Below are 55,851 nucleotides of genomic sequence, written 5' to 3'. Positions count from 1 at the left end.
CCAGAGGTGCAACAAAAGAAGCTTCAGATAAATTTATGAAAACTTGGAGCGCTTATAATGATTTTATCTTAAAAGAAGCAACAGATGATCTTTCAGAGAGTCAACCAACTGCTGGAAATATTGCTGGTGGTTTAACAACTATTGAAGAAAAAGCATTTGGAAATTTTCAAAAAATTGGTGATTGTAAATTTATAGATGTTTTAGAGCCAGCGGAAGAACCAAAAAAAGGTAAAGGATTATATTTTATGGATACTTCTTCAGCTGCAGCAGAGTGTGTAACATTACAAGCAGCAGCAGGGTTTAATATTCATCTATTCCCGACTGGTCAAGGCAATATTGTTGGAAATCCTATAGAGCCAGTTGTTAAATTAACTGCTAATCCATTAACTGTTAAAAGTATGGGTGAGCATATTGATTGTGATGTATCAAAAATTCTTTCAAGAGAAATGAATTTATCAGAAGCGGGAGACAAACTTATTGAGACAACTCTTAGAGTTGCTAATGGAAGACTAACTTGCGCAGAAGCTTTAGGTCATAAGGAATTTGTTATGACTAAACTTTATAGAAGCGCATAATCACTTAATAAAAGATGGTTTTAAAAAATTACTTGGTGTTTATACCAGGTATAATTCTTGCATTTATTCTTTATACTCTCTCACAAGGTTTTAATAACATTATTGGTATTGAGCTTTTAGGATATGCAAAAAGTCCAATCTCAACAGCAATGATAGCTATTCTGCTAGGTATTTTCTTTGGAAATTTTTTTAAAATTCGTGAAAGTTTTCAAAAGGGATTAGATTTTAGTAAAGATTATATTTTAAAACTTGGAATAATTTGTTTAGGTATACAATTAAAACCTTTCGAGTTTTTAGAATTTGGAAAAATGGCAATTCCATTAATACTAATTTGTATATTAAGCGTTTTAATCGTAATAAAGCTAATAATTAAAAAACTTCAAATACCAACTAGGATGGCTTACTTAATATCAATTGGTAGCACTGTTTGTGGCACTACAGCCATTATGGCAACTGCACCAGTAATAAGAGCTAACAAAAGTGAAATTTCTTATGCGATTGCTAATATCACTCTATTCGGAATATTATCGATGTTGTTATATCCCTATTTTGCAAATTTTTATTTTGAGGGAAACTCATTATTTGCTGGTCTTTTTTTAGGTACTGCTATTCATGAAACTTCTCAGGTTGCAGCAGCTGGATTAATATATGATCAACAATTCAATAGTCCTGAAACATTAAATGTTGCAACTGTTACAAAACTTTTAAGAAACACTTTTTTGATAGTTATGATCCCTCTTTTCGCTTATCTTTATAATAGAGGTAAAATTAAAGAAAAAAGTTACTCTATTTTAAATATATTTCCTTATTTTGTACTAGGTTTTATTGGAATGATAATCTTAAGAAATACGGGTGATGAATTTTTCCCAACAAACAATAATAATTGGATTGAAATTATAGGTTTAATCAAAGCTAGTTCAAAAATTTTTTTAACTATGGCTATGGCAGCGATAGGTTTATCAACAAATTTAAAAGATATTAAGAATATGGGTTATAAGCCTTTTGTTGTTGGATTTATAGCAATGTTAACAGTAGGAATAGTAAGTATTCTTACGATTGAAATCTATCTTAAATTATTTATTTAGTTTGTTTTACTGGTTTATTAAAATACTTTTTTCTAAACTTTGAAATTAATCTTCTTATAAAAGCAGCAGAAATTCCTAAGATTACAGCAAATAAAATTGAAAATAATCCGTAAAAGAATGGCATATCTTCGGAAAACTCTTTAATAAATTTTGAAAAAAAATTTAATTCTGTCAATTCCTTAGATGATACTTCACGTTGTATCTCTTCAGCAAAAAAAGTATCATAAGCTATTACTATCCCAACAATTAATAATAAAATTGCTAATAAGGCCTTTAATCCTGAACTGTCAATCTGTTCTCCAAGTTTCTGGCCCACTTGAACTCCTACTATTGATCCTACAACTAACATTAAAACCAACATTAGATCTATTGAACCATAGTTAATTGAATGAAGAAAAGTAACTATCACACTAACAAAAATTGTTACAAATAACGAAGTTCCAGGCACTAACCTTGTTGGCATCTTAATTATATAAATCATTGCGGGTACTAGAATAAATGCACCACCAATCCCCATTATAGCTGCAATAAAACCAACAACTAATCCAATTATGATAGGTGTAAATATACTTTCATATAATTTAGATTTTGGAAATCTCATTCTAAAAGGAAGTCCATGAATCCAATAATGAACATGCAATTTTTTCCTTTCAACAATATTTTTTTTAGCTTTATCAATCTCACCCAAGCTTTCCACTAACATCAAAGTCCCAATAATTGCAAGAATGTACATGTAAGCCAAAGAAATAACTGTATCTATTTTTCCAATATCTTTAAAATAAGTGAATGTAAAAATACCAATTATAGTTCCCACTGTCCCTCCAACTACAATCATTAATCCCATTTTATAATCTAAAGTATTTTTTAGCCAATGAGTGGTAGATCCAGATACAGAAGTTGCTAAAATATTATTTGCTTCATTAGCTACTGCGTAAGCTGGAGGAACACCCATAAAGATTAAAAAAGGTGTCATTAAAAATCCACCTCCTACTCCAAACAAACCTGAAAGAACACCTACAATGGCACTTATCAAAAGTATTTCTACTGGGTTAATAAAAACTTGGGCTATAGGTAAAAAAACATCCATCTAATAATAAAAACTTAAAATATTACTTATTTGAAAGTAATAAAAGTTCCAACTAAGATAACACCCCAACATGCAGCTATAGCTGAAAAAATTCCAGTTTTAATAAAAGTTGTTTTTTTATTTGCTATGATATTTAGAATTTTTAAATTTGAAAGATGCATCTAAATCCCTGAATACACCCAGTAAAAAAATTGTCAAACTTTAATTAATAAATTGTAGCTCCAAAAATCTTGATCTCACCATCCTCAACCCCTAAGACCAACCTTCCTAAAAACTCTCCAGGTATCTCTTTATTAGTCTGTTTGATAAGCACTGTAATGTGATCACCTCGTCTTAAAGTCCCAAAGGGTTCATAAGTTTCATTTAAATTTGTGATTATTTTATTGTTCGCCCATTGTTTGCCAAGCTCTACTTCATTGGCTCCAAACAACATTTGAGTAGAGAAATCTTTAGTAAAACCGCCATAATCCTTCATATTAGAGGCTCGAACTAAATTTTCCCAAAAAGGTTTACCAATCGTAAAAATCTCTTCATCTGATTTTGACAAAAGATCCATAAATTTGCTTAAAATAAATTATGAGGCTTTCTTTTTTTCTTTTTCATCAACTATGTGATAAACCGGAACTTTTTCTAATGAAAATTTACCAGTTTTAGGATCTCTTCTTGAAACTGTTAAACAATGCCAATTTTCATCATCTAACTTCATATGATCTCCTCTATAATAATATCCTGGCCAACGAGTTTCCTCCCTAAATAAAGTATGTTCAGTGACACATTGTGAGGTTAAAGCTCTATGTTTTAGCTCCCAGGCTCTCATTAACTGATGATAATCCTCCGCACCGACATGCTCTAAGTCTTCTTGCAGCCAATTTAAAAGTTCTAAGGCTTTTTTAAGTAAATTTCCGTTGGTCATATAATTTGATGTAATTCCCCCTACGTATTCATCCATTATTTTTTGAAGTCTTTGCAATCCCTGAATTGGAGAAATATAACTTGGTGAAACAGTCCCGCCAGTGATCTCGTTTTGAGCAACTGTGTAATTATCAAGAGGTTTGTAAACAGTCTTTTTAAAATCATCACATTGTTTATCTGTAACATTAATTCCTTCAGCCTTTTTGTCTTCAATATATTTAACTGCTGCTTTTGCTGCTAATCTACCCTCGGTAAAAGAACCTGATGAAAATTTATGTGCACTACCGCCTACTGTATCTCCTGCACCAAAAAGTCCATCAATAGTTAACATTCTATTATAACCCCAGAAGTATTCTGGAGGAGACAAATCCTCTGGCCCACTTACCCATGCTCCAGAACATGTTGCATGAGATCCCATTACGTAAGGTTCAGATGTGGTTAACTCAGGATTTGTATACTTAGGATCAATATTTTGTGATGCCCAAACAACGGCTTGACCAACCGTCATTCCTAAAAAGTTTTCCCATCCAACAGTTTCTAAATGTGGATCTTGAAAAGCTTCTGTTGTTACCATGTGAATTGGTCCATTACCTGATGCAACTTCTTGAATAAATGCATGATTTCTTAAACAGGTAGGAGTTGGGTGATGATCAATATATTCTCCAACTAATTCCTTAGTTTGATCATACCATTTTTTTTCATAATTTTCGCCATTGGCATTTTGTGTATATGTTTTTAAGTGTAAAAAATATGCTCCAACAGGTCCATAACCATCTTTAAATCTACACAACACAATTCTGTTTTCCATTTGTGTCATCTTAGCACCTGCAGCTATAGGTAATGCGTAAGCTGAGCCATTGCTCCATGGTGCATACCAAGTTCTTCCCATGCCTTCTCCTACAGCTCTTGGTTTAAAAATATGTGATGCTCCACCAGCAGCTACTATTACTGTTTTAGATTTAAATACATGAAAGTCACCTGTTCTCATATTAAATCCAACTGCACCGCCAATTCTATTTTCTTGGGACTCATCCATTAATAAATGAGTAACCATTATTCTATTATAAATTTTATCTGCTGATTTTTTTGCAGCCTCTGCTACAATTGGTTTATAGCTTTCACCATGAATCATAATCTGCCATTTACCTTCTCTTAGGTATCTTCCAGTCTTTTCATTTTTCATCATTGGAAGACCCCACTCATCAAACATGTGAACTGTTGAATCTACATGACGAGCCATGTCATAACCTAAATCCTCTCTGACCATTCCCATCAAATCATTTCTAGCGTATCTTACATGGTCCTCAGGTTGATTTTCATCCCATTGCATTCCCATATAACAATTAATTGCATATAAACCTTGTGCAACTGCACCGCTTCGATCAATGTTTGCTTTTTCAACACAAACTATTTTTAAGTCTCTTCCCCAATGTCTGGCTTCAAAAGTTGCTCCTGTACCAGCCATTCCACCACCAACGACTAATACATCACATTCTTCATAATGTGTTTTGTGTTTAGCCATTAATAATAAACTCCTTTTTTGAAAGACTCTTTAGGAACTGATGGTAACTCTTTATTAGTGTTTAAACCTTCAGGTTCACTATATAATCTTTGAGAATTAATTTCTCCTTGATTAGGCGTATCACCCTCAGCAAGTTTAGGAATGAATTTACCCCAAGGCTTTGTTGTTATTGGAGATACAAAATTTTTTTCAGTTCCATTTCTAAATTTAATTTTCCAAGATATGGTTCCTTTTTCCTCTTCCCTTCTTACTCTTACGCTATGTCCCATAGGAGCAAAATCAGCATATCCTCTTACATCGATTGCATGATTGGGACATGCTTTAACGCATGAATAACATTCCCAACAAAAATTTGGTTCAATGTTCTTTGCTCTTCTAATATTTTCGTCTATATGCATGATGTCTGAAGGACATATATCTACACAATGTCCACAACCATCACATCTTGTCATGTATACAAAAGTTGACATAATTTATTTTTCTCCTTTTTTTAATAGCATATTAATAGTGTTTTGGCTCTTCTCTTTTTATGCCTAAGCCAAATTGCTCAGGAGCATCAGCTGGTGGAGGTAAGTTATCTCTTGAACCATCAGCTTCAGCTAAATTTTTTTGTATTGCTGCTCCTGGTTTGTAGAACATATGGGCAAATTTAGACCAGTAGACACCACCAAATAAAACTAAATTAGACGCAACAAATAAAATTAAAAATAAATAAGACAAACCTGTTTGACCATTAAATTGAGTGTAAGACCAAGCTAAACCAAAAGTTGAACATGCAAGTAAAGCTAAGACAAAAAGATCAGCTTTAATAATTCTATACCAAGGATGAGCTTCCGCAGATACGTCAACCCTTAAAAAAAACCAAAACCAATATCCACCTAAGCAAGTTAAGATAGCTCCAACATGCCAGAGCATTGACCATGTTTGAGAATTTGATTTACCAACGCCTGTGTAACAAAATACTAACATAGCCGAGGAAACCCAGAACAAAATTGTTCCATACATTCCAAGAACATGTGCAAGTCTTCTTTTACCAAAACCTAATTCCGAAGTTGTTCCAATATCAACGACAGTTGTTTTGGCAATCACAGAAACTTTTTCTCCAACACCTAGTTCTTTTGTTGCTGAAAGTTTTGCCTTTTTGGCATTATTAAAAAAATAAGTCAGATTCTTATGATGTATCATTTGGATGATTGTTCCAATTGCAATCAACAAAATCATTGCAATAATAAAAGATTGCATTGCAACAGGTGATATTATTTCTGATAAAATTGAAAATGGATTGTTACTTAACATTTCCGCCATTTGTTAAATTTTGAATTAGTTTTAGGTTTTATATATAGTTGAATTTATAGTGCAACCTCAAACTAGGGTCAATTTGTCATTAATAACAGGCTATTTATTTCTTTTATAGTGTTGTTTATTTGGGATAACAGACCTTACTCCTCCTTGAGGATTGTCAACATCTCCCTTTCTACGGGGAATCAGATGAAGATGGCAATGTAAAATTGATTGACCAGAAACTTTTCCAATATTAGTTCCCAAATTAAATCCTTTCACTGACGGATCTTTTTTAATTATTTCTTTTTTTACAATTTGAACAAGATCATTACATGCAAGCAATTCTTCATTAGATAAATCAAAATAATCTTTTATGTGCCTCTTAGGAATAATTAAACAATGATGTTCTGTAACTGGATAAGAATCATAACTTGCATAAGCTAGTTCATTTTCGTATGCACATCCACTTTTTTCAATATTACAAAATAAGCAAGGGTTATTTGGATCTTTCATTTACTTAAATTTATAAGAGTTACATTTATTCATTTCTGCATGATAGTGTTTTGATAAAATATTAAATTTTTCTAAATTTTTTCTTTTCCATTTAATTTCATTTATTGTTCTAACTGAAGCAACACCTTTACCAGAGCCTATTAATAATATTTCATCGTATTTTTTTATCTCTTTGAGCAAAATATCTTTTTTTATTATCTTTCTTATTTTTGTTTTGAAAAATTTATAAGTGTTTCCCTCATAATAACCTTTTTTAGGTGTAAAAAATTTTTGATCTTTAACAAATAATAAATTTGATGTTCCGGTTTCTAATAATCTATTATTAGATACTAATGCAATATCTGATTTTGAGTTATCCATTTTTGATAGATAAGATAAGATTTTTTTATATTTGAGATTTTTATATTCTGGTTTTTCTCTTTTTAATTTTACTAGCTTCAAATTAAAATTTAATTTAGGTTTAACTCTTTTTCTTAAAGAGATTGATATAATATTCTTATTAATAGCAACCCTTAGTAGATGATTATATTTCCTTTTTTTAGATAAGTTTTTGTTAATTATTTTTAAAATGTCTGTTTTTAAAGATCTCTTTTTTATTTGATATTTTTTTAAAGACGAAATTAAATTTTTTAAATGATTATTAAAAAATAAAATTTTTGCTGGCTTGCCAAAAATCCACATCGTTGTAAAAATTCCATGATCTCCCCAGAGGTCCTGAAACTCAATTTGCTTTAAGTCTTTAAGCTGATAGGATTTTTTTAATAAGTATTTTACCATTGATAGTTAAAAAAGACTCTGGGTGAAATTGAAAACCATATATTTTTTCTTTATTATTTTCAAAAGCCATTGCAACTTTTGAAGTTAAACATCTCATAGTTATCTCAAAATTATTAGATTTGAAAGGCTCTTTTAACTTCAAAGAGTGATACCTGCCAACTTTAAATTTTTTTCCTTTCCGAAATAAAGATTTGTCATTGACTACTTTGACATTTGATTGAAAACCGTGATAAATTTTTTTTTGTTCAATAATTTTTGCTCCTTCACAATATAGAATGTGTTGAAATCCTAAACAAATCCCTATTATTTTTTTTTTACCTTTAAATTTTTTATAAATTTTAGAAGTAACTGGATAATCTTTGGGATTACCTGGTCCTGGTGAAAAAATTATTGTTGATGCCCGCTTAATCTTATTTTCATCAATTCTATCATAGTTATCACACTCAACTTTATCAAACATAGCAAACTGATGAACTACATTATGAGTAAAAGAGTCATTATGATCAATTACGTAAATCATTTAAACAAATCTATTAATGCCTTTGCTTTGATAAAATTTTCATTAAATTCGTGATTTGCATTACTATCTACAACAACGCCTGAGGCAACTGAAATTTCTGAGATATTTTTAAAATTTAAGATTGATCTTATAATTATATTGAATCTCATATCACCATTAAATTTTATATAACCAAAACTTCCAGTGTAAATATTTCTATTTTCTTTTTCCTGATTGTTTAAAAGATTGAGAGTGTTAATCTTTGGACACCCTATAACTGAGCCACCTGGCATCATTGCTTTAATTATTTCTAAATTACTTATATTTTTTTTTAATTTTCCTTTTATTAAGCTCACATAATGAAAGAGGTCTTTATATTCCTCTACAATTTTTTGTTTAGACAATTTTACAGAACCTATTTTACATATTCTTGATAAATCATTTCTTTCCATATCTACAATCATGTTATGTTCTTTAGTTTCCTTAAGGTTTTTTCTAAAATAACTTAATGCTTTTTTTTTATTTAAGTACTTTGTTTTTTTAACTGTTCCTGCAATTGGTTTAGTGGATATATCTGTGCCTTTTTTTGTTATTAAATTCTCTGGAGAACAGCTTATTATTGAGTAATTATTATCCTTAATCATAAAAGCCTCTGGAGCCAAATTAGTGTTGGATAACCTTGAAAAAAAATCTAATGGATTAATCTCTGATTTTGTTTTGTATTTTGTGCAAATCTTAATTTGATATGTTTCACCACTTTTAATCTTTTTCTTAAATTTATTGAATATATTGGTGTAAGTCTTTCTATTTATATTAATTTTAAAGCGTCCAGATTTAAAACTTTTTTTACTATACTTTAATTTGTTACTAAGTTTAATTTTTGTTTCTGGTTTATAAAAGATACCTTTTGGAAAACTTAAATTTGCTTGATTTGGAACCTTTATATCAATCAAGTTATTTAATAACTCATATCCAAAAAAACCAATAAAAAGATCGGTGTCTTTAAAATTTCTTTTGTTTTTTTTATTTAAAAAACTTTTAATATTTTTTTTGTTTAAGATAATTTTTTTAGAGAAATCAGTATAAAGATCAAATCCTTTTTGTGATTTATAAATAATGTAAGGCTTCCCTGATTGATGTATTTCTGTTAATTGATTTATTCTATTCAATTTATTCTGTTTTAAGTCTTAAGACTGGTTCCTCTTTAATTGGTAAATGAATTATTGCTGCAAAAATAGATAATGCAATTGCTAAATACCACGCATAATCATATGAACCATACGTATCATGAAATAAGCCTCCTAAATAAGCACCAAAAAATGAACCAATTTGATGACTTAAAAAAACAATTCCATATAGCAAGCCCAGATATTTGGTTCCAAAAAGGTGGGCTACTATTCCGCTGGTAGCTGGCACTGTAGACAACCATAGAAAACCAAAGCTTGCTCCAAATATAAATGCTGAAATATTGCTTGCTGGAGTAAATATAAAGAACACTATTGAAATCCCTCTCAAAAAGTAGATTGCACTTAAAATTATTTTTTTACTCATTTTTGCAGAAAGATATCCACTTAACAAAGAGCCAAAAATATTAAATAAACCAATTAAAGATAAAATAGCTGCTGCAGTCCAATCTTCTAGACCTCTATCTATTACATACTTGGGAACATGAGTTCCAACTAAAGTAATATGAAATCCACAAACGAAAAAACCTGATACAAGAAGAATATAACTTTTTGTTTTAAATGCTTCAGTGAGTGCTTCAGAAAATGATTGGTCAGATATTTTTTCTAAATTTTCATTTACAGATGGAGATCTTACAAAATACGCAGCTACTAAACCTCCAACTAAAAATATTCCAAAAACAAATAAAGTATAATTCCATCCAAATTCATTAAGTGAATAACTTGTAAAAATCGGAGATAAAAAGTAGCCAAATGATCCAACAGCAGTAACAAAACTCATTGCAATAGTTCTTGTGGATAAAGGGAAATGTTTTCCAACTATTGACATTGGTATGCTTATAGCTGTACCTCCTAAACCTATTCCAATTAACAATCCCATATGTATTTGAAAAAAAATTCCTGTGTTAGGTCCTGTATATAAAAAGAATATTCCTGCTGTATAAAAAATAAATGCTGAAATAATTGCTACATGACCACCATATTTATCTGCGATAGCTCCAAAAATTGGTCCAGTTAGACCCCACATTAACATCTGCACTCCTATAGCAAAACCAAATGCAGTATTGCTTATTTTTAAACTTTCGTTGAAATCCATAAAAAACAAACCAAAGGTCTGCCTTACACCGAGTGAAATCAGAACAACTAGGCAAGCGGCAAATAATGTGACTATTGCTGTTCTTGATTGAAAAAATTTTTCTGAACTCATTTCAAATGCCTTAACGCTTGCTTAATATCAGCAATTAAGTCATTTGGATCCTCGAGTCCTATGTGAAGTCTTACTAAATGTTCATCTTTTGATAAATCTAAAAATCTTCTTTTTCCTGTTTCTCTAAATTCCTGGTGTAATGCTAAACTCTCAAAACCACCCCAGCTATAACCGTAACCAAACAATTTAAGTGAGTTAACGAATTTTCTTACAGAATTTATATTTTTTGATTTAATTTTAAGACCCATTAGTCCTGAAGCACCGGAGTAATACTTTTTCCACATTCTAAAATTTAAGGAATTTTTCTTAAATGGGTAGAGAAGTTTGATTTTTTTATTCTTAGATAAGAAAGCTGCAATTTTTTTTGCATTTTCTCTATGTCGGTCTAATCTAACGTCTAAAGTTCTTAAACCTCTTGTGATCAAATATGCATCATCAGGTCCTAATCTTAAACCTGTAATTTTTTCTGCTTCTTTAACTTTTTGAAAAACTTTTTTATTTACTGCTAGACTGCCACCCATAACATCAGAATGACCAGAGTAATATTTTGTTGCTGAGACAATAGACATATCGAAGCCAAGTTTTATTGGTTTAAGATAGTAAGGTGTGCCCCAAGTGTTATCTATAGCAGTTAAAACTTTATTTTTTTTTGCAATTGAAATAATTTTTCCAAGATCTTGGAAATCGAAAGTATTACTTCCTGGATTTTCAACAAAAATTAACTTTGTTTTTTTAGTTATACTTTGCTCCAAAGTTTTTAAATCATGTGGATTATAAAAAATAGTTTTAATTTTAAATTCTTTTAAAAAATCCTTAGTCAATAATCTGGTAGGACTGTAGACTGGATCTGCAGCAATTATTTCATCTCCTGGTCTAACGACACTAAATATAGCTAAAAAAACTGAACCAAATCCTGTGGGAGTAGTAAATACATGATAACTGTCTTCTAGTTTTGTTAAAATCTTTTGTAAAATATAAGTAGTAGACGTTCCTTGTCTTCCATAATCGTAATGACCACCAATTGGATTTTTTTGGGCTTTTTTTTGAGTTTTTCTTATATGCTTCATTGACTTAAATATTATAGTTGAAGCTCTAACAACTGGTGGGTTTACTGACTGATTATGAAAATCTTTTGCAGTATGTTTTAGAAATGTCTTGAACGATTTAGCCATAAAAAAATTGATAACTTTATGGGACAATGCTATATCCCTCACATAATTTCAATTAAATTATAACTAAAGGAAATAATGGGATACCCAAAGAAACACAGAGGCCGAAGAAAAATGGGCTCAAAAAAAAGAAGAGCTCGAAAAAAGAATAAAAAGAAATAGTCCTTAATGAATTCAATTGAAAAGGCAAGATCCATTAGTATATGGATCTTTATAGTCCCATTTGTTGCGGTAAATACTTGTTTACTATTAATTACTCAATTCCACAGTTTATTTCATCAGCCAGATATTTTACATAATACTTTTCCATACTTTGACGGAGGTGCATCTATAAGTAGAACAGCTAGACCTTACCCCTCATGGTTAATATTTAAACCTGCAATGTTCTTAACATCTTATTTATTAATCAGATATTGGTTATTTAATAGAGATATAATTAAATATTTTAAGGTAGACCATAAGAATATAAAAAGAATTGTTTTTTTTGGTATTGCTTCAGCGATCGCTCTAACTGTTCATTCAATTTTTTTAGGTGTCAAATTTGACAATGACTTATACAAACTTTTTAGAAGAATAATAATGCTATCTTTTATTGTTTTTGAAATTGTTGCGCAGGCTTACTTAGTAGCAACTTATTGGTCTTTTAAAGATAAATTAAAAGGCTATATAAATCCATTCATTCTAAATCTTAAAATAGCATTAGTTTCGGTATTAATTATAGTAGCAGTTATAAGTATACCTATAATCAGTCTACCAGGTGACGATTTTTTTGGAATTCAATTAAAGTTTTTAAAACATGCGTTGGAATGGGATTACTTTATTGGAGTAATCACTTTTTATTTATTAACATTTTTTATGTGGAAAAAACCAAATTAATTTTTAATCCAACCACCACCTAAAACTTTAAAGCCATATTTATCTTTATTATAAAAAACACATGCTTGTCCTGGGGATATTCCATCCTCAAATTCATCTAAGTTTACTAGAGCTGTCTTATCTTTGTTGAAATTTACTTTTCCCTTAAGAAGTTTGCCTGTTGATCTTACTTTAACAAAAATATTATTTTTAAATTCTTCTTCATTAACAAGGAGATTCAGATCATTAAGTTTAATATCTTTTTTTCCTAGTTTTTCTCTTGGACCAACAATAATTTCATTTTTTTCTGCATCAATCTTTATTACATATAATGCATCTTTATCAGAAACTTTTATTCCTTTCCTTTGACCTATTGTAAAATTAATAATTCCATCGTGAACTCCAATTACTTTTCCTTCTAAATTTTTAATATTTCCCTTTTTAAATGAGTCTGGTCTAAATTTTTGAATTACGGAAGCATAATCACCATTGGGTACAAAACAAATATCTTGACTATCTGGTTTATCTGCCACATTAAGATTTAGTTTTTTTGCTATTGATCTTGTTTCATCTTTAAGCATACCTCCTAATGGAAATCTTAAATAATTTAATTGTTCTCTAGAAGTATTAAATAAAAAATAACTTTGATCTCTATTTTCGTCAATTGCTCGATACATATTTGTTTCATTGTCAGTTGTAATACTTTTTACATAATGACCGGTAATTAATGCGTCCGCTTTTAGATCTTTAGCAACTTCAAATAAATCTTTAAATTTTACAGTTTGATTGCACTGAACACATGGAATAGGTGTTTCACCTTTTAAATAACTATCAACGAAGTTATCAATTACACCTTGCTTAAACTTATTTTGATAATAAAGAATTTTATGTTCAATATCTAATTTTTGGGCAACTCTTTTTGCATCCATTATATCCTGTCCTGAACAGCATTGTTTAGACTCAGCAACCTCTATACCATCATCGTATAGTTTTAAAGTTATACCTATAACTTTGTAGCCTTCTTTTTTCATCATTCCAGCAACAGTTGATGAATCTACACCCCCTGACATTGCAACAACTACAGTTGTATCTGAAGGACTTTTTTTTAAACCGATAGAGTTTAAATTATTATTCATTTGATGGTATTTATACTTATTTCTATTATAAATTAAATTAAATGATTTTTGATTTTGAACCAGGTGACAAAGTTTTCAATCCAGCAAATAAAGATTGGGGAATTGGACAAGTTCAATCAATAATTAAAGGTAAAGTAACAGTAAATTTTCAAAATGCCGGAAAAAAAGTAATTAACTCTGACAATGTAGAATTAAAAAAAATAAATGATTCAAAGTGATATAAAAAAAATTGTTGAAGATTTAATTGAAACTTTTTTAGATGCAGGGAAAATTTCTTTAGATCTTAGGGAAAAAGGTCTAACTAAAGAAATAAAATCTGATAATACTCCTGTTAGCAATGGTGATTTAGAGGTTAATAAAATTTTAACCAAAAGAATATCAGAGTTAACACCAAATATTCCAATTGTGTCTGAGGAAACATCAGAAAATAAATCACGAAACAATTTAGAAAATTTTTGGTTGATCGATCCAATCGATGGGACTTATGATTATATTAACAATCTTGATGAATTCACAATTAATGCAGGATTGATAATTCAAAAAAAACCTGCTGCTGGATTAATTTATGCTCCAGCAAAAAATAGAATGTTTTATTCTTATGGAGATGATTTATCTTTTGAATTAATTAGTGGAAAGCCAAATAAATTAGATAACTCAAAAAATTTTAATAAAGATGAAATTAAATTTGTATCCTACTCTAATAAAATCAAACCAGAAATAAATGAAATATATAAAAAACTTAATGTAAAAAAATATGTAAGAATGAAAAGTTCTTTAAAATTTTGTGTAATTGCAGCTGGAGAGTATGATGGTTATGTTGCGGAGCCAAGAGCTTCAGAATGGGATATAGCTGCAGGTCATGCAATTTTAAAACATTCTGGTGGAAGTGTGACTGATTTTAATGGACAAGAAATTTTTTATGGAAAAAAAGATTTTAAAAACCCAAGTTTAATCTTAAAAAGTAAAAATATTTAGTAATGGACGAACAACTAAGAATTATTTTAATCATAATTATTTCGGTTTCAATTTTTGGTTTACTTATTTTTGTTTTTGTTAAAAATTATATAAAAAATAAAATTGATTTTTTAGTGAAAGAAAATAAAAAAAATAAATTAAAGTAATTTTACAATTTTAATAAAATCATCTTTTTCAATTTCCATTACTTTTTTCGAAGTTTCAAAATCAAATCCATTTCTTGCTAATAAGGATATGTCTTTTTTGTAAAATAGTGATCTATTGTCCTCTGTTCTTGCGGGGCCAATTCTTTTTTTTTTACATAATTTAATTGCAGAAAAAAAATCTTGATCTGAATTATCATCATGTATTTTATTTACTGTTTCTTTAATATATTCACTATTGATACCCTTGCCTATTAAGTAATTTCTAATTTTATTTATTGAGCTTCCTCTTTGAATCATGCTTTTGGCTTTGCTTTCTGAGTAAAATTTATCATTAATAAACCTATTTTTTTCTAAGTCTGAAAGGACAATGTCAATCAAATCAGTAACATCTTGTTTTTTAACATTTGGCACAGAAGTTTTTAGGTATTTTTTAAGTAAGTAAGTTTTAAGCTGCTGTTTAGATGGTGCATATTTTTCTACATATGCAAATGCAAAATTTCTCATCTCCTCAACAGTTACTTTTAAAGTTTTTCTTTTATTTCTTATAGGAATCATAGACAGATTTAATATAATATATTTTAAAATGATCGAACAAATTTATAATTATTTTACAATAGATATGCTCTACTATTGGGTGAATTTAGGTGTTCTTCCATTTTGGTTAATTTTAATTTTTTTTCCAACATCTAATCTTTGCCGATATTTTGTAACTTCAATATTTCCTTTTTTTATATTAAGCGGCGCATATATATTTTTGTTATACAAATCTTATTTAAGTTCGTACGATTTTGATGTTAATTTTAGTCTATATCTGGGGATTGATGATACAACAGATTTATTTTCCAACAAAAACTTTCTTATGATGTTCTGGATACATTTTATATCCATTAATCTATTTGCTGGAGGTTGGGTTGTGAAAGACTCACAAAAATTTATGATCAATAAATTTTTATTATCAATACCACTAATCATTATATATTTGATTGGACCCCTTGGTTTATTAGTTTATTGGTTGATAAGAATTTTCTATGCCAAAAACGTAAGTTTATATGACTAAAAAAATCGATTTTTATTTTGATTTTATTAGTCCTTATTCATTTTTAGCACATAAAAAAATAATACATTCCAGTGATAGAAATAAGTTTAACTATAAAGCAATTCTGCTTGGTGGACTTCATAATTTAGGAGGCATTACCGCCCCTGCTTTTAATGAGAGAAAAATGAAAAATATGAAAAATGACTGCAATTTAATTGCTAAAAAAAATAAAATTGACTTTGTTTGGAACGAAAAATTCCCAATTAATTCTCTTTATCTCATGAGGGGCTATCTTTTTATTAATAATGAAAAAAAAGATAAATATTTTGATCTCTGTTTTGATGCTTATTGGAAAAATAATGAGGACATTTCAAAAGAGGAAACTATAAAGAATATATTATCGAAATGTGAGATAAAACCTAATGAATTTGAAACTGGTATTAAAGACCAGAAGATTAAAGATGAACTTAAACATTTGACGAATAATGCTTTTCAGAATGATATCTTTGGTGCTCCGACTTTTGTTATAAATGATAAATTATTTTGGGGCCAAGATAGACTTGAATACGCTTTAGATGAGTTTAATAATTAAGTAATTTTAAATTTACTTTCTTTCAATGCACCAAAACCACCATCGATATGCGAAACCTTTTTAAATCCCATATCTTTTAAAGACTTTGCTGCGAGAGCTGATCTCATTCCACCAGCACAAAATAAAACCATTTCTTTATTTAAATCTAGTTTACCTTGTTTAAAATATGCGCTTTCTGGATCAAGCCAGAACTCTAACATCCCTCTAGGAATATGATTTGAATCTTCAATTCTTCCTTCTCGTTCCAATTCTCTTACATCTCTTATATCAATCAGGTTACACTCATTTTTATTACATTTCTCATAAGCTTCATCGGAAGATATGGTGTTTATCTCCTTTAGAGCTTCAGCTACAAGGGTTTGGGATGATTTAATTGTCATTATATTGTAAATATTTATATCATAAATAAAAACATATGAAAAAGTTTTTCATTAAAATTTGTAAACTTTTTGGCTTTGAGATAATTGATCAAAATGAATTTATCTCGCCTACATTAAACAAAGAATTAAATAAAGATCTTTCAATTTTAAATAAAAAATCAATCGTCTTGCCCTTAGGAGAAGTAAAGATTACAAGAAAAGTAAATTCAATACTAATAATTGTTAGGGTTAATACAGAAATTGAGGTTTGGGATCAAAATAAAAGGAGATTATTCGAAAAACCAAAAATAGATTATTCAATTCGATCAATAAAATCATTAATAAAATCTATTAATCTTTGTCAAAAAAAATACTCAGATTTAAAAATAAAAACAATTGTTCTAGATGATTCATCAAAAGACGAAAATCTAGGTAAAATTAAGCAAATTATAAAAGATGTGGATTGCGAAATTATTTCCCTAGACACAAAAAAGTTTGAAACAAAAATAAAAAAACAAAAATCACAAGAGACTTTTTCTAATTTAGCTAGTTTATTTCAAAGTTTTGAGATTGGAAAAAAAATTGGGGAAGACCTAATTTTCTTTATTGAGGATGATTATCTTCATTTTGAAACTATGTTAGACGAGATGATTTCCACATATGAAAGAGTATCATCTCAAGTGGGCAAAGATATTTTTATGTGTCCTGCAGATTATCCATATCTTTATATGAATAATGAAAAAACGAATATTCTAATAGGAAATAAAAGACACTGGAGAACAATAAACAAGACTTTATGCACTTTTTTGACTAGCAAAAAATTATTGGATTTATATTGGGAAAATTTTTCAAAAAATTGTGAAGATCGTCATGATCCTTTTGAAAAATACATTAATGAGATTTATAAAAACGAGTTTTGTATATCTCCCTTAAAAAGTTTATCTATTCATTTGACGAATGTTAATTCAAGTTATGGTTTATCACCTTTTATAAATTACAAAGATTTGTGGGATCAAAATGAATAAGCCCCTTGAGGGAGGGGCTTATTATTTAACTAACTAAGAGAAAGTTTAGGGACCCTTCAATGAGTATTCGCTGAGAATATACAGAGAGCGAAGAGTCCCTTTGTTGTTAACAACTAGTCACGAATTGCATATGCAATTACACCAGTTTCAGTTACATCGGTACCTTTGGTTTCGCCTTCTTTACTCAACCTTAGGCCAATAGTTGCTTTAATAGCGCTAAACACAATGTAAGCGACTATAAATACAAACACGTTAACTGATAGCACACCAATTAACTGTGAACTGAACGCTGCATCAGAATTTGTAGCTGGAACTATTAATGTTCCCCAAATTCCTGCAAACAAGTGTGCTGGTATTGCACCTACTACATCATCAATTTTTAATGAGAATAATAGTTTTGTACCATAAACTACAATTAATCCACCTACAGCACCAATTAGGATAGCTGCAAAAGGTGATGGAGCTAATGGTTCAGCTGTTACTGCAACTAATCCACCAATACATCCATTTAACATTTGGACTACATCTGTTTTACCAAAATGCAGTCTAGTAATTATAGCGGCACCTATTACTCCACCTGCACCTGCTAGAAATGTATTCATGAAAATTGTTGATACAGCAATTGCATCAACAGCAGTTCCCATAGCTAATTGTGAACCACCATTAAAACCAAACCAACCTAACCATAAAATAAATACACCAATCGTTACTAATGGAATTGATGAAGCTGCAAAAGGTTTTAGAGGCGCTGGAGCACCAGACTTTGTAAATCTACCAAGTCTAGGACCAATAATCATTGCACCAGCTAAAGCAGCTGCTCCACCAGTTGAGTGTACTAGAGTCGAACCAGCAAAATCAGAAAAGCCTGCTTCCGCTAACCAGCCTCCACCCCACTGCCAACCCATTACGATTGGATAAATAATTCCAGAAAGAACTGCAGCAAACACGAAGAATGGCCATAATTTAATTCTCTCTGCCATCGTACCAGAAACTATTGAAACTGTAGTTGCACAGAAGACCATTTGGAAATACCAATCTGATCCATCTGAATAACCAGTGTCAACAGCACTAGCGTCTGACCAAGGAATAAATTTACCAATATAACCACCCTCTGGAATACCGTAAGCTAAATTATAACCTACTAACCAGAACATAATTCCTGCGATTGAAAATAAACCTATATTTTTTGCACAGATTACGGATACACTTTTAGATGTAACCATACCTGATTCTAACATTGCGAACCCAGCTGCCATAAACATTACTAGAAAACCGCAAATCAAGAATAATAGAGTATTAAAAATAAACCCTACTTCGGCAGAAACAGTTGTATCTGCCATACCAGCACTACTCATGTTTAATAAAAAAATTAAACTAATAAGTGGCGCACTTATTATTTTTATTAATTTAGTCATAAGACCTCCCTGTTAAAGAGAGTTCTTTTATTTTATTAAAGGTTAAAAACTAACGCTGATTAGGAAAATTGGGTATGCAGTATTTGCATATAGAAACAGCCTTAACGAGAATTTCGTTAAGGCTGTAAAAAGACGTTATTTATTGAATACTTCTTTTAAAGCTTTTGCAGGTAAGAACTTAACTTTTTGTGATGCAGCTATTTGAATCTGCTCACCAGTCCTTGGATTTCTTCCAACTCTAGCTTTTCTTTTAGCTACTTTATAAGTACCAAAACCAGCAATTTTTACTGAATCATCAGCTTTTAAAGCATCTAAAATTGTGTTGGTAATTGTATCAAAAGTTCTTTCGGCATCAGCTTTACTCAAATTTAGCGCCCCTGAAATTTTGACAACTAGTTGTTTTTTATTCATTTTAGCTCCGGTTTTGTTAGGTTATTTTCATTGTTGTCAAAAGCGTTGATAAATCAAGACTTTTTTTAGTATATTATAAAAAGTTATACACAACATATTGTGTAAATCAAAAAAATGTTGATTTTATTGGGTTTTTGAACTTTTCAAGAAAATGTTAATTAAATAATCCAAGGTCTTTAAGATCGTTAAAAGTCGTAAAAAACATTAAAGATATTAATAAAAACAATCCGATTCGAAAAAAACCCTCTTGTGTTTTTTGAGATAATGGTCGACCTAAAACTTTTTCAAATGCATAAAACATCAAATGTCCCCCATCAAGCATCGGAATTGGAAACAAGTTAACTAAACCAAGACTGATTGAGATATAAGCCATCATACTAATAAATGCCAAAACCCCAAACTCTGCAACCTGCCCTGAAATTTTTGCTATTCTTATAGGGCCTCCAAGCTGAGAGGTATCAGCTTTACCAAAAATCATTGCTCCAATATATTTTAAAGAGGAAACACCCACATAATAAACTTCGTGAGCAGCATGATATATTGCTTGTGCAGGTCCTAGTTTAACGTGATTAATTTCATTATTATAGGCTCCTAATTTTATTCCAACTATTCTTTTATTAAGTTTATTGCCTAAATTGTCCTCGCCTGGAACAATGTTTGGTTTTATCTTTAAAATTTGTTCATCATACGATCGTTTTACTTTAAAATCTATTATTTCATCAGTGGACATAGTAATAAATTTAGAGACATCCATTATGCTTTCAACTTTGTTACCATCTATTTCTAAAATTACATCATTTTGCTTTAAACCACCTATCATAGCAGGGCTATCTTTTTGAACTTCGTTTATAACTGCTGGGGTAAAGTCTTTACCAACAAAAGTATAAATTGAAAAAAAAATTACTAATGCCAGTAAAAAGTTAGCAAGAGGACCTCCAAATACAATCAAAGTTCGCTGATATAAAGGTTTTAAAATAAATAATTTTTTTTGTTCTTCCTCATTATACTTTTCTAAAATTTCTTTATGATCTGCTTGAGAATATACATTTCTATCTCCAAAAAACTTTACATATCCACCCAAAGGTATCCAGCATATTTTCCATCTTGTTCCTGATTTATCGTTCCAACCAAAAATTTCTTGACCAAAACCTATGGAAAAATCTGTAACACCTACTCCGTATTTTTTGGCAAAATAATAATGTCCATACTCATGAATAAAAACAACAATTAAAATTAGAACAACAAAAGGTAAAATATAACTTAACATTTCAAATCAAATTATATTATCTAACCAGTTTTTTAACTCAATCATTCTTTGTGTCTTATTTGACACAGTAATTTCTTTTTTGATAAGCATTATATGATTTTTAATCTCTTCCTCATCTCTAAATGCTTTTCTAGTTTGAATTAATCTGTCTTTCCTAAACTCAATTAAACTTATCATTTTTTCGTAAGTTATTTCAGGATGATATTGTAATCCATAAATTTTAGATATACCTACCTCAAAATATAAACTTTGAACTTTGTTAATTCTATTTGATGCTAAACAAATTCCATTTGTTGGCAACTTAGTTACCTCATCAAAATTAAACGCTGGAGAATTGAAATTATTATTCTTATCTTTATAAATAGGATATTTTAATCCCTCATTATTAATCACGATATCATTTGCAATTCCAATATGAGATTTTTCCGCTTTTTTTACCTCTCCTCCAGCAGCGGTCACCGCAACTTGCATTCCCCAACAAATCGCTAAAATATTTTTAACTTGTTTTTGACATTCTCTCATAAATTCAATTTGTCTTTTTATCTCTGGTGTATTGTTATAGATGTTCAAACTACTTCCGCCCCAAATTAATCCGTCATATTTTGGAAGTTTATTTTTTACCTCATCTAAATTTAGGTCAGACGATGGATTAATAACATCAAAATTATAATGATTATCAAATCCATTAAGACTATCCTTTAAACTCTCAGTGTGTGTTTGAATACCTACTTCCAAAAAATTTTGATTTTCTTCTTTTAAATTTCCTTCAACAATTAAGATATTAAAGTTTTTCATTTAAAACAAATTACCAGACATGCTGTGCTGATACATCATTTTCATATCTTCAATCTTCAGTTTTTTTGGATTACCGCTTGTTGATGGATCATCTAAAGCCATTTCTGATAAACGATCAATTTGTAAATCTTTCTCATTAATCACACTAGATAATTTATGTGGAATTTCAAATTCTTCTCTTAAATCTAAAATCCATTTCAAAAAACCATCAAAAGATTTATCTTTTAGCTCTAGATACTCTGAGATCTTTACGACTTTGCTCTCAATCACATCTCTGTTGAAAGTTAAAACATATGGCATGAAAATTGCATTTGATAAGCCATGATGAAGGTTATTTAAAGCATTTACTGGATGGCTCAAGGAATGAATTGCACCTAAGCCTTTTTGAAATGCAGTAGATCCCATGCTAGCAGCTGTAAGCATGTTCATTCTAGCCTCAAGGTTTGATCCATTTTTGTACGCCTCTGGTAACCATTTAGAAATTAATTTCATACCCTCTAAAGCTATTCCGTCAGCCATTGGATGATAACCTGGAGCACAAAAAGCCTCTAAATTATGTGCTAATGCATCCATACCTGTTGCGGCTGTCATTTTTTTGGGTAAATCTTTTGTTAAAACTGGGTCTAAAATAACTATGGATGGTAAAAACTTTGGATGAAATATAATTTTCTTTACTCCTAATTCTTCATTTAAAATAACAGATGCTCTTCCCGTTTCAGAACCTGTTCCAGCTGTAGTAGGCACAGCTATAATAGGAGCGATATTATTTGGGTCAGCCTTAGTCCAATTGTCACCAACATCTTCAAAATCCCACAATGATAAAGTTTGACCTGTCATGAATGCAATTGCTTTTCCCACATCAAGACCACTTCCACCACCAAAAGCAATCACACCATCACAATTTTTTTCTTTATAATGTTTTACTCCATCGCTTACATTTTTACCTGTTGGATTACCAATCACATCGTAAAATATTTCAGTAGATAAATTATTACTTTTTAAATTTGACAAAGCATCTTTAACAATAGTTGATTGTGCAAGTCCTTTGTCAGTAACCAATAGAGGTTTTTTTATATTTAAATTTTTACAAGCTATACTTAAATCTTTAATTCTATTTTCACCCACCCACATTGAAGTAGGATAATTCCAATTAATTTTTTCCATAAATTTTTAATTGATAATATCTGATATTTTTGAAATTTGACCAATCTTAAAAATAAGTGCATCCTCTTTATTAAATCCATATTTTTCAGCATTATCTTTAAATCTTTTCGGTGGTTCCATTATTGGTTCTAAAGATAAAACAAAAGTCCCCCAATGTGTTCCTAAAACTTTTCTGCTTTTTAAATCTTGTGCAACATTTAAAGCCTCTTCAGGGGTGGTATGATAAATTGATTTTTCAAACATAGGTCTAAAATCATATGCTCCAATGTTAATCATTGTTAAATCAATTGGACCATATTTTTCCCCAAGTTCTTTATATATATTTCCATACCCTGTATCACATGCAAAAAATATTTTTTTATTTTTATATTCAATTAAAAAATTCCCCCATAGTGTTTTATTAGTGTCAGTCAAACTTCTTTTTGACCAATGGACTGCGGGTAATAAGGTAATTTTTAAATCATTATTAACTTGTATTTCGTCATACCAATCCATTTCATTAACATCTTTGTATCTTTTGAAATATTTACCAAGTTTAAGAGGAAGTAAAACCTTTGCATTTTTATAAGGAAATCCTCTAATAGTTGACATATCCTGATGGTCATAATGATTATGGGTAAGTAAAAATACATTTGTTTTTGGAATTTCTTTTAATTGAATAGCTGGCTCAACATATCTTTTTGGACCAAATATTAAAGGTCCTGCATTTTTTGAAAAAACTGGATCTGTAATAATTGTTGTTTCACCTAATTTAATTAAGAATGTGGCATGTCCTATCCAGGCAAGATAATCGTCATTTTTTAATTTCTCTAAATTTTCTTTAACAATTTTTTTATCAATGACATGATCTTTTGGTACAGTAATATCAATTTTTTTTTTTTCTTTAATAAATGTTTTGTAGGAAAATTTTACATCTTTTGATCTAACTGGAGATCCTTCAGGATTTCTAAAAGTACCGTCAGAGAGATGATGATAAGGTTTTTTTTCCATAGCAAATGTTAAATTATTCAAACCTATAACTAAAATAAGAAAATATAAAAAATTCATCATATATCTTTTTTATATGAATTTTAAATTTTTTACTCTTTAATTATCTCATACTCAAAATTTTGAGTAGTTTCATTAACCTGTAAAAGCTTTGCTCCATTTTTACTGTGAAATTTAGTAGCCATTTCAGTAAGAGGAGAAAGTGTAACCAATCTATTTAAATGGTTAGATTCTTTTATCTTTTTGTAAACTTCCTTAACAATCAATTTTCCACCACCTTTTTTTTTAGACCAAACTGTGTATGCAATAGCAATCTGACCAACATTTTGACCTCTGTGAGTACTTTGTAAATGAGCATCTTGGCTAAATTTATCCAATTCCTCTACATCTTTTGGCACTTTATTTGTAAAAGCAAAGCACATCACAGCATGAATTTCTTTTTTATATTTAACGCCATAAATTTTCCTTCCAAAGCTTTTTCTAAAAGACACACTTAACTCTGGTCTAACTGGGTCCTCAGATATGTTACAATCTTTAAGCTCAACTAATTCTGCTCCTTTAACCCAACCAAAAAAGTCATCTATATTTTTATTTATTAATTGTTTGTTTTTTCGGATTCTAGCTTTGATTCTAGGTTTAAATTTTTTTGGAGTTTTGAGGCTACTATTATCTAAATATTTTTCAGTGAGCTTATTTTTTACGTTTTTAAAAATTTCTTTCATTTTCTAATTTTTAATCAATTTTAAATCAAAAATATAATAAAGCAAAAATTACACCTAAAATTAATATTGAGATCGTAGCTACAATATAATTTATCTTAATATTAAATTTTTTATAAATTGTTTCATTTATCTTTTCCCAGAAGAGAACTATCAAAAAAACAATAATTGCAGGTATGATAAATTTAATCATCGCCTATGTGTTTTTGTCTCCAACATATACGGAAACACCTCTTGAGTTAATATCGACATCGAATTTTTTATGTAAAGGAGGAAAAGCTCTTTGTGAACAGTCTAATCTATCACAAGTTCTACATGACACACCTATTGGTATTTCTGTAGATTTATCATTAATGTTTAAATTTTCCGAATATATAAATTCTTTTGCGTATTTAGCTTCACATCCTAATCCAATTGACAAAATACTTTTCGCTTGTCCAAATCTTCCAATTCCTTTTTCAACTGTTCTAGCAATACATACATACTTTTCACCATTAGACATTTTGCTTACAGCAGCTTGAATAATACCAGGTCGTGTCAAAGCTGAATAAACGTTCCAACGTGGACAAGCTCCACCATATCTTGGAATTTCTATTCCTGATAATGAAAATCTTTTTGATATATTTCCAGCCATATCTACTCTTAAAAAATGAAATGGTATTCCTGGAAGTTTCGGATCTTGTAAACATGTAACTCTATGAGCTACCTGCTCAAAAGATGTGGCAAAGGTATTTTGTAATAACTCCAAATCATATTTAAGCTTTTTACATTCTGTGTGAAAAAGTTTGTAAGGCATTAAAATTGCTGCACCACAATAATTTAACAATGCAATTTTTGTTAATTTTTTAGACTCATCAGATGGAAAAGTAAATTTAGACAAATATTCCTCAATCTCTTTATCAGCACCTTCTTGGGCTATTTGAGCAGCTGCATGTAGTTTTTTTGTTTCTAGAGAACTGTAATCACTTAATAATAGTTCTTTTTTATTTTTCCTATAGATTTTTGAAAAAGGTTTATTTTCTTCAGGAATAACATCTTTTACTGTTATGTCGTATTCTGATTTTAAATAATCGCAAAGAGCAATATATCTAGTTCTATTATTTTTTTGAACTTTATCGAAAACTTTATTTGCAAAATTCTCTAATTTTGGAAAATAGTTTTTATTCTCTTGTAAAAAGTCAGAAATAACCTCACCTGGAAATGAATTCTTTCTATTATCAACTATCTTTCCTGATATTGTTTCAATTTTATTGATCATTTCATGATCTTTCTTTTTTAAAATATCACCTAGTCTTACAATTGCTCTGCCAATCTTAGGATTGGTGCCAACTAAATCTTTTACTTCTGGACCTAAAATATCTAAATCTTCAAACAATTTATCATCGAGTATTTCTGATAAAGTATTTTCTAAATTGATGTCCGATTTTGAGGTTAATTGGGAAAGTTCAATATTTAATTTTTCGCAAATTTTTAAAAGTAAATCTCCATCTATTTTTCTTTTTCCTCCCTCAATTAGATTTAAATAACTCGGAGATATGTTTAATTCTTCAGCTAATTTATTAGCTTGAAGCCCTAATTGTCTCCTAAAAGCCTTGATTTTTGGTCCTATTTTCAAATCTAATTGACTCATATTTTCTAATAGTAAATTTTGTAAATTTATTTTTACAAAATTTTTCCTTAATTTACAAGTGTTTTATACATTTTTGTAGATTTTGTAAATTCTGTAAATTATAAAATTTACATGGACGAAAAATTAAAAAATAACGAAAATGAGGCTCAAATCATAAAACATGAAGACCTTGCTAGACATAATAGTAGAGGTATTTACATGAGAGATGATCATTGTGATTGGGGTTCAAGTGGAATGAAAGATCTAGTTGAGACCCTTAACGACTCAAACTAATTTTTCGACCTCTTAACATTCATTTTCAATAACTAAAACTAACAGGGAGTAATAATGAGTGCAGAAAATATTTCTTATGAACTAAAAAGATTTGCAGGAATTAAAAGAGATTATACCCCTGAGGAAGTTGAGAGACTTAGAGGCTCAATTAAAATTGAGTATTCAATTTGTAAACAACAATCAACAAAACTTTGGAAATTATTAAATACTGAAAATTACGTTAATACTTTAGGATCATTGTCAGGAAATCATGCGGTTCAACATGCAAAAGCTGGTTTGAAAGCAATTTATTTAAGTGGTTGGCAGGTAGCTGCTGATGCAAATAGCGCAGGGGAAATGTATCCTGATCAATCTTTATATCCTTATGATAGTGCACCTAAATTAGTTGAATCTATGAATAATGCTTTAATAAGAGCTGATCAAATCCAACATATGGAATTGAAAGATGGTGACATGAAAAAAGAAAAAAGAGTTGATTATATGTTGCCAATTATTGCTGATGGAGAGGCTGGCTTTGGTGGACCTTTGAACGTATTCGAGCTTGCTAAAAAATTTATTAAAGCTGGTGCAGCTGGTGTCCATTTTGAAGATCAATTAGCAAGTGAAAAGAAATGTGGTCATATGGGTGGTAAAGTTTTAGTTCCAACTGGTACCATGATCAAAAATTTAAAAGCTGCTAGGTTAGCTGCTGATATTGCTGATGTACCTTTAATAATTTTAGCAAGAACTGACGCTAATGCCGCAAAATTAATTACAAATGATTATGATGAAAACGACAAACCTTTTTTAACAGGTGAAAGATCACCAGAGGGTTTCTATTATGTAAAAGCTGGTATTGAACAAGCAATATCCAGAGGTCTTGCGTATGCACCCTACTCTGATTTAATTTGGTGCGAGACTGCTACACCAAATTTAGAGGAAGCAAAGAAATTTGCAGATGCAATTCACGAGAAATTTCCTGGAAAACTTTTAGCATATAATTGTTCTCCATCATTTAATTGGAAAAAACACTTATCAGATGATGAAATAGCATCATTTCAACAAAAAATTAGTCAAATGGGTTATAAATTTCAATTTATTACTTTGGCTGGATTTCATACACAAAACATTGCAATTTTTGAGCTTGCAGAAAAATATAAAAAAGAAGGCATGACAGCATACTCAAGAATTCAACAACAAGAATTTGCTCGTGAGAAAGATGGTTATACTAGTGTAAAACATCAACGTGAAGTTGGTACATCTTATTTTGATGCTGTATCCAATACAATAAGTAGTGGACAAAGTTCTACCACGGCAATGGCAGGCTCAACTGAGTCCGAACAATTCTAATAAAACTATTCCTCTTAAATATTAGTAGTTATTAACTGGCCCAGAAATGGGTCAGTTAAGATTTTATTTTATAACCTTTTTTAAGAAGAACAGTAACAACTGTGATACAAATGGATAAGAATAAAAACATGGTACCAATACTTATCCAAATATTAAAATCAGAAACTCCATAAAAAGAAAATCTTAAGCCATTTATTAAGTAAACAACTGGATTAAAATAAGTCACAGTCTGCCAAAATGATGGCAACATATCTAATGAATACAAACTTCCACCTAAAAATACCATTGGTGTGACAAACAAAGTTGGAATTATAGACATTTGCTCGAAATCTGAGCTTATTAAACCTATTAAGAAGCCAAACAAAGCAAAAGTAAATGCTACCAAAATTAATAAAAAGATCATCAATAATGGGTATTTGACTTGGACATCAACAAAAAACAATGAGGTAATAAAGATAACAATACTTACTATAAGTGTTTTTGTTGCACCAGCACCCACAAATGCAAGCACGACCTCTAGTGTAGAAATTGGTGCCGCTAAAATCTCATAAATTGTTCCATTAAATTTTGGAAAAAAAATTCCGAAAGAAGTGTTACTAATTGATTGAGTTAAAAGTGTTAACATCAGCAGACCTGGTACGATATATGATCCATAACTTATTCCATCAATTTTTTCTACATAACCACCAATAACGGAACCAAAAACTATAAAATAAAGCGAGGTTGTTAATACTGGAGATAACAAAGATTGTGTTAGAGTTCTTCTGAAACGATCCATTTCATGAAAGTAAATTGCTTTTAGTGCATAAAAATTAATTTTCATTTTTTTCTTTTACCAAGTTAACAAAAATTTTTTCTAAAGTACTTTGTTCAGTTTTCAAATCTTTTAACTTTAACCCTGCGTCTTTTAAATCTTGAAGTAAATTTGTTATACCCGTCTGTTTAGCTTGAACATTATAGGTATAATTTAAGCTCATCAAATCAGGTGTAAAAGATAAATTATATTTTTGAAGTGATAGTGGAATCTCTCTAACCTTTTCTTGTAAATAAATTGTTAGCTTTTTATGTCCCATTTTTTTTAACAATTCTTTAGTTTCATCAACAACTACGATCTCTCCCTGATTAATAACTCCAACTCGATCAGCTATAGCCTCTGCTTCTTCGATATAATGAGTAGTTAAGATGATTGTAACACCAGTTTTTCTCAAGTTTTCAACAACCTGCCACATTTCTTTTCTTAGCTCAACATCAACACCGGCTGTAGGTTCATCTAAAAATAAAATTGAAGGTTCATGAGATAGTGCTTTAGCAATTAAAACTCTTCTTTTCATTCCACCAGATAATTGACGAAGTTTAAGATCTTTTTTATCCCACAAGCTTAATTGTTTTAAAACTTTTTCTATGTGATTGGGATTAGGTTTTTTTCCATAAAGTCCTCTTGAATAAGAAACATTATTAAAAACGGTTTCAAATTGTTCTAAGGTTAATTCTTGAGGTACTAACCCGATTCTAGACCTGGTTTCTCTGTAATCTTTTATGATATCATAATCATCCACACTAACATTTCCTGAAGTTGGATTTACAATTCCACAAATAATACTTATCAAGGTAGTTTTACCTGCTCCATTAGGACCAAGCATTGCAAAAATTTCACCTCTGTTTATTTTTAAATTTATATTCTTTAAAGCATTAAAACCGTTATCATAAACTTTTGATAAATTGTTTATTGAAATCTGATTATCTGACATGGAAGCATTTATATAGCTATTAATTTCTTTAATACAATCAACTTATATGAAGCTTTTTCATTTTAATAATAAATAAAGGTAGAAAGGTCGCTATTATGAAAGATAAAAAGAGTAAAGATTGTGCAACAAAAGATGGAAATAAATCTTTTGATATAAGAATCCCTACTAATAAACTTTTGGAGAAATCGGGCGTAGGGAACAATAAAAAACCACCGACAAGTCCAACTAAAATAGAGAAATATGCTAACTTTTCATTAATTGACTTATCATAAAAACTAACAAAAACAGTCAGTACAAAAGCACAACAAAATAAGTCAGCTAATAAAAATAAATATAAAATATCAAATCCTTTAGATGCAACAATAAATGAAATAAAGGATAAAAACAAAATTATCTTTTTAGATAAATTTAAATAATTTGTTTTTTTATTTAAATTTATTACTGCTTTACCATCAACTACAATTAAACTTGATATTGCATTTATTAATGTGTCAACGGTTGAAATAGTTAATGCTAACCCTAATACTATTACAAATAATGAAAATAATTCTGTCTGTTCTTTAAGTAGTAAAGTAAAAAATCCTAAATCAGGTCTAATAGTAGGGTCTATTGAGAAAGCAACCATTCCAGCAAAACCCATATAAAAAACTATCGGTATAATTATAAAAAAAGATATCATTAAGCTTTTTTTCAAAGTTTCAAAATTTTTTGCTGCATATACCCTTTGCCAATTACCCTGATGAAATAGATTAGTTGCTGCAACGGCTATAAAAAAAGTTAGACCAGCAGTATAACCAGGAACGTAAGATAAGCTTAAAAGTTGGGGATTCTTTTCATATATAAATTCAAATGAAAATTCAGATCCAATGGAAGGATTAATGTAAACTAAAGAAATCAATAATAGGGCCCCTATGACGATCATTTGAATATTATCTGTAAATATAGAGGCTCTTAAACCTCCATATAAAGTGTAGGCAAGAGTGGACATTAATACAATCAAAGCAGTTATCCAAAGCTCTGTACCTGAAATATAATTAATCAAGATAGCAACTGCAGTAACCTCAGCACATAAAAAAATAAACATGTAAAAAATAATCATTAACAGAATAAGTTTGAATAAACTTTTTCTAAATTTTTTTCTCATAAATTCTATAAGAGAAGATCCTCTAGGAAGTTCTTTTCTAATTTTTTTTCCAAGATAAATTAAAAAAAACATTGGAAAAGCTGTTCCAAGTGAATATCCGATAATGGCTCCTATCCCTCCCCAACTCGCTGCTGAAGCTGGACCAAACAAAATCCATGCTCCAAGAGCTGAAGCAGTCAAGCTAGTTGTTAAAGAAAATAATCCTATACTCCTATTTGCTGTTAGATAGTTATTAAGATCTTGATATTTTTTTGAATTATAGAAGCCTAAAAAAACAAATATTAAACTTATTAAAATAACCAAAGTTAGTGATATTGATTGGCTTAAAAAATATGTTTTATCCATTAATCTCCCTTTCTGAATTACCGGACAGGTTCTTAGGGTTTAATCTCAGTCTGTTAAGACACCCCTCTTTGAGATAGTACTTATACTTTACTATCCATAATTTCAATCATACATTTAGTTGCATATTCTTTCCACTCAGCTGAAGTTTTGCCTTTAAGACCATTTAAGTGATCACGATTATTTTGAATATCTTCTTTATGTTTAATCCTATCTTTTTCATCTAGGTTTGCTTCCATGTTTGATAAATTGGTCTCCATAGCTTTTATCCAGCTATTTCCTAGCTCAACACACTTAAGCTCATCTTTTTCATCACAAATTTGTTTAAAAAAATTAAATATAACGTCGTCTGTCTTTACTGAATTGTTCATTGATAAAGTAGCTATTTTCTAAAACAATTATTAACGAGGATCGCCATTAAAATCCACATCACAAATACCTCGCCATTTGTAAATGAATAATCAGCTCCAGCAAATCCTGCTATAAAATTTATTGCATAAATTATAATTGTTGAAACAACTAAACAAAAAATAAGATTTATAAGTCCACTTAAATAGTTCATAAATTATCTTAACTAGAATTTGTATTAATGTAAATTGAATTTCTATTTCTAAGTGAAGATTTTTTTGATGGTGGAAGACTACAAAAGAGCCAGGTTGTATTCAAGTAATTAATTTTGATTTTAATTAAATATATTTCTTGAATACAACCTAATCAAAATTTATCTTTTTTTTATAAGGAGGTAATTTAATGAATCAAATGCCACCTGACACTTAGCTGGGTAGGTTCAAGTTTCATAAAAACGAAAACGAAAAAAATAAAAGTCTATTAGGACTTAAATGCCAAAAAGGCGACTAAGGGGAGCTCTTTTGGTTGGAGAACGAAAGAGCGAACCCCTTCGTTAAAATTTTAATGTGGTGCTCTAAATTTACTGTGGCAAGCTTTACAATTACTCCACATCATTTGAGTTAGAATAGCTCTTACATCATCAGCATCCTCAAATAATGATGCTAATTTAATCATATCATCTGACGATTTTTTCATTAAATCATTGAATTCTTTTTTATTTTCCCAAATAGATGGAAGAGCCTCAGTTTTAAAACCCTCTTTACTGTTATCTGGAAAATATTCTATTAAAGTTTTATAATTTTCACTCATTTTTATCATCAAAGATTTTGCTTTATCAAATTCCCCTTCACTAGCAAAAGTTTGAACTCTTTTTGCGGTGCTATAATTTTTACTAAATAATGCTTTTCTACCTTTGATGATTTCTTCAACTGATAACTCAGAATTAGCTGGAAGTGATAGAATGAGGAAAATTTTAATGAAAAAAATTAATTTTAATACATTTATGATATATTTTAAAATCATATGAGCTTAACAAATACTCTAACAGAATACGGGACTGTTTCCAAAACATTTCACTGGTTAAGTGCCGCAGTATTAATTATTCAAATTCCTTTGGGATTTTACTTGGTGGATATGGATTTTAGTGAAAAAAGATTAACTGTTGAAAGTTTGCACGTCACAATAGGTATTAGTATATTTTATTTAACTTTATTTAGGCTTATATATAAAACTTTTAATCCTACTCCACCTTTAAAAAATAGTATTTTTGCTGGACAAAAGTTTATAGCAAAATTGAATCATTATCTCTTATATATTTCAATTTTGACAATAACTATCTCGGGTGCTTTAAAAAAATTATTTAATGGTGAAGAACTTGATATATTTTTTTCTAAGATTGAAATTAAAGACAATTTTGAGCTAGCAGATATATTTTATGAGATTCATATAATTGGAAACTTTACGTTAATTGGATTGATAACATTACATATCTTAGCTGTAATTGTTCATAAATTGTTTTTTAAAGAAAATTTACTTAAAAGAATTTTATAAAATAATACAAATTAATTTATCTTTAAACTTAAGTGTATTTTTGTATTTTACACTAATTTCTTGAATTCCTCTTAAAAGTTGTTTTTTTGTTAGAGGTATTAAAGTTGAAATATATCTATTTCTAATCATCTCTAAGTACTTTTTCTTATTAATTTTCACATTGTAAATAAATTTTTTTTTATTTCTATATGGAAATATTTTTGTAATTATTCTTAATATCTTCTTATCTCTTTTAAGAGAATTATTAAGTTTTATTTTCATTGTTTTAAAAGTTGGAATTTCATTTTTATCTGTATCTAAAGTAAAAATTACAATTTTACCTTTAGGGTTTAATCTTTTTTTTAATTGATATAATATCTTTTTTATATCATTTAACTTGATTAGGTGAATTGTTTGTTTAATCAAAATAAAATCAAATTTTTCTTTACTTTTTTGGGAAAAATTAATTAAGTTAATTTTTCGAAATTTAATTCTTTTATCTTTATCTTTATGATTAATTATATCTATTCCTAATGGTTTTTTTTTTAGCCTTAGTTTTGAACTCAAAGAACCCAAGATCTTGCCTCTTCCACAACCTATGTCTAAAATTTTTGCTTTTGAATTAATTTTCAAATTCTTTATCAAAAATTTATTAAATGAATTAATATAGGTTTTTGAAGAGAGCCAGGTTTTATTATCCCAATTTTTAATGACAGCTGACGCCATATTTTTTTAATCTCCAATAATTATATGGCCATGGTGTTAAAAAACCCACTATAAGCATCAAAGGCACAACCCACCATGTTAAGATTGCTCCACCAGTCAGAAAGTAATCGGTTAAATTCATTGTGATTTCCATGCTTATCATTGAAATAAAGCTCATGCCTAAAGCTGTTTTTAAGGCTTTGTTAAATTCTAAATTTTGACGGATTAAAATAATTGTTTCTAAAATTATACTTGTGATCAATCCATTAATGATTGCTAATATCATAATGGCCAAAACCGGGAACGGTATTTTAGTTAATTGAAAAAATAAAATTGTTCCGAAATCTCCAATTGAACATCCAAGTAAACACCATGCAGTATTTTTAGCACTTTGTTTCCATGTGTGTGAACAAGACCAATCAAATGTAGTGGATTCCATTCTTATATGATAATGTCTAGTTATGATTTTTAAACAACTATTTGATCAAAAATCTAGCACATACACATACCTAATTGCCTCATCTAAAGGAAGAGAGGCTTTGATAATTGATCCAGTTTTGGAAAATGTAAGTGATTACATAATTTTATTAAAAGAATTAGATTTAAGGTTAGTTAAAGTAATTGACACACATATACATGCTGATCATGTGACAGGTGCTTCAAAATTAAAAGACATTACAAAATGCTCCACAATAATGGGTGATCATACTCCGGCTGATGCTGTTGAAATTAAAGTAAAAGATGATGAATATATAAATTTAGAAAATTTAAAGATTAAAGCTATGTATACTCCGGGCCATACCTCAGATAGTTATAGTTTTTTGATGGATAATTATCTTTTTTCTGGTGATACATTGCTGATAAATGGAACAGGTCGAACTGATTTTCAAAACGGGGACTCGAAAGATGCATATAACTCCATTTTTAATAAACTATTAAAACTTCCTGATGAAACTTTTTTATACCCTGCTCACGATTATAAAGGAGAGAAAGTGAGTACTATCGGTAAAGAAAAAAAACAAAATCCAAGATTACAAGTTAGTAGTGTAGATGAATATGTTGAGTTAATGAATAATCTAAATCTAAAAAAACCTACCGAAATAGATTTTAACGTTGCTAAAAATATTAATTTGGGTGCTTAGTTTAAATTGAAGCTTTTAATGCTTCATAAATTAAATCTTTGGTTGTTTCACCAATACTTCTGTAAACTTCTTGATTGCCTTTAAAAATTATTAATGTTGTTTGATATTGTACATCAAATAAATTAGAGATTTCCTTTTTCGTCACATCGAATGAAAAGTATTCAATATTATCAAATTTAATGTCTAATAATTCACCTTTATTTTTCGCATTCTGAAGAATTTTCATCTGGCTCGCACATGATGTGCAATATTTAATCCAAGAGCTTATTACTACAATTTTTCCCTCTGATTGAGCTTTATCAAACAAGTCTTTCTTAAAAGTTGTTTCTTTTTCTATTGCATTAGCGCTTAATGAAAATAAAAAGAAAATTGAAATAAAAAATCTTTTCATAATTTCTTATACCACGAAAATTAAAAACCAATAAGAAGCTAATCCTGAGATAATTGTCGCAATAATATTTTTGCTTACTATTCCAATTAACATTGCAATTATTGATGCCATAATTTTTGGATTATTTTCTAATTGAAAATCTCCAGAGTTGTCTAAAAAAATAGCAGGAAATATAATTGCAGGAAAAATTGCTGAAGGTACAAAAGAGAGAATTTCCCTTATTCTATCATTGAACATTTCTCTCTTTAATAATGCTATCATTGAAAACCTTGTCAAAAAAGTTATCAAACCACAGCATATGATTAACAACCAATTACTCATTTGTTTTAACCAACTTAGTTAAAATTGCTGCCGTAAATAAAGCAATAACTCCAGCAACAATTACATATGCTTTATAAGGAACATAATTAAATCCAAATGTTGCGACTAATCCTGAAATAATTATCACGATCACATTTATCAATTTTCTAAAATCATTTACTAATAATGCTAAAAAAGTTAGTGGCACTGCAAAACTTAAACCTAGTTTTTCAGGAATAAAAGCTCCCAAAACAATCCCTAAAAAGGTGGTTGTCTGCCAAATAACCCAACAAGTAATACCACCACCAAATAAATGAAAATATTTATTTGTATCTTTATTTTTTTTAAAATACTCGTTTGATCTTGCAAAAGCTTGGTCAACTAAAAAATATGAGATTACAATTTTCCAAATAAGTTTTAAATCTGATAAATGCTCAGAAACAACGGCTCCATATAAAAGATGTCTTGAGTTCACTGCTCCAACTGAACTTATTATAACTAAAGATGAAGCGCCTCCAGAAAATAATTGAAGTAAAATAATTTGTGAAGCACCACCAAAGACTATTAAGGACATCCCCATTGTTTCTATAGGACTAAATCCAATATCAATTGAAAGGACCCCAAAAATTAAACCAAATGGAACAACTGGAATCATTAGTGGGCTAACATCAAAGATACCCTTTAAAAAAACTCTAAATTTATTATTCATTTTAGAGAGTTTTTATTAGAAGCAAACAATATGATCAATATGAATTGGTCTTTTAATACCAAATTTTTCATTCTCCTCGTGTTGATGAATATGGTGAGAGTGAACAAAAACTGGAATTAATAAATTACTTGGAGTTTTAAGGGTATAAATAAAATTTGTGCCTCTAAATTTCCTGTCTATAACTTCAAACTTTAAATTGCTTTGGTCATCATGATGTAAGTCTTCTGGTTGAACCAAAAGTTTTACTTTTGATCCTATTGGAAAAGGTTTATTGAAATTACCAGTAATAGTTCCAAGATCTTTATTTTCTAAACTCTTAGGACTTGTAACCTCTGCAGGAATTAGGATGCCTCTATTTAAAAAATTAACTACCTCTATTGAGTTTGGTAAATGATAAACGTTATATGGATCATCAAATTGTTTGAGCTCCTGATTTAAAATAATTCCACATTTTGATCCTAAATAAAATGCTTCATAAGAGTCATGGGTTACAATTATTGTTGAAATTTTTAATTTATTAAGAATTTTTTTTAGTCTCACTTGAATTTCTTCTTTAAAACTTTGATCTACATTTGATAAAGGCTCATCTAACAATAATAAATCTGGTTGAGTCATTAAAGATCTTGCTAATGAAGCTCGTTGTGCCTCGCCAGCACTTATCTCATGTGGGTATTTGTTGAGAATATGAGATATATCTAATAAATCTATAATTTCTTTTACATCAATTTTTTTTTCAATTTTTTCTTTATTCTTCTCTGAACCTAATAAAATATTTTTTTGAACATCATAATGTGGAAACAAGCTATTATCTTGAAAAGCGAGTGAAACATTTCTATTTTCAGGTTCAATATTAATTTTATCTGAAGAAAGAATCTTTCCATTTAATTCTATTGAACCTTTTCTAATTCTCTCTAAGCCGGCGATTGTTCTAAGTATTGTAGTTTTTCCAATACCAGATGGTCCCAAAAGACAAATTACGTCGCCCTCTTTTTCAATCGAAAAAGAAACATTTTTAACTTTAGTTTTTCCATCAATATTAAAATCAACATTCTTTATTTCAAAAAAATTTTTACTCATTATTATCTCTTAATATATATTTAGATGTAACTATAATAAAAGAAGTTGCAATTAAAATTAGAAATAATGATGGGACGGCAGCAGCCTCTAATAAATCCTCGGATGCGGATATATATGCTGTAGTTGCAAAAGTCTCAAAATTAAAAGGTCTCAAGATTAAAGTAATAGGTAATTCCCTTATAATCTCTAAAGAAATCAATATACAAACAAATAATAAAGAGTTTCTCAAGAAGGGTATATGAATATTCATAAATGTTTTTCGTTTCGAATAACCTAGTAAATAAGAACTTTCATCAACTGAGATATTAATTTTTTCATATCCAGATTTAATTCCATTAAAGGCCAAAGAATAAAATCTCACAAAATACACGAGAACTAATCCTAAAATAGAGCCAATAAATATTTTCTTGATAGAAAATAATCCTAGATTTTTAACAACACTCTCATCGAACCAAGCTATGAAAGTTATAAATGCGACTGCTAAAATTACACCAGGTATTGCATATCCTGAAATTGATAAAGTTGATAAAATATTTAAAGTTTTATTTTTTGTAACTCTATTTCCATAGTTTGAGATTAAAGAAAACATTATCAATACAAAACTTGATAAAATAACTAAATAAAGTGTATTACTTAAAAGATTGATAATTTGTAGATCAAATAAATTTTCTGGAAATTTAATTGTCCAATACAACATTTGACTTAAAGGAAATAAAAAACTTAAAAAGAAAACAAGAAAACAAAAAAGGAAAGCAGCTATTGATTTGGTTCCCTTAAGTTGTAACTTCTGTTTTTGTTTAAAACCTCCTTTTGCATTAAAGTGATATTTCGCCTTATTTCTTGATAAATTTTCTAATATAAACAAGGCAAATATGAACAATAATAAGAAAAATGATAACTGATTTGCAAAAGCGAGGTCATCAAACGTTATCCATGAATTATATATTCCTGTAGTTAGTGTATTTATTGAAAAAAAATCTACTGCTCCAAATTCTGCTAATGTTTCCATTGCAACTAAAGATAAGCCAGCAACTATTGCTGGTCGTGCTGCAGGAAGAATAATTGAATATAATGTTTTAAAATTTGTAAAACCTAGGTTTTTTCCTAAATCAATGAAGTTTTGTGATTGATATAAAAACGAGGCTCTAGCTAAAATATATACGTACGCGAATAATGAAAATGAAAGAGATAGTATAACTCCAAGCATTCCATCAAATTTTGGAATATATAAATTATAATTTTTATCTCCAAATAAGCTTTTTAAAATAGAATACGCTGTACCATAATTTTCAAAAAATGCTGTTAATGAATAAGCATAAATATATGGAGGAACTGCAAATGATAGTATCAATGCCCATTTAAAAAAATTACTTAACGGAAATCTATAAAAAGATACTAAGTATGCAGTACCAGTTCCAACCAAAAAAGTTAATATCAAAACACTCAGCAGTAAAATTATGGAATTAGAAATATACTCTAATAAAAAAGTATCTTTTAAAATTTGATAGTAATTTGATGTAGTTTCAAAAAAACTTAAAAATACTGTTAGAATTGGAATAATAACAAAAATAGAAATAAAAAGTGAAGATATATACCAAAAATTTATTCTCATAATTTATATTCCGCTTTATAAATATGGAAAGTATTTGTGTCCACACTTTAAAAAAAAGTGTGGACACCCAGAAAAAATCAAAAATTAAATACTTTTAGGATATGCGGAACCTCCCTAGTTTTAATTTCTGAAATTTTTCTATCATTTATTTTTTTATCGATTTTTTTACATTCCAAATAACATGGAGTGCATCCCTTAGAGGATTTATTAAAATCAATATTCGAAATAAATTTCTTTTTATTTTTCACCATTTTACTTCCAGCCGGCAGCTGTCATTACTTCTAACGCATCTGCTTGTTTGGCTCCATAACTAGAAACTTTTGTTTTAAGATCTTGTTTAAAATCTAAACCAATATTGTTTACCACTAATGAATTTGCTGAGACATTATCAATCATTGGAAACTCAAAGGTATTATTTACAAAATGTTCTTGCGACTCTGGTGTTAATAAAAACTCTACAAGTTTAATAGCATTAGTTTTATTTGGAGCATTTTTTACTAATGCAGCACAACTAATATTCATATGAGTTCCTCTATCACCTTGATTAGGAAAAAAAACTTTAACTTTTTTTGCAGCTTCTTGTTGTTCGGGACCCTTTTTACCAGACAACATTAATGCAAGATAGTAAGTGTTGGCTACGGCAATGTCAGCTTCGCCAGCTGCAACTGCCATTATTTGTGCTCTATCATTTCCTTTAGGCGTCCTAGCCATATTAGACACAATTCCTTTCGCCCATTCAGCTGTAGCTTTTTTTCCATTATTTTTAACTAATGAAGCTACAAGTGATTTATTATAGATATTGTTGGATGCTCTTATAACTAGTCTACCTTTCCATTTTGGATCAGCTAGACTTTCGTAAGTTAAACCAGATAGCTCAGCTCCAGAAACTCTTTCAGGTGAATAAAAAACTATTCTTGCTCTTTTTGCGATTCCGGTCCAATGGCTTGTTCTAAAATTTGCTGGCACTGCTGCTTTAATAGCTGCAGATGTTAAACCAGATTGAGTCATTCCCTTTGATTTAAATACTCCACATCTTCCTGCGTCAGCAGTAATGTAAAGGTCTGCGGAAGAGTCGACACCCTCTTCTATCATTCTTTTTTCAAGTGCGCCTGCCTTACCATTTATCAAGTTAACCTTAATTCCTGTTTTATTTGTAAACTTGTTATAAAGTTCAGCGTCAGCCTTATAATGTCTTGCGTTAAAGACATTTACCTCATTTGCAATCGCAACTGATGAGATAAATAAAGATGCTATCAATGCAAAAATTGATATTTTTCTCATTATTTCTCCATTCTTCCGCATGATTAAATTGAGAATGAGAACTATTCTCATTGAGAATGATTATCAATCGCAAAGATGTCGCAGGCTTACTGAGACTTCCAGTCGCCTATTTTGCTAAATAAAAAGTTCCTAAAAGCCTGAACTCTAGCTGTGTTTTTAAGAGATTGTGGATAAACAAAGTGAGCTTCTGTAATTGGACCCTCTGATTTTGGTAAGACTTTAATAACATTGGTCGAATTGCTAACTAAATACTCAGGCAATGCTGCTAAACCTACTCCAGACTCGACTGCTAGTAGAAGTCCCATAACACTGTTTACCTTCATTATAGGTTTTCTTTTTTTTCCATCGTGCATACCTAATTTTAATGCCCATTCTGGATTATAAACTGGTGAAGGTGCTCCTTTACCAAATGAAATAAATTTGTGTTTATTTAAGTCACTCACGGTTTTTGGCATACCATATTTTTCTAAATATTTATTAGACCCATAAATATAGTATTTTAAATCTATAAGCTTTTTTTGAATATAATTTAATTGTTTGGGTCTTCTCATGAAAATACCAATATCAGCTTGTCTTGTACTCAGGTCCAACTCTTTATCTTCAAAAATCAATTCTATTTCGACTTCGGGATTTAATCTCATAAATTCCTCAATTCTTGGGGTTAACCAGTGGGTACCAAAACTTCTAACAGTTGTAATTGTCAATTTTCCTGTCGGTTTATTTTTTTGATCTCCTAGTGAAGTTTCTACCTCTTTGAGTTTGCTTATAACTTCGTGAGCAGTCTTAAATACATACTCTCCATTTTCTGTAAGTGTAAGACCTCTTGCATGTCTCTCAAATAATTGAACTTTTAAATCTTGTTCTAATGATTGAATTTGTCTACTTATTGCTGATTGGCTTAGATTTAGATTTATAGTTGCGTTAGTAAAACTCCCTGCCTCAGCAACTGCATGAAAAATCTTAAGTTTATCCCAATCCATTATTTATTTAAATCAACCAAAACTCTTCCAGAAATTTCACCCTTTAATATTTTAGGATAAGTTTCAATTAACTCCTCCAAACTCACTATTTGAATAGACTTTTCTATTAAGTCAAAATCAATTAATTTAGCAGCTTCTCCCCAAATAAATTCTCTTCTTTTAATACTACAATTAGCTGAGTCCATGCCCCAAAGTTTTATTCCACGTAACATAAAAGGAATGACATTTGTGTTAAGTTCATTAGTGTTAGCATTACCACATACAGCAATAATCCCATTTGAATTAGTTTGTACAATTGCATTAGCTAAAATTTTACCACCAACTGTATCGACTACCCCGTCCCATAAACCTTTATCTATAAGTTTTGGATCTTTATCAAATTCACTACGATTTATAACACTTTTTGCACCTAATGATTTTAAATAATCTGCTCTAGAATCTTTTCCTGTTACTGCAGTAACATTGTATCCCATTTTATTTAGAATCATAACTGCAATACTTCCCACTCCACCAGTTGCACCTGTAACCAAAACATCATTTACTTTTGCACCAAGTAATATTTCCTCTCGAGCTTTTATTGCAAATGCTGCCATCAAAGATGTAAAGCCCGCTGTCCCTAAGATCATTGCTTGTTTAGTTGTTAAATCACTTGGTTTCTTTACTAAGAAATCACCATTAACTTTTGCTATTTGAGAATATCCACCATAAAAAATTTCCCCTACTCTAAAACCAGTTAAAATTACTTCATCACCTGCTTTAAATTTTGAATTGTCACTTTCTAAAACAGTTCCTGAAAAATCTATTCCAGGTATATGAGGAAATTCTTTCACTAACCTACCACCATTTTTTAAAATCATTCCATCTTTAAAATTAAGATCTGAATAATCAACTTTGATGGTTACATCGCCATGTTTTAAAAAACTTTTATCTAATGATTTTACTTGTCTTGTAAAGTTGTCACCATCTTGATTTAAAACTAGTGCTTTAAATTGGTCTGACACTTTTAATCTTTTGAATTACTTATTAACCTTAAATATCTATTTTGATAACTTAAATCTTCTTTGAATTGACCTAAATAATAATTTGTAACAGTTGTAGCCTGCTCTTTTTTAATTCCTCTCATGGTCATACATTGATGAGTTGAGTCTATAGTAACTGCAACCCCTTTGGCATCCAGAGATTGCATCAGTGTATTCGCAATCTGCATAGTTAATCTTTCCTGAGTTTGTAGTCTTTTAGAAAAAACCTCGACCACTCTTGCTAATTTACTTAATCCTACAACTCTTTCATTAGGTATGTAAGCTACATGAGCCTTACCAATTATTGGTGCCATATGATGTTCACAATGACTTTGAATAGAAATATTTTTTTGAATAACCATGTCATCATAACCATCCACATCTCCAAAAGTTTTATCTAAAACTTGAACAGGATCTTCCTTATAACCTTTAAAATACTCCTTAAAGGCTTTAACAACTCTTTTTGGAGTTTCTAACAATCCTTCACGATTAGGGTCTTCACCCATCCAAGATAAAATAGTTTTAAAAGCTTCTTCTGCTTCTTTATCAGAAATTTTTTTAGAATTTTGATTATTATCTATGTCTTTAACTAACTTCATGGAAGGCTTTATACATATAAATGCGTATTTTTAAAATATTTAATATATCTATATATGTGCTACATAATTACCGAATATGTTCAAAAAAAGAGAAAATGTGGTTGAAATTGAAGAAGGAAATCTTCTTTCACCTAAATTTGATAATGATGGTTTAATACCTGTCATTACGATGTGCTCTCAAACAAAAGAAATTTTGATGCATGGATATATGAATGTTGAGGCATTAAAAAAAACTATTGAGACAAAAGAAGCTCACTACTACAGCAGATCAAGACAATCCATTTGGCACAAAGGTAAAACAAGTGGTTTTGTTCAAAAAGTAACTGAGATCAAAATCGACGATGATCAAGATTCTATTTGGCTTACTGTTGATATTGGAAATGGAGCTAGTTGTCATGTTGGTTATAGATCTTGTTTCTATAGATCTATACCTCTTGGACCTATTGAAAATGGTAGAGAAGTTGAGATGAAATTCACTGAAAAAGAAAAAAAATTTGACCCAGAAAAAGTTTATAAAGGTCAACCAAATCCAACTAAAATTTAATATAATTATGAGAGTCTTAAACCCTTTTGGTCCCAAAATTGCTGTAACTAAAATTCCTAGTAAAATTATAAATCGAATTAATAAAGAAGTTGATCTAATTGTGAATAACAGATCAAGATTGAAGAAAAGTGATTACTCTAAAAAGCTTGTTGGTCAAGTTAAACAAGAAATAAGATTACCAAATTCATTTGTTAACAAATATCTTATTAAATTCATTAAATTAAATGTAAAAAAATATATAAAAAAAAGCACTAATAAAAATTTAAAAAAAATAAATTTAAAAAGCTTTTGGGTAGTGAGACAATATAAAAATGAATATAATCCTGTTCATTTTCATAGTGGGAACATCTCAGGTGTTGGCTATTTAAAAATTCCTAAAAATATTACCAAAGGTACAAAAAGACTTAAAACAAATGGGACAATAGATTTTATACATGGGTCTAAATCGTTTTTAAGTAATAGCTTGTATAACCATAATCCAAAAGTTGGAGATATGATTATATTTCCAAATTACTTAATGCATACTGCTTACCCTTTTAAAAGAGATGGTGAAAGAAGATCTTTTTCATTTAATTTAGATATTGATAAAAAAACATTTGATGTTTTCAATGGATAAAATTCAAAAAAACGTTCTTGGTGAAAAATTAGAGGAATGTTCTCTAGATCCTTTAACTGGTTGGTATAGAGATGGTTGTTGTAATACCGATGAAAATGATCATGGGTTACACACTGTTTGTGCAAAAGTTACAACAGAATTTCTAGAATGGTGCAAAGAGGCAGGAAACGATTTGATTACACCTCACCCAGAATATGGTTTTCCAGGCTTAAAGGATGGAGATGGCTGGTGTGTTTGTGCAACTTGGTATGCAAGAGCGGTAGAGGCTGGGAAAGGTTGTCCAATTTTTTTAAAACGAACTCACGAAAATACATTAAAGATTTTACCAATTGAAACTCTCAAAAAATTTGCGATAGATCTTTCATAAATAAATTTAGCTTATGGGTGAAAATGTTTTATCAATAATATATCTTTTGCTAGTAATTGTCCTAGTCTTCCCGGGCTTTTATTATGCAAATAAAAATAAAAAAGTTTTTTTAAAAAATCTTATGATTTGGCTGGGTATTATTGGAATAGTAATAATTTTTGTTAATTTTTTAAAATAATTAATTACATATTTCCATACTTAGGTCCGCCACCACCCTCAGGTGTAACCCAAGTAATATTTTGAGATGGTTCTTTGATATCGCAAGTTTTACAATGAATACAGTTCTGCGCATTAATAACAAATTTGTTTATATCGTTTTCTTTTTGAACCTCATAAACCCCTGCTGGGCAGTACCTTTGTGCAGGTTCATCGTACATTTCGAGTGTATAATTTATAGGTAAATCCTTATCCTTTAACTGTAAGTGTACTGGCTGATTATCCTCATGGTTAGTTCCAGTTAAATAAACTGAGCTTGTTTTATCAAAAGTAATCACATTATCAGGTTTTGGATAATCAATTTTTGGCATCTTATTTGCAGGTTTTAACGTCTCATGATCTGCATGCTTATGTTTTAGAGTGAAAGGAAGTTTTCCTCTGAATAAAATTTGATCTATTCCGGTAAAAATTATTCCTAAAATTAAACCCCAACTAAAACTTGGTTTAACGTTTCTTGCTTTGTATAATTCTTTATAAAGCCAACTTTCTTTAAAGATTTTTTCATAGACAGATAGCTCATCACCTTTCTCAAAATGAAAATTTATTGTTTCAGCAGCTATAATTCCACTTTTCATAGCAGTATGAGATCCTTTGATTTTCGGCATGTTTAAAGTTCCTGCATCACATCCAATAAGTAGTGCTCCAGGCATAAACATTTTTGGTAAACTTTGAATGCCACCTTCAATTAAAGCTCTAGCGCCATAAGAAATTCTTTTTCCACCTTCTATAATTTTCTTTATTGAAGGATGAGTTTTAAATCTTTGAAATTCATCAAATGGAGAAAGATGAGGATTTTGATAATCTAAACCTATCACGTATCCTAAAAACACTTGTTTATTTTCAGCATGATAAATAAAACTTCCACCATAAGTATTATTATCTAAAGGCCATCCAGCTGTATGCATTACCATTCCTTCTTCGTGATTTTTTTCATCGATCTCCCAAATTTCTTTAAAACCAATTCCATATTGTTGAGGGTTTTTGTCTTTATCAAGATTAAATTTTTTAATTAATTCCTTTCCTAAATGACCCCTGCAACCTTCTGCAAAAACTGTAACTTTACCAATAAGTTCGATACCTGGTTCAAAGCTATCTTTTTTATTTCCTTGTTTATCTATACCCATATCCTGTGTGGCTACACCCTTAACAGATCCATCATCATTATATAAAATCTCACTTGCAGGAAATCCTGGAAATATTTCTACACCAAGTGCTTCTGCTTGCTCAGCAAGCCATCTACATAAATTTGCAAGACTAATGATATAATTTTTATGATTTTTTTGGACAGAGGGTAATAACCATGTGGGCCAACTTAATGATTTTGTTTTACCTAAAAACAAAAATTTTTCCTTTGTAACTTTTGTTTTTATTGGTGCTTTTAAATCTCTCCAGTTTGGAATCAACTCATCTAGTGCTCTTGTTTCAAAAACATTTCCACTTAATATGTGTGCACCAATCTCAGATGCTTTTTCTAAAATACAAATATTTAGATTTGAGTTTAATTGCTTTAATTTTATGGCTGTTGATAATCCTGATGGGCCCCCACCAACAATTACAACATCATATTCCATTGACTCTCTGGACATATATTAATTTTTTACAGATAATATTATTTTTGTATAGTGTTTAATTTGTTCAGTTCCTCAATAAATTGGGGAATTGCCTCAAACAGATCAGCTTCTAGACCGTAGTCTGCAACACTAAAAATTGGAGCTTCACCATCCTTATTGATTGCTACGATCACCTTGCTTTCTTTCATTCCAGCTAAATGCTGAATTGCACCAGAAATACCAATTGCGATATATAAATCTGGAACTACAACTTTTCCAGTTTGACCTACTTGATGATCGTTGCTTATATATCCAGCATCCACAGCTGCTCTTGATGCTCCGATTGCAGCATTTAATTTGTCAGCAACCGATGTGATTAATTTAAAATTATCACCACTTTGCATTCCTCTTCCTCCAGAAACAACCACTCTTGCAGTTCCTAGTTCCGGTCTGTCTGACTTAATTTCTTCTCTTTTTATAAATTTGGTATTATTAAACTCTTCACTTGGCTCAGCTTTTTCAATTGGTGCAGATCCACCTGAACTTTCGCATGGATCAAAAGAAGTTGGCCTAATGGTTATACATTTTTTTGGATCTTTACTTTTTACAGTTGCGAAAGCATTTCCAGCATAAATAGGTCTTAAAAACGTATCCGCAGAAATTACCTTAATAATATCACTGACTTGAGAAGTGTCTAAAGAAGCTGCAATTCTTGGCATCAAATTTTTACCAAAAGTATTAGCTGAACATACAATATGAGAGTAACTCTCTGCCAACTTCACAATTACCGGTGCAAAGTTTTCTGCAACGAAGTTTTCGTAATGGGCCGCTTCTACTTGAAACACTTTTTTGATTAAGGGTAGTTCTGATAATTTTTTTGCTGCATCTCCACAGTTATGACCAATAATTACAGCATGAAGATCGGTATCCATTTGAGAAGCTGCAGTTACAGCATTAAGAGTAAATGGTTTTAATTCTTTATTGTTATGTTCTGCAATTAATAAAACTGACATTATATTACCTTAGCCTCATTTTTTAATTTTTGTACCAACTCAGCCACACTTTTTACTTTTATTCCTGCTTTTCTCTTCGGTGGCTCTTCAACCTTAATTTGCTCGATTCTTGGTGATGTATCTACTCCTAAATCTGACGCATTTATCTGCTCAATAGGTTTCTTTTTAGCTTTCATTATATTAGGTAAAGACGCATATCTTGGTTCATTGAGTCTTAAATCACAAGTCACGATTGCAGGGACATTGATCTCTATTGTCTCTAAACCTTCGTCAATCTCTCTAGTTACTTCAAGTTTTTTATCTTTTATCTCAATCTTTGAGGCAAATGTTGCTTGAGGCCAATTTAGTAACGCGCTCAACATTTGACCTGTTTGATTACAATCATCATCGATTGCTTGTTTTCCCATAAAAACTAGATCTGGTTTTTCTTTTTCAACAATTTTTTGTAATAATTTTGAAACTGCTAAAGGTTCTAAAATTCCATCAACTTTAATAAGGATCCCTCTATCAGCTCCAACTGCTAATGCTTTACGCACAGTTTCTTGAGCTTTCTCTTCTCCAACGCTTACTGCAACAACCTCAGTCGCTTTTCCAGACTCTTTGATCTTTACCGCTTCCTCAATTGCATTATCATCAGGTGGATTGGTAGACATCTTAACATTGTCGGTTACAACACCAGTGTTATCCTCTTTAACTCTGACTTGTACATTGTAATCAATTACTCTTTTTACTGCGACTAAGATTTTCATTAAGCTCTCAAAAGTTTATTTTCAGCATCGTATGGGCTTTCTTCTACTATTGTAGCTTCATACATTTTTCCTAGAATATCAACTTTAAGTTTTTCTCCAACATTTGCTAAATCAGGTTTCACCATTGCTAAGGCAATAGATTTATCTAATCTAAATCCATATTCCCCTCCTGTTGCTCTTCCAACGACTTTGTCATCTTTATAAATTGGATTGTTACCTAAAACATCTGAGTCTGTTGTGTCATGAACCTCTAGTGTTACTAATTTATTATCAAAACCCTTTTCTCTCCATTTATTAAGTGCATCAAGTCCTATGAAATTACCTTTGTTTGGATGAATAAATCTATCTAGACCAGATTCATAAGGCGAATACTCAATCGATAATTCAGTTCCTACAAGTTTATAAGATTTTTCAACTCTTAAACTGTTCATCGCTCTAATGCCGAAAGGTTTAAGACCGAGATCTTTACCTGCTTCCATTAATTTATCAAATATATGATTTTGATATTCAATTGGGTGATGTAACTCCCAACCAAGTTCACCGACAAAATTTACTCTCATAGCATTCACCGGAGCATATCCAACATTTACGTTTTTAGCTGTTAACCATTTAAAATTTTCATTAGAAAAATCATCTGTTGAAACTTTTTGCATAAGTTCTCTAGCTTTAGGTCCAGCAACAACAAGAACCCCTGTGCTATTTGTTAAATCCTCAAATATAACTGAGCCATCATTTGGCATCCATTTTTGAATCCAATCATGGTCTAATCTCAAATTCGCTCCAGCTGAAACTAAATAATAGCTATTTTCAGCTTCTTTCATAATTGTAAACTCTGAGTGAACACCACCTTTAGTATTTAGTGCATGACACAAATTAATTCTTCCAATTTTTTTTGGAAGTTTATTAGCAACTAAGTAGTCTAAAAATTCCTCTGCTTTTGGACCTTTAATTCTACATTTTGCAAAGGCTGTCATATCTAAAAGCCCAACATTTTTTTTAACATTCTCACATTCTTTTTTAATTGCATCAAACCATTTTGATCTTCTAAATGACCAATGATCTTTTTGTTCCATGCCATCAGTTGCAAAAAAGTTTGGTCTTTCCCATCCAAATTTTTGTCCAAATACCGCACCAAGATTTTTCATTCTTTCATAACAAGGAGATGTCCTTAAAGGTCTAGCAGCTGGTCTTTCTTCATCAGGATAATGAACAATAAATACATGACTGTAAGCTTCCTCATTTTTTGCTTTGAGATAAGATTTTGTTGCATAATTCCCATAACGTCTTGGTTCAACACCTAGCATATCAATGGTTGGTTCGCCATCAACAATCCATTCTGCTAATTGCCAACCTGCTCCACCTGCTGCGGTTATTCCAAAACTATGTCCTTCGTTAATCCAAAAGTTTTTAAGTCCCCAAGCTGGACCAACAATAGGATTACCATCTGGAGTATAACATATTGCACCATTATAAACTTTTTTAACTCCAACTTCTCCAAAAGCTGGAACTCTATGTATTGCCCCTTCAATATGTGGAGCGAGTCTATCTAAATCTTCTTGAAATAATTCGTATTCAGAGTCTTTTGAAGGACCTTCAACATAACATGCTGGTGCGCCATCTTCATATGGACCCAATATCAATCCACCGGCTTCTTCTCTCATATACCATCTGCTATCGCTATCTCTTAGCACTCCCATTTCTGGAAGACCTTCTTTTTTTCTTTTTTGAATCTCTGGATGAGGTTCTGTCACAATGTATTGGTGTTCAACTGGTATTACTGGAATATCTAATCCAACCATTTCACCAGTTTGTCTTGCAAAATTTCCCGAGCAAGAAATGACATGTTCACATTCAATTGATCCTTTATCTGTTTCAACAATCCATCCCTCTTTAGTTTGTCTCATTGATAACACTGTCGTGTTTCTATAAATTTCAGCTCCTCTGTTCCTTGCGCCTGTTGCTAGCGCTTGTGTTAAGTCTGCAGGTTGAATATATCCATCTTCAGGGTGTTGAATTGCTCCAACTAAATCATCAGTATGACAAAGTGGCCAAATTTCTTTGACTTGTTGAGGCGTTAAAAATTTAACATCAACACCGATTGTTTTAGCTACACCAGCATATTGATGGTACTCATCCATTCTATCTTTTGTGCTTGCTAGACGGATATTTGAAACAACACTGAACCCAACATTCTTACCAGTCTCTTCCTCTAATTTTTTATAAAGATTTACTGCATACTTGTGAAGTTGACCAACAGAATAACTCATATTAAAAAGAGGTAGCAAACCTGCTGCATGCCAAGTTGAACCTGAGGTTAACTCTTTTCTTTCAACTAAAACAACATCCGACCAGCCTTTTTTTGCTAAATGGTAAAGAGCACTTACTCCAACAACTCCTCCACCAACTACAACAACTTTTGTTTTAGATTTCATTAGACGATTCCTACTAAATTTTTATTCATAACGAAACAAAATTGTAATACGGATAATCAAATTGAACTGCCAAGTGCAATTGGGCTAGAAACCATTGTGGTCAACCAACAATCCTTAAGGGGTCCGTCTGCAGTATATTTTTCCACTTGCCATTTAAACTTATGATAAATTTTATCCTTATCTAAAATAATCACCTCAAATTGTGCCCATTTGTCACTACCACCTACCTTTGTAATTGTGTGGCTCAAATGATTAAGGAGCATTTGATAGGATTTACCTTTAATCATCATCTTAAAATTTGGTAAAGGGCCAGTATTTTTTTTATTACTAGGGTGAGCAAAATTCCATGTTTGTTCAATCCCACTATCTTTGTAATTGAAGTCATTTTTCTTAAGACCATTTAATTGAATCTCAACAACTTTTGAGGGCTTTATATCGCTTCTGGGTTTGAGTAATTCAGCTTTTGATATCGAAATTGAAAATAAAAAAATTATAAAAACGTTAAGTGTTATTTGAAATTTTTTATAACATCTCTTAGAAATACTTTTCATACTCTATTTTTGTGCACTTGTTTTCAATATAAATCATATCATTCATCTCAACAATTTTTTTGGCTTCCTCATTTTGAATATCTAGTTGTAACCATAAAACCTTTGCTTTAACTTTTATTGCATCTTTCGCAATTTCAGCTACTTCATTTGAGGGTCTAAATACGTCAACTATTTCTACTGGACCATCAATCTCTAAAATATTTCCAAAAACTTTTTCCCCTAATATAATTTCTCCTTTCATAGACGGATTTACCGGATAAACTTTAAATCCATAATCTTGTAAGTATTTCATCACAACTGTGGATGTTTTTGCTAAATTTTTACTGGCACCTACTAATGCAATATTTTTATATTTTTTTAAAACTTCCTCAGTGATTTCCATCTAATCTATTTTTCACCCATTATTTTATCTTCACAAAATTTTTTGGCCTCTTTAATTGTCATTGGTTTTTCCAATTTTTGACTACCTGCAATACACGCATCTATAGCTCTCTTAAAGTTATGGTCCCTAAATGTAAAAATAAAATAAAGACCAATGATTATAAAAACAATTGTTAAAAAATTTTTTATTTTCACTTATTTTTCCAATTTGGTTGACGTTTTTCCAAGAAAGCTGAGATTCCTTCTTTTGCATCCATTGCCATCATATTTAATGTCATCATTTTACTTGTGTATGAGTATGCTTTTCTTAATGGCATTTCCAACTGCTTATAAAATGCTTGTTTGCCAATTTTAATTGTTAAATTTGATTTTGAAGCAATTTTTTTTGCAATTTTCAAAGTCTCAGAATTTAATTTAGATTTTGAAAAATAATCATTAATCAAACCAATTTCTTTTGCATAATTCGCTTTTATTGGTTCGCCAGTTAGAAGCATTTTCATCATTGGTTTTCGATTAATTTTTCTACTAACTGCAACCATTGGAGTGCTACAAAACAGTCCAATGTTTACTCCTGGAGTCGCAAAAAGAGCATCACTAGTGCTGTAAGCTAAATCACAACTGGCAACTAATTGACATCCTGCTGCGTAAGCTGCTCCATGAACTTTTGCTATGACAGGTTTTTTACCCTCAACTATTTGAAGCATTAACTTTGAACAAAGATTGAATAATTTTTGATATTTATTTCTTACTTTTAAATTTTTTACTTCTTTCAGATTATGTCCAGCACTAAAACCTCTACCAGACCCCTCAATAATGATTACTTTTGTTTTCTTGTCTCGATCAAGTTTTTTAAAAACTTTGAGTAAATCAGTTAAATTTTGAAATGATAATGAGTTATATGTTTTGGGTTCATTAATTATGACTATAGAGATTCCGCTGGATAAATTTTTAACTTTTATATTCATTAAAAATTCTATTTAAGTTTTCCTTCTTCTCTCATCTTTGCTCGAATTTTAGTAGCTGAAATTTTTTGTATTTCCTCAGGTAATACAATCTCCTCAATTTTATATCCAACACCTCTCCCATAACAAATGTTGGTTACATTAGGTACTAACATAATTTTAAATCTGCCCTCAAATTCTGGATTTAATCTCTCTTCAATATTTTTTTTAACTGTTTCAAAATCAAAAGGATTATCATCTACTCCTTGTACATCTCTAATCTGAATACAAACTTGACCAGTTTTTTTTATAATTTCTTTAAACAAAGTATAATGACCATCATGAAATGGTTGCCATCTACCTAACATTTGTGCTGTTGGTTTTTTATTATCCCATTCGTATGCCATTATTTAATCTCCTTATATATTTTTGGCGCCCAATTTTTAGCATCTTGAGAAGTAACATGAAAGTCATACTTATCTGGTTTAACAAACATCTTATTAGTATCATCAAATCTTCCCTCTTTTATTGTATCTACCCAAATTATATAATCAGCTGGAAATAAACTTCTCGCCTCCGGTGTTGGACAAATAAAATCTGCCACAACATAATTACCATCACTTTTTAATTTGATTGCAAAATCTGCCATTCTTTTTGCTTGTCTTTTTCTTCCTTCCTCGGAAAAATCCCAATCATTGGCTTCTTTTCTTACTTCATCAGCATTTAATCTTTTAGCATTTAACATCGGACCAAGTTCATTAGCTAAAGTAGTTTTTCCTGATCCAGGTAAACCCATTATCAAAATTATTTTCATATCAAACTATTTGCTACCCATTTGTGGAATTGATGAGTTGGCTGATCCATGACTGGTGAAAAGTTTCCACCATTGTAAACTGGAGAATTTCTTCCTTTTTGCATTCCTTCAATTGCATTTACGTCTTCTAACATAACATCTTTCCAAAATCTTGAATTTTCTTTTCTTAATTCTTTTAAATCACTTCCATTCGCGCTTTCGTTACCCACATAATAAATTTGCATATGTTCTTTAGTTTCATTCATTGTCAGAGGCTCTAACCAAAAAACATAAAAATGATCTATATGCAGACCAATCATCACATTTGGAAATAAAGCAATATATTCTGAATTTTTTAACATATCTTTGTCCCAATTAGAGAAAGTATTAAACTTTTTGTTTCCCTTTGCAGGTTGTTCATATTTTTTACTTCCTTGACCTGCAAATCTGTTAGGTAATCCTTGAATATGATAATGATCGTTAATATTTGAAACTTTATTTAATTCTGGATGAATTGTGGGTAAATGATAACTCTCACAATAATTCTCAATAGCAAATTTCCAATTACAATTAACATTTAAACTAAAATAACCATAATCATTCGAATGAACTAAGGAATTATGATCTTTTTTTTTTATAAACTTTTGCCATCTATTTTCTAATGGTTTAATATATTCATCAAACTCGATTTCATTAGAATTAATGTTTACAAAAATTATATCCATCCAAACTTTAGTTTTAATCTCTTTTAAATTACTTTTTGTCTTATCAAAGTTTTCTGATGTATGATTGTTCAAGCCACCAATATGTGGCGTAGCTATAAGTTTTCCACTTAAATCATATGACCAAGAATGATATGGACATCTTATTACATTTTTTAGGGTGCATAGTTTTTCCAAAAGTTTAAAACCTCTATGGCTACAAACATTATGAAATACTCTAATTTTCATGTTTTTATCTCTTACCAAGATTAATGGAATTCCAAGTAGATTGTGTGGTTTAGCATCTCCAGGATTGGGGATGGAGCTTGCAACTCCAATTACGGTCCACTTATTAAAAAAAACCTTTTCTCTTTCGTGAGCTAAATAATCATTATTTGTGTAGCACTCATTAGGAAGACCGTTTGCCACTTCTATCGGTTTATCAACATTATGGAGTTTCTCAATATCTAGTATTTTAGAAAGGGGTAAATTTTTTAGATTTTGGTCCACAAAAAAAATTATCATGAGCATTTTTTTTGGCAACAAATTTCACCACACCTTTAAATGAATTTCTTTGACAGCGATTTTAAAAAATATAATGATTAATAAATGAAATTTTCTTTGGAAATTGGTCCTCAAACAGATCTGGATACAGTGCCTCAGGTAAAGGATGTTTATGTAACAATGTTACCAGGGGGTGACTACAGGGAAACAGCTCAACAGGCAGTTGAGTTAGTCAAAAAAGGTTTTAACCCGGTACCTCACTTTCCTGCAAGATCAATGCAGGATGAAAAGCAGTTAAAAGATTATGTTTCCAGGTGTAAAGATGGGGGAGTTAAACAAGTTTTAGTGATTGGTGGAGGAAGAGAACCAATGGGAAAATTTGATAGCTCATTTCAACTTTTGGAGACTGGTTATTTTGAGAAGATGACAATAGGAATTGCTGGACACCCAGAGGGGAGTCCTGATATATCCGATTCAGATTTAGAAAAAGCTATGATAGATAAAAAGCCTTATGCTGATTATATAGTAACACAGTGGTTGTTAGATCCTCAGCCTATAATAGATTTTGTTTCTAAACAAAGCGTACCAGTGCATGTTGGAATTACTGGGCCTCTAAAAATATCGAGCTTAATTAAATTTGCTAATATTGTTGGAGCAAAAAATTCCTTAAATTTTCTTAAATCTAATTTTACTAAGGCGTTAGATTTATTAAAACCTAAAGACCCTAATGATCTAATTGGGAAAGTTAAATCGCATACTGATTTCTTCCACATTTATACATTCGGCGGCTTGAAGGAAACAAACAAGTGGTTGAAGGAGAATGGTTATGTCTAAAGAATTTGACTATACTAAACTAAAACATGTTACTTCAGTTGATCAATCAGATCGACAAGTACCATATAATTTAAGACAAAGTGGGCCAACAAAAGTTGAGATGTTAATTTCAACAAGAGTGAGAAAATCACCGTATTGGCATTTATCAATGCAGGCAGGTTGTTGGAGAGCAACTGTTTACAATCGAATTTATCATCCTAGAGGATATGTAAAACCAGAGGATGGTGGAGCGATGGTTGAGTACGATGCAATTGTAAATCATGTAACGATGTGGAACGTTGCTGTTGAGAGACAAATAAGAGTAAAAGGCCCAGATGCAGAAAAATTTACAGATTATGTAATCACAAGAGATGCAACTAAAATCTCTCCAATGAGAGCAAGGTATGTAATTTTGTGTAATGCTTATGGTGGTGTTTTAAATGATCCAATATTATTAAGAATTTCAAAAGATGAATTTTGGTTTTCATTATCTGACTCTGACATCGGAATGTATTTACAAGGTGTCAACGCTGATGGAAGGTTCAATTGCACAATTGAAGAAATTGATGCATGTCCAGTTCAAATACAAGGTCCTAAATCAAAAGCTTTGATGAAAGATCTTTGCGGAGATCAAGTTGATTTTGATAATATGCCTTTTTATGGTTTAGCTGAGGTTAAAGTTGGAGGGAGAAGTTGTGTAATTTCACAATCAGGTTTCTCTGGTGAGGCTGGATATGAAATATATTTAAGAAATGCAACTATGTATGCTGAAGATATGTGGAATGCAGTTCTTGAGGCAGGAAAAAAACATAACTTAATGGTTATTGC

At 30.2% G+C, this 55,851-nt stretch carries 70 protein-coding genes and 1 pseudogene (2 of these 71 running past the window's edge); 18 read left to right on the top strand and 53 right to left on the bottom strand.

Going from position 1 to position 55,851, the window contains the following annotated elements; all coding sequences use genetic code 11:
• Nucleotides 1-575: the 3' end of a UxaA family hydrolase gene (locus tag B5L73_RS02750; protein WP_085147581.1), read on the top strand. 592 nt of this gene lie to the left of the window's left edge; only the last 575 of its 1,167 coding nucleotides appear in the window; its start codon lies off the left edge, out of view; it ends in the stop codon at nt 573-575.
• Between the two features lie 14 nt (nt 576-589).
• The gene (locus tag B5L73_RS02745; protein ID WP_085147579.1) at nt 590-1,660 is read left to right on the top strand and encodes a YeiH family protein; all 1,071 of its coding nucleotides are present in this window, start codon (nt 590-592) and stop codon (nt 1,658-1,660) included.
• On the opposite strand, the gene B5L73_RS02740 is transcribed toward B5L73_RS02745, so the two are convergent.
• From B5L73_RS02740 to B5L73_RS02690, 12 genes are all read right to left on the bottom strand, one after another.
• The gene (locus B5L73_RS02740; RefSeq protein ID WP_085147577.1) at nt 1,653-2,747 is read right to left on the bottom strand and encodes a sulfite exporter TauE/SafE family protein; all 1,095 of its coding nucleotides are present in this window, start codon (nt 2,745-2,747) and stop codon (nt 1,653-1,655) included. The genes B5L73_RS02745 and B5L73_RS02740 overlap by 8 nt on opposite strands.
• 26 nt (nt 2,748-2,773) lie before the next feature.
• Complete coding sequence (locus tag B5L73_RS06520) at nt 2,774-2,908, bottom strand: hypothetical protein (RefSeq protein ID WP_257788358.1); 135 nt, start codon at nt 2,906-2,908, stop codon at nt 2,774-2,776.
• A gap of 44 nt (nt 2,909-2,952) precedes the next feature.
• Complete coding sequence (locus B5L73_RS02735; protein ID WP_085147575.1) at nt 2,953-3,303, bottom strand: hypothetical protein; 351 nt, start codon at nt 3,301-3,303, stop codon at nt 2,953-2,955.
• An 18-nt stretch (nt 3,304-3,321) separates the two neighbouring features.
• Nucleotides 3,322-5,181 (bottom strand): adenylyl-sulfate reductase subunit alpha, encoded by a 1,860-nt coding sequence (gene aprA / locus B5L73_RS02730; protein ID WP_085147573.1) that lies wholly within the window; start codon nt 5,179-5,181, stop codon nt 3,322-3,324.
• Nucleotides 5,181-5,651: an adenylyl-sulfate reductase subunit beta gene (aprB, locus tag B5L73_RS02725; RefSeq protein WP_075522233.1), complete on the bottom strand. Its 471-nt coding sequence runs from the start codon at nt 5,649-5,651 to the stop codon at nt 5,181-5,183. The genes aprA and aprB overlap by 1 nt, the downstream gene beginning before the upstream one ends.
• Before the next feature lie 31 nt (nt 5,652-5,682).
• Entirely contained in the window at nt 5,683-6,477 is a 795-nt protein-coding gene (locus B5L73_RS02720; RefSeq protein WP_085149599.1) for an adenylyl-sulfate reductase, read from the bottom strand.
• A gap of 99 nt (nt 6,478-6,576) precedes the next feature.
• Nucleotides 6,577-6,975 (bottom strand): HIT family protein, encoded by a 399-nt coding sequence (locus B5L73_RS02715; protein WP_085147571.1) that lies wholly within the window; start codon nt 6,973-6,975, stop codon nt 6,577-6,579.
• Nucleotides 6,976-7,752 (bottom strand): aminotransferase class IV, encoded by a 777-nt coding sequence (locus tag B5L73_RS02710; protein WP_085147569.1) that lies wholly within the window; start codon nt 7,750-7,752, stop codon nt 6,976-6,978. It abuts the gene before it with no gap.
• Nucleotides 7,715-8,272, bottom strand: coding sequence for an aminodeoxychorismate/anthranilate synthase component II (locus tag B5L73_RS02705; RefSeq protein ID WP_085147567.1), 558 nt, complete (start codon nt 8,270-8,272; stop codon nt 7,715-7,717). Before B5L73_RS02705 ends, B5L73_RS02710 begins: the two co-directional genes overlap by 38 nt.
• The gene (locus B5L73_RS02700) at nt 8,269-9,420 is read right to left on the bottom strand and encodes a chorismate-binding protein (RefSeq protein WP_085147566.1); all 1,152 of its coding nucleotides are present in this window, start codon (nt 9,418-9,420) and stop codon (nt 8,269-8,271) included. The genes B5L73_RS02705 and B5L73_RS02700 overlap by 4 nt, the downstream gene beginning before the upstream one ends.
• Before the next feature lies 1 nt (nt 9,421).
• Complete coding sequence (locus tag B5L73_RS02695) at nt 9,422-10,642, bottom strand: MFS transporter (RefSeq protein ID WP_085147564.1); 1,221 nt, start codon at nt 10,640-10,642, stop codon at nt 9,422-9,424.
• Nucleotides 10,639-11,814, bottom strand: coding sequence for a trans-sulfuration enzyme family protein (locus B5L73_RS02690; protein ID WP_085147562.1), 1,176 nt, complete (start codon nt 11,812-11,814; stop codon nt 10,639-10,641). The genes B5L73_RS02695 and B5L73_RS02690 overlap by 4 nt, the downstream gene beginning before the upstream one ends.
• A 165-nt stretch (nt 11,815-11,979) precedes the next feature.
• Between B5L73_RS02690 and B5L73_RS02685 the strand changes: the two genes are divergently transcribed.
• Nucleotides 11,980-12,687, top strand: a complete 708-nt coding sequence (locus tag B5L73_RS02685) for a hypothetical protein (RefSeq protein WP_085147560.1) — start codon at nt 11,980-11,982, stop codon at nt 12,685-12,687.
• Here B5L73_RS02685 and mnmA read toward each other — a convergent pair.
• A complete protein-coding gene (mnmA, locus tag B5L73_RS02680) occupies nt 12,684-13,802 on the bottom strand; it encodes a tRNA 2-thiouridine(34) synthase MnmA (RefSeq protein WP_085147558.1) in 1,119 nt (372 codons plus the stop codon). The genes B5L73_RS02685 and mnmA overlap by 4 nt on opposite strands.
• A 41-nt stretch (nt 13,803-13,843) precedes the next feature.
• On the opposite strand from mnmA, the gene B5L73_RS02675 reads away from it, so the two are divergent.
• Genes B5L73_RS02675 through B5L73_RS06475 form a run of 3 tightly spaced genes read left to right on the top strand, consistent with a single transcriptional unit; the run spans nt 13,844 to nt 14,923 of the window.
• Nucleotides 13,844-14,020 carry a DUF3553 domain-containing protein gene (locus B5L73_RS02675; protein ID WP_085147556.1) on the top strand — a complete coding sequence of 59 codons (177 nt, stop codon included), beginning with the start codon at nt 13,844-13,846 and terminating at the stop codon, nt 14,018-14,020.
• Nucleotides 14,007-14,777 (top strand): 3'(2'),5'-bisphosphate nucleotidase CysQ family protein, encoded by a 771-nt coding sequence (locus tag B5L73_RS02670; protein ID WP_085147554.1) that lies wholly within the window; start codon nt 14,007-14,009, stop codon nt 14,775-14,777. The genes B5L73_RS02675 and B5L73_RS02670 overlap by 14 nt, the downstream gene beginning before the upstream one ends.
• A gap of 2 nt (nt 14,778-14,779) precedes the next feature.
• Nucleotides 14,780-14,923 carry a hypothetical protein gene (locus tag B5L73_RS06475; RefSeq protein WP_198150127.1) on the top strand — a complete coding sequence of 48 codons (144 nt, stop codon included), beginning with the start codon at nt 14,780-14,782 and terminating at the stop codon, nt 14,921-14,923.
• Here B5L73_RS06475 and B5L73_RS02665 read toward each other — a convergent pair.
• Nucleotides 14,915-15,478, bottom strand: a complete 564-nt coding sequence (locus B5L73_RS02665) for a regulatory protein RecX (protein ID WP_232309683.1) — start codon at nt 15,476-15,478, stop codon at nt 14,915-14,917. The genes B5L73_RS06475 and B5L73_RS02665 overlap by 9 nt on opposite strands.
• A 28-nt stretch (nt 15,479-15,506) precedes the next feature.
• Here B5L73_RS02665 and B5L73_RS02660 point away from each other — a divergent pair, with 28 nt between their 5' ends.
• Together B5L73_RS02660 and B5L73_RS02655 are read left to right on the top strand one after the other, a co-directional pair.
• Entirely contained in the window at nt 15,507-15,980 is a 474-nt protein-coding gene (locus B5L73_RS02660; protein ID WP_085147552.1) for an ABA4-like family protein, read from the top strand.
• Nucleotides 15,973-16,551, top strand: a complete 579-nt coding sequence (locus tag B5L73_RS02655) for a 2-hydroxychromene-2-carboxylate isomerase (protein WP_085147550.1) — start codon at nt 15,973-15,975, stop codon at nt 16,549-16,551. The genes B5L73_RS02660 and B5L73_RS02655 overlap by 8 nt, the downstream gene beginning before the upstream one ends.
• On the opposite strand, the gene B5L73_RS02650 is transcribed toward B5L73_RS02655, so the two are convergent.
• On the bottom strand, nt 16,548-16,931 hold the full coding sequence (locus B5L73_RS02650; RefSeq protein WP_085147548.1) for a rhodanese-like domain-containing protein: 384 nt from the start codon (nt 16,929-16,931) through the stop codon (nt 16,548-16,550). The genes B5L73_RS02655 and B5L73_RS02650 overlap by 4 nt on opposite strands.
• A gap of 35 nt (nt 16,932-16,966) precedes the next feature.
• On the opposite strand from B5L73_RS02650, the gene B5L73_RS02645 reads away from it, so the two are divergent.
• Entirely contained in the window at nt 16,967-17,935 is a 969-nt protein-coding gene (locus tag B5L73_RS02645) for a glycosyltransferase group 2 (RefSeq protein ID WP_085147546.1), read from the top strand.
• A gap of 113 nt (nt 17,936-18,048) precedes the next feature.
• On the opposite strand, the gene B5L73_RS02640 is transcribed toward B5L73_RS02645, so the two are convergent.
• The 9 genes from B5L73_RS02640 to B5L73_RS02605 all read right to left on the bottom strand — a co-directional run bounded on the left by B5L73_RS02640 (nt 18,049) and on the right by B5L73_RS02605 (nt 26,323).
• Entirely contained in the window at nt 18,049-19,350 is a 1,302-nt protein-coding gene (locus B5L73_RS02640; protein WP_085147544.1) for an ammonium transporter, read from the bottom strand.
• A 135-nt stretch (nt 19,351-19,485) separates the two neighbouring features.
• Entirely contained in the window at nt 19,486-19,761 is a 276-nt protein-coding gene (locus B5L73_RS02635) for an HU family DNA-binding protein (protein ID WP_085147542.1), read from the bottom strand.
• A gap of 154 nt (nt 19,762-19,915) precedes the next feature.
• On the bottom strand, nt 19,916-21,028 hold the full coding sequence (gene rseP, locus B5L73_RS02630) for an RIP metalloprotease RseP (RefSeq protein WP_085147528.1): 1,113 nt from the start codon (nt 21,026-21,028) through the stop codon (nt 19,916-19,918).
• 6 nt (nt 21,029-21,034) lie between these two features.
• Nucleotides 21,035-21,823, bottom strand: a complete 789-nt coding sequence (locus B5L73_RS02625; protein ID WP_085147526.1) for a glutamine amidotransferase-related protein — start codon at nt 21,821-21,823, stop codon at nt 21,035-21,037.
• Nucleotides 21,824-22,987: an iron-containing alcohol dehydrogenase gene (locus B5L73_RS02620; protein WP_085147524.1), complete on the bottom strand. Its 1,164-nt coding sequence runs from the start codon at nt 22,985-22,987 to the stop codon at nt 21,824-21,826.
• A 6-nt stretch (nt 22,988-22,993) separates the two neighbouring features.
• The gene (locus B5L73_RS02615; protein WP_232309682.1) at nt 22,994-24,034 is read right to left on the bottom strand and encodes an MBL fold metallo-hydrolase; all 1,041 of its coding nucleotides are present in this window, start codon (nt 24,032-24,034) and stop codon (nt 22,994-22,996) included.
• 32 nt (nt 24,035-24,066) lie between these two features.
• A complete protein-coding gene (locus B5L73_RS02610; RefSeq protein WP_085147520.1) occupies nt 24,067-24,696 on the bottom strand; it encodes a hypothetical protein in 630 nt (209 codons plus the stop codon).
• Nucleotides 24,697-24,721: 25 nt separating this feature from the next.
• A complete protein-coding gene (locus B5L73_RS06415) occupies nt 24,722-24,886 on the bottom strand; it encodes a hypothetical protein (protein ID WP_157101072.1) in 165 nt (54 codons plus the stop codon).
• A 3-nt stretch (nt 24,887-24,889) separates the two neighbouring features.
• Nucleotides 24,890-26,323, bottom strand: a complete 1,434-nt coding sequence (locus B5L73_RS02605) for a helix-turn-helix domain-containing protein (protein WP_085147518.1) — start codon at nt 26,321-26,323, stop codon at nt 24,890-24,892.
• Nucleotides 26,324-26,434: 111 nt separating this feature from the next.
• On the opposite strand from B5L73_RS02605, the gene B5L73_RS06470 reads away from it, so the two are divergent.
• The gene (locus B5L73_RS06470; protein ID WP_198150126.1) at nt 26,435-26,596 is read left to right on the top strand and encodes a hypothetical protein; all 162 of its coding nucleotides are present in this window, start codon (nt 26,435-26,437) and stop codon (nt 26,594-26,596) included.
• A 54-nt stretch (nt 26,597-26,650) separates the two neighbouring features.
• The gene (gene aceA / locus B5L73_RS02600) at nt 26,651-27,925 is read left to right on the top strand and encodes an isocitrate lyase (RefSeq protein WP_085147516.1); all 1,275 of its coding nucleotides are present in this window, start codon (nt 26,651-26,653) and stop codon (nt 27,923-27,925) included.
• Between the two features lie 55 nt (nt 27,926-27,980).
• Here the strand turns inward: aceA and B5L73_RS02595 are convergent, their stop codons facing one another.
• From B5L73_RS02595 to B5L73_RS02570, 6 genes are all read right to left on the bottom strand, one after another.
• Nucleotides 27,981-28,748, bottom strand: coding sequence for an ABC transporter permease (locus B5L73_RS02595; RefSeq protein WP_085147514.1), 768 nt, complete (start codon nt 28,746-28,748; stop codon nt 27,981-27,983).
• Complete coding sequence (locus B5L73_RS02590; RefSeq protein ID WP_085147513.1) at nt 28,738-29,673, bottom strand: ABC transporter ATP-binding protein; 936 nt, start codon at nt 29,671-29,673, stop codon at nt 28,738-28,740. The genes B5L73_RS02595 and B5L73_RS02590 overlap by 11 nt, the downstream gene beginning before the upstream one ends.
• Before the next feature lie 37 nt (nt 29,674-29,710).
• Entirely contained in the window at nt 29,711-31,162 is a 1,452-nt protein-coding gene (locus tag B5L73_RS02585) for a sodium:solute symporter family transporter (RefSeq protein WP_085149592.1), read from the bottom strand.
• A gap of 80 nt (nt 31,163-31,242) precedes the next feature.
• Nucleotides 31,243-31,530: a hypothetical protein gene (locus B5L73_RS02580; RefSeq protein WP_085147511.1), complete on the bottom strand. Its 288-nt coding sequence runs from the start codon at nt 31,528-31,530 to the stop codon at nt 31,243-31,245.
• 11 nt (nt 31,531-31,541) lie between these two features.
• On the bottom strand, nt 31,542-31,721 hold the full coding sequence (locus B5L73_RS02575; RefSeq protein WP_085147509.1) for a hypothetical protein: 180 nt from the start codon (nt 31,719-31,721) through the stop codon (nt 31,542-31,544).
• A 347-nt stretch (nt 31,722-32,068) separates the two neighbouring features.
• Entirely contained in the window at nt 32,069-32,530 is a 462-nt protein-coding gene (locus tag B5L73_RS02570) for a cytochrome c (RefSeq protein WP_085147507.1), read from the bottom strand.
• On the opposite strand from B5L73_RS02570, the gene B5L73_RS02565 reads away from it, so the two are divergent.
• Nucleotides 32,531-33,058 carry a cytochrome b gene (locus B5L73_RS02565; protein WP_085147505.1) on the top strand — a complete coding sequence of 176 codons (528 nt, stop codon included), beginning with the start codon at nt 32,531-32,533 and terminating at the stop codon, nt 33,056-33,058. It begins immediately after the preceding gene.
• On the opposite strand, the gene B5L73_RS02560 is transcribed toward B5L73_RS02565, so the two are convergent.
• Nucleotides 33,053-33,763, bottom strand: coding sequence for a methyltransferase domain-containing protein (locus B5L73_RS02560; protein ID WP_085147503.1), 711 nt, complete (start codon nt 33,761-33,763; stop codon nt 33,053-33,055). The two genes, B5L73_RS02565 and B5L73_RS02560, sit on opposite strands and share 6 nt — an antisense overlap.
• Nucleotides 33,744-34,181, bottom strand: coding sequence for a DUF4396 domain-containing protein (locus tag B5L73_RS02555; protein ID WP_085147501.1), 438 nt, complete (start codon nt 34,179-34,181; stop codon nt 33,744-33,746). The genes B5L73_RS02560 and B5L73_RS02555 overlap by 20 nt, the downstream gene beginning before the upstream one ends.
• 22 nt (nt 34,182-34,203) lie before the next feature.
• Between B5L73_RS02555 and B5L73_RS02550 the strand changes: the two are divergent.
• Nucleotides 34,204-34,878: pseudogene (locus B5L73_RS02550) on the top strand (MBL fold metallo-hydrolase); the annotation flags it as partial.
• 7 nt (nt 34,879-34,885) lie between these two features.
• Here B5L73_RS02550 and B5L73_RS02545 read toward each other — a convergent pair.
• From B5L73_RS02545 to folE, 10 genes are all read right to left on the bottom strand, one after another.
• Complete coding sequence (locus B5L73_RS02545) at nt 34,886-35,275, bottom strand: TlpA family protein disulfide reductase (RefSeq protein WP_085147497.1); 390 nt, start codon at nt 35,273-35,275, stop codon at nt 34,886-34,888.
• Nucleotides 35,276-35,281: 6 nt separating this feature from the next.
• Nucleotides 35,282-35,596 (bottom strand): AzlD domain-containing protein, encoded by a 315-nt coding sequence (locus B5L73_RS02540; protein ID WP_085147495.1) that lies wholly within the window; start codon nt 35,594-35,596, stop codon nt 35,282-35,284.
• Nucleotides 35,589-36,284, bottom strand: coding sequence for an AzlC family ABC transporter permease (locus B5L73_RS02535; protein ID WP_085147493.1), 696 nt, complete (start codon nt 36,282-36,284; stop codon nt 35,589-35,591). Before B5L73_RS02535 ends, B5L73_RS02540 begins: the two co-directional genes overlap by 8 nt.
• A gap of 15 nt (nt 36,285-36,299) precedes the next feature.
• Nucleotides 36,300-37,361: an ABC transporter ATP-binding protein gene (locus B5L73_RS02530; protein WP_085147491.1), complete on the bottom strand. Its 1,062-nt coding sequence runs from the start codon at nt 37,359-37,361 to the stop codon at nt 36,300-36,302.
• A complete protein-coding gene (locus tag B5L73_RS02525; protein WP_085147489.1) occupies nt 37,354-38,973 on the bottom strand; it encodes an ABC transporter permease in 1,620 nt (539 codons plus the stop codon). The genes B5L73_RS02530 and B5L73_RS02525 overlap by 8 nt, the downstream gene beginning before the upstream one ends.
• Before the next feature lie 77 nt (nt 38,974-39,050).
• Entirely contained in the window at nt 39,051-39,224 is a 174-nt protein-coding gene (locus tag B5L73_RS06410) for a hypothetical protein (protein ID WP_157101071.1), read from the bottom strand.
• 1 nt (nt 39,225) lies between these two features.
• The gene (locus B5L73_RS02520) at nt 39,226-40,305 is read right to left on the bottom strand and encodes an extracellular solute-binding protein (RefSeq protein WP_232309680.1); all 1,080 of its coding nucleotides are present in this window, start codon (nt 40,303-40,305) and stop codon (nt 39,226-39,228) included.
• A gap of 35 nt (nt 40,306-40,340) precedes the next feature.
• Complete coding sequence (locus tag B5L73_RS02515; protein ID WP_085147485.1) at nt 40,341-41,234, bottom strand: LysR family transcriptional regulator; 894 nt, start codon at nt 41,232-41,234, stop codon at nt 40,341-40,343.
• Nucleotides 41,234-42,235, bottom strand: coding sequence for an MDR family oxidoreductase (locus B5L73_RS02510; protein WP_085147483.1), 1,002 nt, complete (start codon nt 42,233-42,235; stop codon nt 41,234-41,236). Before B5L73_RS02510 ends, B5L73_RS02515 begins: the two co-directional genes overlap by 1 nt.
• Before the next feature lie 2 nt (nt 42,236-42,237).
• Nucleotides 42,238-42,852, bottom strand: a complete 615-nt coding sequence (folE, locus tag B5L73_RS02505; protein WP_085147481.1) for a GTP cyclohydrolase I FolE — start codon at nt 42,850-42,852, stop codon at nt 42,238-42,240.
• A gap of 76 nt (nt 42,853-42,928) precedes the next feature.
• Here folE and hisI point away from each other — a divergent pair, with 76 nt between their 5' ends.
• Genes hisI through B5L73_RS02490 form a run of 3 tightly spaced genes read left to right on the top strand, consistent with a single transcriptional unit; the run spans nt 42,929 to nt 44,379 of the window.
• A complete protein-coding gene (gene hisI, locus B5L73_RS02500) occupies nt 42,929-43,396 on the top strand; it encodes a phosphoribosyl-AMP cyclohydrolase (RefSeq protein ID WP_085147479.1) in 468 nt (155 codons plus the stop codon).
• Between the two features lie 7 nt (nt 43,397-43,403).
• Entirely contained in the window at nt 43,404-44,012 is a 609-nt protein-coding gene (locus tag B5L73_RS02495; RefSeq protein WP_085147476.1) for a putative 2OG-Fe(II) oxygenase, read from the top strand.
• A complete protein-coding gene (locus B5L73_RS02490) occupies nt 44,005-44,379 on the top strand; it encodes a DUF2237 family protein (protein WP_085149589.1) in 375 nt (124 codons plus the stop codon). The genes B5L73_RS02495 and B5L73_RS02490 overlap by 8 nt, the downstream gene beginning before the upstream one ends.
• 182 nt (nt 44,380-44,561) lie before the next feature.
• On the opposite strand, the gene B5L73_RS02485 is transcribed toward B5L73_RS02490, so the two are convergent.
• Genes B5L73_RS02485 through B5L73_RS02435 form a run of 11 tightly spaced genes read right to left on the bottom strand, consistent with a single transcriptional unit; the run spans nt 44,562 to nt 54,216 of the window.
• Nucleotides 44,562-46,181 (bottom strand): electron transfer flavoprotein-ubiquinone oxidoreductase, encoded by a 1,620-nt coding sequence (locus tag B5L73_RS02485; RefSeq protein WP_085147474.1) that lies wholly within the window; start codon nt 46,179-46,181, stop codon nt 44,562-44,564.
• A 23-nt stretch (nt 46,182-46,204) separates the two neighbouring features.
• Nucleotides 46,205-47,158: an electron transfer flavoprotein subunit alpha/FixB family protein gene (locus B5L73_RS02480; RefSeq protein ID WP_085147472.1), complete on the bottom strand. Its 954-nt coding sequence runs from the start codon at nt 47,156-47,158 to the stop codon at nt 46,205-46,207.
• Nucleotides 47,158-47,907 (bottom strand): electron transfer flavoprotein subunit beta/FixA family protein, encoded by a 750-nt coding sequence (locus B5L73_RS02475; protein WP_085147470.1) that lies wholly within the window; start codon nt 47,905-47,907, stop codon nt 47,158-47,160. Before B5L73_RS02475 ends, B5L73_RS02480 begins: the two co-directional genes overlap by 1 nt.
• Nucleotides 47,907-50,339: a GcvT family protein gene (locus B5L73_RS02470; protein ID WP_085147468.1), complete on the bottom strand. Its 2,433-nt coding sequence runs from the start codon at nt 50,337-50,339 to the stop codon at nt 47,907-47,909. Before B5L73_RS02470 ends, B5L73_RS02475 begins: the two co-directional genes overlap by 1 nt.
• Before the next feature lie 56 nt (nt 50,340-50,395).
• On the bottom strand, nt 50,396-50,890 hold the full coding sequence (locus B5L73_RS02465) for a hypothetical protein (RefSeq protein WP_085147466.1): 495 nt from the start codon (nt 50,888-50,890) through the stop codon (nt 50,396-50,398).
• Entirely contained in the window at nt 50,874-51,272 is a 399-nt protein-coding gene (locus B5L73_RS02460) for a CoA-binding protein (RefSeq protein WP_085147464.1), read from the bottom strand. Before B5L73_RS02460 ends, B5L73_RS02465 begins: the two co-directional genes overlap by 17 nt.
• A gap of 5 nt (nt 51,273-51,277) precedes the next feature.
• Nucleotides 51,278-51,466, bottom strand: coding sequence for a hypothetical protein (locus tag B5L73_RS02455; protein WP_232309679.1), 189 nt, complete (start codon nt 51,464-51,466; stop codon nt 51,278-51,280).
• Nucleotides 51,463-52,236: an enoyl-CoA hydratase gene (locus B5L73_RS02450; RefSeq protein WP_085147461.1), complete on the bottom strand. Its 774-nt coding sequence runs from the start codon at nt 52,234-52,236 to the stop codon at nt 51,463-51,465. Before B5L73_RS02450 ends, B5L73_RS02455 begins: the two co-directional genes overlap by 4 nt.
• An 8-nt stretch (nt 52,237-52,244) precedes the next feature.
• Nucleotides 52,245-52,619: a cytidyltransferase gene (locus tag B5L73_RS02445; protein WP_085147459.1), complete on the bottom strand. Its 375-nt coding sequence runs from the start codon at nt 52,617-52,619 to the stop codon at nt 52,245-52,247.
• Nucleotides 52,619-53,026 (bottom strand): AAA family ATPase, encoded by a 408-nt coding sequence (locus B5L73_RS02440; RefSeq protein WP_085147456.1) that lies wholly within the window; start codon nt 53,024-53,026, stop codon nt 52,619-52,621. The genes B5L73_RS02445 and B5L73_RS02440 overlap by 1 nt, the downstream gene beginning before the upstream one ends.
• Nucleotides 53,023-54,216 (bottom strand): aromatic ring-hydroxylating oxygenase subunit alpha, encoded by a 1,194-nt coding sequence (locus B5L73_RS02435; protein ID WP_085149583.1) that lies wholly within the window; start codon nt 54,214-54,216, stop codon nt 53,023-53,025. The genes B5L73_RS02440 and B5L73_RS02435 overlap by 4 nt, the downstream gene beginning before the upstream one ends.
• Nucleotides 54,217-54,315: 99 nt before the next feature.
• Between B5L73_RS02435 and B5L73_RS02430 the strand changes: the two genes are divergently transcribed.
• Nucleotides 54,316-55,044, top strand: coding sequence for a methylenetetrahydrofolate reductase (locus B5L73_RS02430; protein WP_085147453.1), 729 nt, complete (start codon nt 54,316-54,318; stop codon nt 55,042-55,044).
• Nucleotides 55,037-55,851: the 5' portion of a glycine cleavage system protein T gene (locus B5L73_RS02425; RefSeq protein WP_085149580.1), read on the top strand. It continues 544 nt past the right edge of the window; only the first 815 of its 1,359 coding nucleotides appear in the window; its start codon is at nt 55,037-55,039; the stop codon falls past the right edge of the window. The genes B5L73_RS02430 and B5L73_RS02425 overlap by 8 nt, the downstream gene beginning before the upstream one ends.

This window comes from Candidatus Pelagibacter sp. RS39, from assembly GCF_002101315.1.
Taxonomy (GTDB): Bacteria; Pseudomonadota; Alphaproteobacteria; order Pelagibacterales; family Pelagibacteraceae; genus Pelagibacter.
The sequence above is the reverse complement of the archived record's forward strand: the minus strand, read 5'-3'. Positions and strand labels throughout refer to the sequence as shown.

Coding starts and splice junctions, on each gene's coding strand:
- B5L73_RS02575 (WP_085147509.1), bottom strand. CDS start 31,721: ATGAACTATTTAAGTGGACTTATAAATCTTATTTTTTGTTTAGTTGTT.
- B5L73_RS02570 (WP_085147507.1), bottom strand. CDS start 32,530: ATGATTTTAAAATATATCATAAATGTATTAAAATTAATTTTTTTCATT.
- B5L73_RS02555 (WP_085147501.1), bottom strand. CDS start 34,181: ATGGAATCCACTACATTTGATTGGTCTTGTTCACACACATGGAAACAA.
- hisI (WP_085147479.1), top strand. CDS start 42,929: ATGTTCAAAAAAAGAGAAAATGTGGTTGAAATTGAAGAAGGAAATCTT.
- B5L73_RS02685 (WP_085147560.1), top strand. CDS start 11,980: ATGAATTCAATTGAAAAGGCAAGATCCATTAGTATATGGATCTTTATA.
- B5L73_RS02735 (WP_085147575.1), bottom strand. CDS start 3,303: ATGGATCTTTTGTCAAAATCAGATGAAGAGATTTTTACGATTGGTAAA.
- B5L73_RS02580 (WP_085147511.1), bottom strand. CDS start 31,530: ATGAACAATTCAGTAAAGACAGACGACGTTATATTTAATTTTTTTAAA.
- rseP (WP_085147528.1), bottom strand. CDS start 21,028: ATGTTAAGTTATATTTTACCTTTTGTTGTTCTAATTTTAATTGTTGTT.
- B5L73_RS02460 (WP_085147464.1), bottom strand. CDS start 51,272: ATGGAAATCACTGAGGAAGTTTTAAAAAAATATAAAAATATTGCATTA.
- B5L73_RS02640 (WP_085147544.1), bottom strand. CDS start 19,350: ATGACTAAATTAATAAAAATAATAAGTGCGCCACTTATTAGTTTAATT.
- B5L73_RS02720 (WP_085149599.1), bottom strand. CDS start 6,477: ATGTTAAGTAACAATCCATTTTCAATTTTATCAGAAATAATATCACCT.
- B5L73_RS02745 (WP_085147579.1), top strand. CDS start 590: ATGGTTTTAAAAAATTACTTGGTGTTTATACCAGGTATAATTCTTGCA.
- B5L73_RS02740 (WP_085147577.1), bottom strand. CDS start 2,747: ATGGATGTTTTTTTACCTATAGCCCAAGTTTTTATTAACCCAGTAGAA.
- B5L73_RS02525 (WP_085147489.1), bottom strand. CDS start 38,973: ATGAGAATAAATTTTTGGTATATATCTTCACTTTTTATTTCTATTTTT.
- B5L73_RS02445 (WP_085147459.1), bottom strand. CDS start 52,619: ATGGCATACGAATGGGATAATAAAAAACCAACAGCACAAATGTTAGGT.
- B5L73_RS02590 (WP_085147513.1), bottom strand. CDS start 29,673: ATGTCAGATAATCAGATTTCAATAAACAATTTATCAAAAGTTTATGAT.
- B5L73_RS06415 (WP_157101072.1), bottom strand. CDS start 24,886: ATGATTAAATTTATCATACCTGCAATTATTGTTTTTTTGATAGTTCTC.
- B5L73_RS02695 (WP_085147564.1), bottom strand. CDS start 10,642: ATGAGTTCAGAAAAATTTTTTCAATCAAGAACAGCAATAGTCACATTA.
- B5L73_RS02430 (WP_085147453.1), top strand. CDS start 54,316: ATGAAATTTTCTTTGGAAATTGGTCCTCAAACAGATCTGGATACAGTG.
- B5L73_RS02465 (WP_085147466.1), bottom strand. CDS start 50,890: ATGAAAAGTATTTCTAAGAGATGTTATAAAAAATTTCAAATAACACTT.
- B5L73_RS02535 (WP_085147493.1), bottom strand. CDS start 36,284: ATGAATAATAAATTTAGAGTTTTTTTAAAGGGTATCTTTGATGTTAGC.
- B5L73_RS02660 (WP_085147552.1), top strand. CDS start 15,507: ATGATCGAACAAATTTATAATTATTTTACAATAGATATGCTCTACTAT.
- B5L73_RS02475 (WP_085147470.1), bottom strand. CDS start 47,907: ATGAAAATCTTAGTCGCAGTAAAAAGAGTAATTGATTACAATGTACAA.
- B5L73_RS02635 (WP_085147542.1), bottom strand. CDS start 19,761: ATGAATAAAAAACAACTAGTTGTCAAAATTTCAGGGGCGCTAAATTTG.
- B5L73_RS02440 (WP_085147456.1), bottom strand. CDS start 53,026: ATGAAAATAATTTTGATAATGGGTTTACCTGGATCAGGAAAAACTACT.
- B5L73_RS02675 (WP_085147556.1), top strand. CDS start 13,844: ATGATTTTTGATTTTGAACCAGGTGACAAAGTTTTCAATCCAGCAAAT.
- B5L73_RS02450 (WP_085147461.1), bottom strand. CDS start 52,236: ATGAATATAAAAGTTAAAAATTTATCCAGCGGAATCTCTATAGTCATA.
- aprB (WP_075522233.1), bottom strand. CDS start 5,651: ATGTCAACTTTTGTATACATGACAAGATGTGATGGTTGTGGACATTGT.
- B5L73_RS06520 (WP_257788358.1), bottom strand. CDS start 2,908: ATGCATCTTTCAAATTTAAAAATTCTAAATATCATAGCAAATAAAAAA.
- B5L73_RS02715 (WP_085147571.1), bottom strand. CDS start 6,975: ATGAAAGATCCAAATAACCCTTGCTTATTTTGTAATATTGAAAAAAGT.
- B5L73_RS02560 (WP_085147503.1), bottom strand. CDS start 33,763: ATGGCGTCAGCTGTCATTAAAAATTGGGATAATAAAACCTGGCTCTCT.
- B5L73_RS02530 (WP_085147491.1), bottom strand. CDS start 37,361: ATGAGTAAAAATTTTTTTGAAATAAAGAATGTTGATTTTAATATTGAT.
- B5L73_RS02520 (WP_232309680.1), bottom strand. CDS start 40,305: ATGAGAATAGTTCTCATTCTCAATTTAATCATGCGGAAGAATGGAGAA.
- B5L73_RS02485 (WP_085147474.1), bottom strand. CDS start 46,181: ATGTCCAGAGAGTCAATGGAATATGATGTTGTAATTGTTGGTGGGGGC.
- B5L73_RS02490 (WP_085149589.1), top strand. CDS start 44,005: ATGGATAAAATTCAAAAAAACGTTCTTGGTGAAAAATTAGAGGAATGT.
- B5L73_RS02710 (WP_085147569.1), bottom strand. CDS start 7,752: ATGGTAAAATACTTATTAAAAAAATCCTATCAGCTTAAAGACTTAAAG.
- B5L73_RS02655 (WP_085147550.1), top strand. CDS start 15,973: ATGACTAAAAAAATCGATTTTTATTTTGATTTTATTAGTCCTTATTCA.
- B5L73_RS02545 (WP_085147497.1), bottom strand. CDS start 35,275: ATGAAAAGATTTTTTATTTCAATTTTCTTTTTATTTTCATTAAGCGCT.
- B5L73_RS02515 (WP_085147485.1), bottom strand. CDS start 41,234: ATGGATTGGGATAAACTTAAGATTTTTCATGCAGTTGCTGAGGCAGGG.
- B5L73_RS02625 (WP_085147526.1), bottom strand. CDS start 21,823: ATGAAAAACTTTAATATCTTAATTGTTGAAGGAAATTTAAAAGAAGAA.
- B5L73_RS02665 (WP_232309683.1), bottom strand. CDS start 15,478: ATGATTCCTATAAGAAATAAAAGAAAAACTTTAAAAGTAACTGTTGAG.
- mnmA (WP_085147558.1), bottom strand. CDS start 13,802: ATGAATAATAATTTAAACTCTATCGGTTTAAAAAAAAGTCCTTCAGAT.
- B5L73_RS02585 (WP_085149592.1), bottom strand. CDS start 31,162: ATGGATAAAACATATTTTTTAAGCCAATCAATATCACTAACTTTGGTT.
- B5L73_RS02690 (WP_085147562.1), bottom strand. CDS start 11,814: ATGGCTAAATCGTTCAAGACATTTCTAAAACATACTGCAAAAGATTTT.
- B5L73_RS06475 (WP_198150127.1), top strand. CDS start 14,780: ATGGACGAACAACTAAGAATTATTTTAATCATAATTATTTCGGTTTCA.
- B5L73_RS02705 (WP_085147567.1), bottom strand. CDS start 8,272: ATGATTTACGTAATTGATCATAATGACTCTTTTACTCATAATGTAGTT.
- B5L73_RS02610 (WP_085147520.1), bottom strand. CDS start 24,696: ATGAAAGAAATTTTTAAAAACGTAAAAAATAAGCTCACTGAAAAATAT.
- B5L73_RS02495 (WP_085147476.1), top strand. CDS start 43,404: ATGAGAGTCTTAAACCCTTTTGGTCCCAAAATTGCTGTAACTAAAATT.
- B5L73_RS06470 (WP_198150126.1), top strand. CDS start 26,435: ATGGACGAAAAATTAAAAAATAACGAAAATGAGGCTCAAATCATAAAA.
- aceA (WP_085147516.1), top strand. CDS start 26,651: ATGAGTGCAGAAAATATTTCTTATGAACTAAAAAGATTTGCAGGAATT.
- B5L73_RS02605 (WP_085147518.1), bottom strand. CDS start 26,323: ATGAGTCAATTAGATTTGAAAATAGGACCAAAAATCAAGGCTTTTAGG.
- B5L73_RS02470 (WP_085147468.1), bottom strand. CDS start 50,339: ATGAAATCTAAAACAAAAGTTGTTGTAGTTGGTGGAGGAGTTGTTGGA.
- B5L73_RS02615 (WP_232309682.1), bottom strand. CDS start 24,034: ATGAATTTTTTATATTTTCTTATTTTAGTTATAGGTTTGAATAATTTA.
- B5L73_RS02650 (WP_085147548.1), bottom strand. CDS start 16,931: ATGACAATTAAATCATCCCAAACCCTTGTAGCTGAAGCTCTAAAGGAG.
- B5L73_RS02645 (WP_085147546.1), top strand. CDS start 16,967: ATGAAAAAGTTTTTCATTAAAATTTGTAAACTTTTTGGCTTTGAGATA.
- folE (WP_085147481.1), bottom strand. CDS start 42,852: ATGAAGTTAGTTAAAGACATAGATAATAATCAAAATTCTAAAAAAATT.
- B5L73_RS06410 (WP_157101071.1), bottom strand. CDS start 39,224: ATGGTGAAAAATAAAAAGAAATTTATTTCGAATATTGATTTTAATAAA.
- B5L73_RS02480 (WP_085147472.1), bottom strand. CDS start 47,158: ATGTCAGTTTTATTAATTGCAGAACATAACAATAAAGAATTAAAACCA.
- B5L73_RS02620 (WP_085147524.1), bottom strand. CDS start 22,987: ATGGAAAAAATTAATTGGAATTATCCTACTTCAATGTGGGTGGGTGAA.
- B5L73_RS02540 (WP_085147495.1), bottom strand. CDS start 35,596: ATGAGTAATTGGTTGTTAATCATATGCTGTGGTTTGATAACTTTTTTG.
- B5L73_RS02670 (WP_085147554.1), top strand. CDS start 14,007: ATGATTCAAAGTGATATAAAAAAAATTGTTGAAGATTTAATTGAAACT.
- aprA (WP_085147573.1), bottom strand. CDS start 5,181: ATGGCTAAACACAAAACACATTATGAAGAATGTGATGTATTAGTCGTT.
- B5L73_RS02595 (WP_085147514.1), bottom strand. CDS start 28,748: ATGAAAATTAATTTTTATGCACTAAAAGCAATTTACTTTCATGAAATG.
- B5L73_RS02565 (WP_085147505.1), top strand. CDS start 32,531: ATGAGCTTAACAAATACTCTAACAGAATACGGGACTGTTTCCAAAACA.